At 61.1% G+C, this 57,185-nt stretch carries 50 protein-coding genes, 1 tRNA gene and 1 riboswitch (2 of these 52 cut by a window edge); of the genes, 26 read left to right on the top strand and 25 right to left on the bottom strand.

Annotation, left to right across the window (positions count from 1 at the left end):
- Positions 1–408: the 5' end (the start) of an ABC transporter substrate-binding protein gene (locus tag FDM28_RS12615; RefSeq protein WP_138515598.1), read on the bottom strand. It extends 435 nt beyond the left edge of the window; only the first 408 of its 843 coding nucleotides appear in the window; the start codon lies at positions 406–408; its stop codon lies off the left edge, out of view.
- 295 nt (positions 409–703) lie between these two features.
- Between FDM28_RS12615 and FDM28_RS12610 the strand changes: the two genes are divergently transcribed.
- From FDM28_RS12610 to FDM28_RS12575, 8 genes are all read left to right on the top strand, one after another.
- Complete coding sequence (locus FDM28_RS12610) at positions 704–3,163, top strand: YgiQ family radical SAM protein (RefSeq protein ID WP_138515596.1); 2,460 nt, start codon at positions 704–706, stop codon at positions 3,161–3,163.
- 23 nt (positions 3,164–3,186) lie between these two features.
- Positions 3,187–4,173 (top strand): TraB/GumN family protein, encoded by a 987-nt coding sequence (locus tag FDM28_RS12605; RefSeq protein ID WP_170211747.1) that lies wholly within the window; start codon positions 3,187–3,189, stop codon positions 4,171–4,173.
- 187 nt (positions 4,174–4,360) lie between these two features.
- Positions 4,361–6,547 (top strand): 1,4-alpha-glucan branching protein GlgB, encoded by a 2,187-nt coding sequence (glgB, locus tag FDM28_RS12600; protein ID WP_138515592.1) that lies wholly within the window; start codon positions 4,361–4,363, stop codon positions 6,545–6,547.
- A gap of 8 nt (positions 6,548–6,555) precedes the next feature.
- The gene (glgX, locus tag FDM28_RS12595; protein ID WP_240791998.1) at positions 6,556–8,646 is read left to right on the top strand and encodes a glycogen debranching protein GlgX; all 2,091 of its coding nucleotides are present in this window, start codon (positions 6,556–6,558) and stop codon (positions 8,644–8,646) included.
- Between the two features lie 28 nt (positions 8,647–8,674).
- The gene (locus tag FDM28_RS12590; protein ID WP_138515590.1) at positions 8,675–10,306 is read left to right on the top strand and encodes an alpha-D-glucose phosphate-specific phosphoglucomutase; all 1,632 of its coding nucleotides are present in this window, start codon (positions 8,675–8,677) and stop codon (positions 10,304–10,306) included.
- A 60-nt stretch (positions 10,307–10,366) separates the two neighbouring features.
- The gene (gene glgC / locus FDM28_RS12585; RefSeq protein ID WP_087493740.1) at positions 10,367–11,671 is read left to right on the top strand and encodes a glucose-1-phosphate adenylyltransferase; all 1,305 of its coding nucleotides are present in this window, start codon (positions 10,367–10,369) and stop codon (positions 11,669–11,671) included.
- A 23-nt stretch (positions 11,672–11,694) separates the two neighbouring features.
- Positions 11,695–13,164: a glycogen synthase GlgA gene (gene glgA, locus FDM28_RS12580; RefSeq protein WP_138515588.1), complete on the top strand. Its 1,470-nt coding sequence runs from the start codon at positions 11,695–11,697 to the stop codon at positions 13,162–13,164.
- Positions 13,161–15,641, top strand: coding sequence for a glycogen/starch/alpha-glucan phosphorylase (locus FDM28_RS12575; protein ID WP_138515586.1), 2,481 nt, complete (start codon positions 13,161–13,163; stop codon positions 15,639–15,641). Before glgA ends, FDM28_RS12575 begins: the two co-directional genes overlap by 4 nt.
- Positions 15,642–15,705: 64 nt before the next feature.
- Here FDM28_RS12575 and FDM28_RS12570 read toward each other — a convergent pair whose 3' ends face one another.
- Both FDM28_RS12570 and FDM28_RS12565 read right to left on the bottom strand, forming a co-directional pair.
- Positions 15,706–16,074, bottom strand: a complete 369-nt coding sequence (locus tag FDM28_RS12570; protein WP_138515584.1) for a DUF1294 domain-containing protein — start codon at positions 16,072–16,074, stop codon at positions 15,706–15,708.
- Positions 16,071–16,784 (bottom strand): YebC/PmpR family DNA-binding transcriptional regulator, encoded by a 714-nt coding sequence (locus FDM28_RS12565; RefSeq protein WP_138515582.1) that lies wholly within the window; start codon positions 16,782–16,784, stop codon positions 16,071–16,073. Before FDM28_RS12565 ends, FDM28_RS12570 begins: the two co-directional genes overlap by 4 nt.
- Before the next feature lie 85 nt (positions 16,785–16,869).
- On the opposite strand from FDM28_RS12565, the gene FDM28_RS12560 reads away from it, so the two are divergent.
- The 3 genes from FDM28_RS12560 to FDM28_RS12550 all read left to right on the top strand — a co-directional run bounded on the left by FDM28_RS12560 (position 16,870) and on the right by FDM28_RS12550 (position 21,021).
- Positions 16,870–18,384 (top strand): ATP-binding protein, encoded by a 1,515-nt coding sequence (locus FDM28_RS12560; protein WP_138515580.1) that lies wholly within the window; start codon positions 16,870–16,872, stop codon positions 18,382–18,384.
- Complete coding sequence (locus FDM28_RS12555; RefSeq protein WP_138515578.1) at positions 18,381–19,067, top strand: response regulator; 687 nt, start codon at positions 18,381–18,383, stop codon at positions 19,065–19,067. The genes FDM28_RS12560 and FDM28_RS12555 overlap by 4 nt, the downstream gene beginning before the upstream one ends.
- 76 nt (positions 19,068–19,143) lie before the next feature.
- Positions 19,144–21,021, top strand: coding sequence for a potassium transporter Kup (locus FDM28_RS12550; RefSeq protein WP_138515576.1), 1,878 nt, complete (start codon positions 19,144–19,146; stop codon positions 21,019–21,021).
- A 9-nt stretch (positions 21,022–21,030) separates the two neighbouring features.
- Here the strand turns inward: FDM28_RS12550 and FDM28_RS12545 are convergent, their stop codons facing one another.
- The 3 genes from FDM28_RS12545 to FDM28_RS12535 all read right to left on the bottom strand — a co-directional run bounded on the left by FDM28_RS12545 (position 21,031) and on the right by FDM28_RS12535 (position 23,589).
- Complete coding sequence (locus FDM28_RS12545) at positions 21,031–22,116, bottom strand: acyltransferase family protein (RefSeq protein ID WP_138515574.1); 1,086 nt, start codon at positions 22,114–22,116, stop codon at positions 21,031–21,033.
- 32 nt (positions 22,117–22,148) lie between these two features.
- A complete protein-coding gene (locus FDM28_RS12540; RefSeq protein WP_138515572.1) occupies positions 22,149–23,069 on the bottom strand; it encodes a CoA transferase in 921 nt (306 codons plus the stop codon).
- Between the two features lie 61 nt (positions 23,070–23,130).
- On the bottom strand, positions 23,131–23,589 hold the full coding sequence (locus tag FDM28_RS12535; RefSeq protein WP_170211744.1) for a flavodoxin domain-containing protein: 459 nt from the start codon (positions 23,587–23,589) through the stop codon (positions 23,131–23,133).
- 98 nt (positions 23,590–23,687) lie between these two features.
- Between FDM28_RS12535 and FDM28_RS12530 the strand changes: the two genes are divergently transcribed.
- Positions 23,688–24,752 carry a 3'-5' exonuclease gene (locus FDM28_RS12530; RefSeq protein ID WP_240791996.1) on the top strand — a complete coding sequence of 355 codons (1,065 nt, stop codon included), beginning with the start codon at positions 23,688–23,690 and terminating at the stop codon, positions 24,750–24,752.
- 25 nt (positions 24,753–24,777) lie between these two features.
- Positions 24,778–25,359: an MOSC domain-containing protein gene (locus FDM28_RS12525; protein ID WP_138515568.1), complete on the top strand. Its 582-nt coding sequence runs from the start codon at positions 24,778–24,780 to the stop codon at positions 25,357–25,359.
- Between the two features lie 32 nt (positions 25,360–25,391).
- Here the strand turns inward: FDM28_RS12525 and FDM28_RS12520 are convergent, their stop codons facing one another.
- Together FDM28_RS12520 and FDM28_RS12515 are read right to left on the bottom strand one after the other, a co-directional pair.
- Positions 25,392–26,348, bottom strand: coding sequence for a chemotaxis protein (locus FDM28_RS12520; RefSeq protein WP_138515566.1), 957 nt, complete (start codon positions 26,346–26,348; stop codon positions 25,392–25,394).
- Positions 26,349–26,386: 38 nt separating this feature from the next.
- Positions 26,387–27,235 carry an IclR family transcriptional regulator gene (locus tag FDM28_RS12515; protein WP_138515564.1) on the bottom strand — a complete coding sequence of 283 codons (849 nt, stop codon included), beginning with the start codon at positions 27,233–27,235 and terminating at the stop codon, positions 26,387–26,389.
- A 164-nt stretch (positions 27,236–27,399) separates the two neighbouring features.
- On the opposite strand from FDM28_RS12515, the gene FDM28_RS12510 reads away from it, so the two are divergent.
- The 9 genes from FDM28_RS12510 (at position 27,400) to FDM28_RS12470 (ending at position 36,139) form a co-directional block, all read left to right on the top strand.
- Entirely contained in the window at positions 27,400–28,161 is a 762-nt protein-coding gene (locus FDM28_RS12510) for an SDR family oxidoreductase (RefSeq protein ID WP_138515562.1), read from the top strand.
- 13 nt (positions 28,162–28,174) lie between these two features.
- Complete coding sequence (locus FDM28_RS12505) at positions 28,175–29,704, top strand: sugar ABC transporter ATP-binding protein (RefSeq protein WP_138515560.1); 1,530 nt, start codon at positions 28,175–28,177, stop codon at positions 29,702–29,704.
- Positions 29,705–29,740: 36 nt separating this feature from the next.
- Positions 29,741–30,739 carry an ABC transporter permease gene (locus FDM28_RS12500; protein WP_138515558.1) on the top strand — a complete coding sequence of 333 codons (999 nt, stop codon included), beginning with the start codon at positions 29,741–29,743 and terminating at the stop codon, positions 30,737–30,739.
- 89 nt (positions 30,740–30,828) lie between these two features.
- Positions 30,829–31,773 carry an ABC transporter substrate-binding protein gene (locus FDM28_RS12495; protein ID WP_138515555.1) on the top strand — a complete coding sequence of 315 codons (945 nt, stop codon included), beginning with the start codon at positions 30,829–30,831 and terminating at the stop codon, positions 31,771–31,773.
- A 160-nt stretch (positions 31,774–31,933) separates the two neighbouring features.
- Entirely contained in the window at positions 31,934–32,788 is an 855-nt protein-coding gene (locus FDM28_RS12490; RefSeq protein ID WP_138515553.1) for a fumarylacetoacetate hydrolase family protein, read from the top strand.
- 1 nt (position 32,789) lies between these two features.
- Complete coding sequence (locus tag FDM28_RS12485; protein ID WP_138515551.1) at positions 32,790–34,082, top strand: L-fuconate dehydratase; 1,293 nt, start codon at positions 32,790–32,792, stop codon at positions 34,080–34,082.
- The gene (locus tag FDM28_RS12480) at positions 34,079–34,963 is read left to right on the top strand and encodes an L-fucono-1,5-lactonase (protein WP_138515549.1); all 885 of its coding nucleotides are present in this window, start codon (positions 34,079–34,081) and stop codon (positions 34,961–34,963) included. The genes FDM28_RS12485 and FDM28_RS12480 overlap by 4 nt, the downstream gene beginning before the upstream one ends.
- A gap of 55 nt (positions 34,964–35,018) precedes the next feature.
- The gene (locus tag FDM28_RS12475) at positions 35,019–35,795 is read left to right on the top strand and encodes an SDR family oxidoreductase (RefSeq protein WP_138515547.1); all 777 of its coding nucleotides are present in this window, start codon (positions 35,019–35,021) and stop codon (positions 35,793–35,795) included.
- Positions 35,792–36,139: an L-rhamnose mutarotase gene (locus tag FDM28_RS12470; protein ID WP_138515545.1), complete on the top strand. Its 348-nt coding sequence runs from the start codon at positions 35,792–35,794 to the stop codon at positions 36,137–36,139. The genes FDM28_RS12475 and FDM28_RS12470 overlap by 4 nt, the downstream gene beginning before the upstream one ends.
- Positions 36,140–36,175: 36 nt before the next feature.
- Here FDM28_RS12470 and FDM28_RS12465 read toward each other — a convergent pair whose 3' ends face one another.
- The 14 genes from FDM28_RS12465 to FDM28_RS12400 all read right to left on the bottom strand — a co-directional run bounded on the left by FDM28_RS12465 (position 36,176) and on the right by FDM28_RS12400 (position 49,392).
- On the bottom strand, positions 36,176–38,371 hold the full coding sequence (locus tag FDM28_RS12465; RefSeq protein WP_240791995.1) for a S53 family peptidase: 2,196 nt from the start codon (positions 38,369–38,371) through the stop codon (positions 36,176–36,178).
- Positions 38,372–38,438: 67 nt separating this feature from the next.
- A riboswitch (cyclic di-GMP riboswitch) is annotated at positions 38,439–38,523 on the bottom strand.
- Between the two features lie 96 nt (positions 38,524–38,619).
- Positions 38,620–39,837, bottom strand: coding sequence for a hypothetical protein (locus FDM28_RS12460; RefSeq protein ID WP_138515543.1), 1,218 nt, complete (start codon positions 39,835–39,837; stop codon positions 38,620–38,622).
- 16 nt (positions 39,838–39,853) lie between these two features.
- Positions 39,854–40,603 carry a hypothetical protein gene (locus FDM28_RS12455; protein WP_138515541.1) on the bottom strand — a complete coding sequence of 250 codons (750 nt, stop codon included), beginning with the start codon at positions 40,601–40,603 and terminating at the stop codon, positions 39,854–39,856.
- A gap of 31 nt (positions 40,604–40,634) precedes the next feature.
- The gene (locus FDM28_RS12450) at positions 40,635–41,186 is read right to left on the bottom strand and encodes a hypothetical protein (protein ID WP_138515539.1); all 552 of its coding nucleotides are present in this window, start codon (positions 41,184–41,186) and stop codon (positions 40,635–40,637) included.
- A gap of 14 nt (positions 41,187–41,200) precedes the next feature.
- Positions 41,201–41,476 (bottom strand): DnaJ domain-containing protein, encoded by a 276-nt coding sequence (locus tag FDM28_RS12445; protein WP_138515537.1) that lies wholly within the window; start codon positions 41,474–41,476, stop codon positions 41,201–41,203.
- A gap of 78 nt (positions 41,477–41,554) precedes the next feature.
- Positions 41,555–41,630: transfer RNA gene (locus FDM28_RS12440), tRNA-Asn, on the bottom strand.
- 68 nt (positions 41,631–41,698) lie between these two features.
- Complete coding sequence (locus FDM28_RS12435) at positions 41,699–42,772, bottom strand: NAD(P)/FAD-dependent oxidoreductase (RefSeq protein WP_138515536.1); 1,074 nt, start codon at positions 42,770–42,772, stop codon at positions 41,699–41,701.
- A gap of 13 nt (positions 42,773–42,785) precedes the next feature.
- A complete protein-coding gene (fdxA, locus tag FDM28_RS12430; RefSeq protein WP_087493766.1) occupies positions 42,786–43,115 on the bottom strand; it encodes a ferredoxin FdxA in 330 nt (109 codons plus the stop codon).
- Positions 43,116–43,222: 107 nt separating this feature from the next.
- On the bottom strand, positions 43,223–44,596 hold the full coding sequence (locus FDM28_RS12425) for a sulfate adenylyltransferase subunit 1 (RefSeq protein WP_138515534.1): 1,374 nt from the start codon (positions 44,594–44,596) through the stop codon (positions 43,223–43,225).
- Positions 44,596–45,528: a sulfate adenylyltransferase subunit CysD gene (gene cysD, locus FDM28_RS12420; RefSeq protein WP_138515532.1), complete on the bottom strand. Its 933-nt coding sequence runs from the start codon at positions 45,526–45,528 to the stop codon at positions 44,596–44,598. Before cysD ends, FDM28_RS12425 begins: the two co-directional genes overlap by 1 nt.
- Positions 45,525–46,325, bottom strand: coding sequence for a phosphoadenylyl-sulfate reductase (locus tag FDM28_RS12415; protein WP_420853019.1), 801 nt, complete (start codon positions 46,323–46,325; stop codon positions 45,525–45,527). Before FDM28_RS12415 ends, cysD begins: the two co-directional genes overlap by 4 nt.
- Positions 46,322–46,735: a DUF934 domain-containing protein gene (locus tag FDM28_RS12410; protein ID WP_138515530.1), complete on the bottom strand. Its 414-nt coding sequence runs from the start codon at positions 46,733–46,735 to the stop codon at positions 46,322–46,324. The genes FDM28_RS12415 and FDM28_RS12410 overlap by 4 nt, the downstream gene beginning before the upstream one ends.
- 28 nt (positions 46,736–46,763) lie before the next feature.
- Entirely contained in the window at positions 46,764–48,581 is a 1,818-nt protein-coding gene (locus FDM28_RS12405; protein ID WP_138515528.1) for a nitrite/sulfite reductase, read from the bottom strand.
- A 19-nt stretch (positions 48,582–48,600) separates the two neighbouring features.
- Complete coding sequence (locus FDM28_RS12400; protein WP_138515526.1) at positions 48,601–49,392, bottom strand: sulfite exporter TauE/SafE family protein; 792 nt, start codon at positions 49,390–49,392, stop codon at positions 48,601–48,603.
- 168 nt (positions 49,393–49,560) lie between these two features.
- On the opposite strand from FDM28_RS12400, the gene FDM28_RS12395 reads away from it, so the two are divergent.
- Together FDM28_RS12395 and FDM28_RS12390 are read left to right on the top strand one after the other, a co-directional pair.
- Entirely contained in the window at positions 49,561–51,276 is a 1,716-nt protein-coding gene (locus tag FDM28_RS12395; protein ID WP_170211742.1) for a hydroxysqualene dehydroxylase, read from the top strand.
- Between the two features lie 3 nt (positions 51,277–51,279).
- Positions 51,280–52,695 carry a sensor histidine kinase gene (locus tag FDM28_RS12390; RefSeq protein ID WP_138515522.1) on the top strand — a complete coding sequence of 472 codons (1,416 nt, stop codon included), beginning with the start codon at positions 51,280–51,282 and terminating at the stop codon, positions 52,693–52,695.
- 6 nt (positions 52,696–52,701) lie between these two features.
- Here FDM28_RS12390 and FDM28_RS12385 read toward each other — a convergent pair whose 3' ends face one another.
- From FDM28_RS12385 to FDM28_RS12375, 3 genes are read right to left on the bottom strand one after another with little or no spacing between them, the layout of a single operon-like run.
- Positions 52,702–53,547 carry a 2OG-Fe(II) oxygenase family protein gene (locus tag FDM28_RS12385; RefSeq protein ID WP_138515520.1) on the bottom strand — a complete coding sequence of 282 codons (846 nt, stop codon included), beginning with the start codon at positions 53,545–53,547 and terminating at the stop codon, positions 52,702–52,704.
- Positions 53,548–53,585: 38 nt separating this feature from the next.
- A complete protein-coding gene (locus FDM28_RS12380) occupies positions 53,586–54,584 on the bottom strand; it encodes a nucleoside hydrolase (protein WP_138515518.1) in 999 nt (332 codons plus the stop codon).
- A 35-nt stretch (positions 54,585–54,619) separates the two neighbouring features.
- Positions 54,620–55,552 (bottom strand): ribokinase, encoded by a 933-nt coding sequence (locus FDM28_RS12375; protein WP_138515516.1) that lies wholly within the window; start codon positions 55,550–55,552, stop codon positions 54,620–54,622.
- Between the two features lie 83 nt (positions 55,553–55,635).
- On the opposite strand from FDM28_RS12375, the gene FDM28_RS12370 reads away from it, so the two are divergent.
- Together FDM28_RS12370 and FDM28_RS12365 are read left to right on the top strand one after the other, a co-directional pair.
- Positions 55,636–56,577: a carbohydrate kinase family protein gene (locus FDM28_RS12370; RefSeq protein WP_138515514.1), complete on the top strand. Its 942-nt coding sequence runs from the start codon at positions 55,636–55,638 to the stop codon at positions 56,575–56,577.
- 2 nt (positions 56,578–56,579) lie between these two features.
- Positions 56,580–57,185, top strand: the 5' portion of a protein-coding gene (locus FDM28_RS12365) for a pseudouridine-5'-phosphate glycosidase (protein ID WP_420853027.1). 324 nt of this gene lie beyond the right edge of the window; only the first 606 of its 930 coding nucleotides appear in the window; it begins with the start codon at positions 56,580–56,582; its stop codon lies off the right edge, out of view.

The following is a 57,185-nucleotide window of genomic DNA, read 5'->3' as shown; positions in this document are numbered from 1 at the left end:
CACGATACGGCTGGGGGTTTGGTAGTACTTGTCGGTGAAGTCGATTTCCAGTTTGCGCTCTTCGGTTGCAGACATGGAGGAGATGATCACGTCGTACTTCTTGGCGTTCAGGCCGGGGATCATGCTATCCCAGACTTGTTCCACAAATTCGCACTTGCGCTTGATCTGTTCGCACAGGGCGTTGGCCACATCCACGTCGAAGCCGGTAGGCTGGCCGTCTGCGGACTTGAAGGTGAAGGGCTCGTAAGTGGGGTCGATGGCGACCTTCAGGGGGCCGACTTCGGGTGCCGGTGCAGCAGCGGCAGGTGCCGATGCGGGCGCAGCAGGCGCTGCGGGAGCAGCTTCTTCTTTTTTGCCGCAAGCTGCCAAAACGGAGGTGGCGGCCAGTGCCAGCAGGAGTTTCTTCATGGACAAGTCCTTTGAGTTGCCGGACGATGCCGGCGGTTAAAACAAGAAAAAATCATTCTACGGGCTAAGCACAGCAAATTTGGTGCCGCCCCATCGCGGGGCATGGGGGTTTGTACCGGTGGTGTTTGTGCTTTTGGCGGATTCGGAAGTAGGGTTCGCAAAAAATTTCCGATTGCGAAACGTTCCGCAGGCGACAGGCGCTGCGAATTCGGAATTCACCGTCGGGTACGGAAACCCTTTCAGGTGCGTGGAAAGACGCAAAACCTTACACTCGCGGGTTATCCCCCGGACTCTTATGAACGCCCCAGTCGACGTCTCTTTCTTCGCGCGCGCCGCCAAGCCGATTTCCAGTTACCGCAAATACTGGGCGTCCCGCTTCGGCACCGCTCCATTTTTGCCCATGAGCCGCGCAGAAATGGACAAGCTCGGCTGGGACAGCTGCGACATCATCATCGTCACCGGCGACGCGTATGTGGACCATCCGAGCTTCGGCATGGCCGTGATCGGCCGCATGCTGGAGGCGCAGGGCTTTCGTTTGGGCATCATCGCCCAGCCGGACTGGACCAGTGCCGAGGCCTTCAAGGCGCTGGGCAAACCCAACCTGTTTTGGGGCGTAACCAGCGGCAACATGGATTCCATGATCAACCGCTACACCGCGGACCGCAAAATCCGCAGTGACGACGCCTACACGCCAGGCGACGTGGGCGGCAAGCGCCCCGACCGCGCAGCCATTGTGTACAGCCAACGCTGCCGAGAGGCCTTCAAAGACACACCCATTGTGCTGGGTGGCATCGAAGGCAGCCTGCGCCGCATTGCTCACTATGACTACTGGAGCGACAAGGTGCGCCGCAGCATCGTGGTGGATGCCAAGTGCGATTTGCTGCTTTACGGCAACGCCGAGCGTGCGATTGTGGAAATTGCCCACCGCCTGGCCGCCAAAGAGCCGGTCGAGAACATCACCGATGTGCGGGGCACCGCCTTTGTGCGCCGGCCAGATGACGAAACGGGCAAGGGTTGGTTCGAAATCACCTCCACCACCGTGGACGAGCCGGGCCGCGTGGAAGCCCATGTGAACCCCTACATGACCACCAGCGAGCTGGCGGCCGAAAACGGTGCCACCTGCGCCAAAGAAGACGAGGCGAAAGCTACGGCGGCTGCCGCCGAGGCCGCAGGCGCTATGAATTCAGGAGCTGCTCGCGCAGACGTCATAAGCGCTAGCGCTCAAAATGGTTCCAAAGCGGAAGTCAATGCGGCCATCGCGCCTTTGACCTTCTTTGCCAACCCCGCGCTCTCCGGCAAGAGCAAGCTCAAGGTGCCGCCGCGCGAGAAGTCGGTCATCCGCCTGCCCAGCTACGAGCAAGTCAAGAGCGACCCGGTGCTTTACGCCCACGCCAACCGCGTGCTCCACCTGGAAACCAACCCCGGCAACGCCCGTGCCCTGGTGCAAGCGCATGGCGAAGGCGTGACTGCCCGCGATGTGTGGATCAACCCGCCGCCCATCCCGCTGACTACGGCGGAGATGGACTTTGTGTTCGATTTGCCCTACGCCCGCAGCCCGCACCCGACCTACGCCGACGAAAACGGCAGCCATGACGGCGCCACCAAAATCCCGGCGTGGGAGATGATCCGCTTCAGTGTGAACATCATGCGCGGCTGCTTCGGTGGCTGCACCTTCTGCTCGATCACCGAGCACGAAGGCCGCATCATCCAGAGCCGCTCGGAAGAGTCCATCATCAAAGAGGTGGAAGACATCCGCGACAAGGTGAAAGGCTTCACCGGCACCATTTCCGACCTCGGCGGGCCCACCGCCAATATGTACCGCCTGGGTTGCCGCAGCCCAGAGATTGAAGCGGCATGTCGTAAGCCCAGCTGCGTGTACCCCGGCATCTGCCAGAACCTGACCACCAACCACGACCCGCTGATCAAGATCTACCGCCGCGCGCGGGCGCTCAAGGGCATCAAGAAAATCCTGATCGGCTCCGGCTTGCGGTACGACCTCGCCGTGAAAAGCCCTGAGTATGTGAAAGAGCTGGTGCAGCACCATGTGGGCGGCTACCTGAAGATTGCCCCCGAGCACACCGAGCAGGGCCCGCTCACCAAGATGATGAAGCCCGGCATCGGCAGCTACGACAAGTTCAGGCAACTGTTTGAAAAGTTCAGCGCCGAGGCGGGCAAAAAGCAGTACCTGATTCCGTATTTCATCGCAGCCCACCCCGGCACCAGCGATGAAGACATGATGAACCTCGCCATCTGGCTCAAGAAAAACGGTTTTCGCGCCGACCAGGTGCAAACCTTCTACCCCAGCCCCATGGCTACTGCCACGGCCATGTACCACTCCGGCCGCAATACCTTGAAGCGGGTGCACCGCACCGCCCAGACCGAAGACGAGACGGTGGACATCGTGCGCGGAGAAAAGCGCCGGCGCCTGCACAAAGCCTTTTTGCGCTACCACGATGCCAACAACTGGCCGCTCTTGCGCGAAGCGCTCAAGGCCATGGGCCGCGCCGACCTCATCGGCAACGGCAAGCACCACCTGATTCCCACCTTCCAGCCGCTGGGCGATGGCGGTTACCAAAGTGCCCGCAAAAAGAATTCCACGGTCGCGCCGGTCAAGGCGGCGGCTGCGCGCGTGCAGCCGCTGGGCAAGGCTGCGGCACCGGTCAAGGGCCGTTTGCTGACCCAGCACACCGGCCTGCCACCGAGGGACACCGGGGCGCCAAAGCCTGCGTTCAAAGCGGCCCGCAAGCCCCGTTGATGGGCGTGCTGGCTTCGTTTTGCATGCGATTTAAGGGCCTGGCGCCCGTGTTGCATGCGCGAGCAGCTATTGTTTTTATAGCAATTGGTCTGCTCGCCGCTTCCTGGTTTTCGCCGGCCATGGCGCAAGGGGTGGCGGATTGCCCGCCCGCACCCCAAGAGCTCCGTCCGGAGTTGTTCGCCGCGGCCCAAAAGCAGGCACAAGACCGTGGCTTTTTGTGGCGCGTCAGCAAGGGCGGGCACAGCTCCTACCTCTACGGCACGCTGCATGTGGGGCGCGAGGCGTGGTTGGCGCCGGGGCCGGCCTTGCAAACGGCCTTGCGCAACAGCACCACCGTGGCGTTGGAGTTGGACCCCTTGGACCCCGCAGTGGTCGCAGCCATGGGCGCGGCACTGGCCAAAGCCCCGGTGCGCCCGCTGGCGCCTGCGCTCAAGGCCCGCTTGCTGCGCCAGCTGCAACTCCAATGCATTCCCCCGGCGGCCCTGGGCCAAACACCTGTGGAGTTGCTGCTGGCCAACATCGCGCTGGCCATGGCGCGGCGCGATGGTCTCGAGACGCAGTTTGGCTCCGAAACGTTGCTGGCCCTGGTTGCGCATGGCAGCGGGCTGAAGGTGGTGTCTTTGGAAACCGTGGAGTTACAGCTCAGGGCCTTGTTTGCTACCAACAGCAAGGAAGCAAAGCAGATGCTGGAAGACGGCCTACGTGAGCTGGAATCAGGCCGCGCCCGAGGGAGTTTGCTGGAACTGGTTTCCATGTGGGAGGCCGGCGATCTGCAGCGCCTGGACACCTACGAGCAGTGGTGCGAGTGCGTGGTAACTCTGACAGAAAAGTTACAAATGCAGCGTCTTTTGGATGAACGCAACCCGGCCATGGCCCGCCAAATGGATGCCTTGCACCAAGCCGGAGAGCAGGTGTTGGTGGCGGTGGGCAGCCTGCACATGGCCGGCCCGCGCGGTTTGCCGGCCTTGTTAGGCCAAATGGGCTATCGGGTCGAGCGTTTACCACGATAGGCAAGGGCCCGGGTTCGCGTTTACCCGTGCACAATCTTGGTAACTCCTGCAGGTAACGGTTACAAAATTCCGGTTTTGAAGCAGGCTGCCGGCAGGGTATCGGTTTTTCACAGACTTATGGAATAAGCTGTGATTTAAACCAAAGACAAACCCGCTGCCCACGAGCGCGGGCGAACCCGAGAGACATATGCTGACAGACCACGACCTGGGTGCCTTGATGCGGGCCCAACATGCCGATCCTTTCAGCGCGCTGGGGCCGCACCAGCAGGCCGGCGGCTTACGTATCAGTGCGCTGTTTCCTGCGGCGCAGCAGGTGCGGGCCGTGTTGCGGGGTAGCGGGGCGGTGGTGGGCGAGTTGCGCCGGCATGAAGGCACGGACGTGTTTTCGCTCTCGCTGCCAGAGCAGTCGCTCATTCCCGATTACTTGCTGGAAGTCACCTGGCAAGACAACTCCGCCGGTGTGTCCGTGTTGGAAGACCCATATCGCTTTCCGGTGGTGCTGCAGGAAATGGACCTGTGGCTGCTCGCCGAGGGCACCCATTTGCGCCCCTACGAGTGCCTGGGCGCGCACCCCACGACCTTGTGCGGCATCGAAGGCACGACCTTTGCCGTCTGGGCGCCCAACGCCAAGCGGGTCTCGGTGGTGGGCTCGTTCAACGGCTGGGATGGCCGGCGCCACCCCATGCGTTTGCGGCAAGAGTGCGGGGTCTGGGAGATTTTTCTGCCCCATGTGGGCAAGGGCGATCTCTACAAGTTTGAAATCTGGAATGCGCGCGGCGCCATCACCACCAAGGCCGACCCGTTTGCCTTTGCGGCGCAGCTGCGCCCGGACACCGCCAGCGTGGTGTGCGGCTTGTTGCCCCGCCTGCCCATGCGCCCGGAGCGCGCCGCCGCCAATGGCCTGGACAGCCCTTTGAGTATTTATGAGGTGCACCTGGGCTCCTGGCGCAAGGCCGATGGCTGGCGCTGGCTCAACTACCGCGAGCTGGCCGACACGCTGGTGCCGTATGCGCGTGACATGGGGTTCACCCACCTGGAGCTGTTGCCCATTAGCGAACACCCGTTTGACGGGTCTTGGGGGTACCAACCGCTGGGCTTGTTTGCGCCCACCGCTCGCTTTGGCACGCCGGAAGACTTTCAGTATTTTGTAGACGCCGCCCACGATGCCGGTCTGGGGGTGATTCTGGACTGGGTGCCTGCCCACTTTCCGAGCGACGCGCATGGCCTGGCGGAGTTCGACGGTACCCACTTGTATGAATACGCCGACCCCAAAGAAGGCTTTCACCAGGACTGGAACACGCTGATCTACAACTTCGGCCGGACCGAGGTGCGCAACTTTTTAGTAAGCAATGCGTTGTATTGGCTGGAGCGTTTCGGCGTGGACGGCTTGCGGGTGGATGCCGTGGCGTCCATGCTCTACCGGGATTACAGCCGCGCTGCCGGGCAGTGGATTCCCAACAAGCATGGCGGGCGTGAAAACCTGGAAGCGATCGAGTTCCTGCGGCGCATGAACCATGTGGTCGGCACCGAGCGGCCGGGGGCCATCACGCTGGCCGAAGAGTCCACGGCCTTTCCGGGGGTGAGCCGCCCGCCGTCGCCCGACCTGCAAAGCGGTGGTCTGGGCTTTCACTACAAGTGGAATATGGGCTGGATGCACGACACCCTGGAGTACGCCTCCATGGACGGCGTGCACCGCAAGTACCACCAGAACCAGCTCACCTTCGGGCTGATGTATGCGTTCACCGAGAACTTTGTACTCCCTCTGTCACATGATGAAGTGGTGCATGGTAAAGCCTCGCTTCTGGGCAAGATGTCCGGGGACGAATGGCAAAAGTTCGCCAATCTGCGCGCGCTCTACGGATTTATGTGGGCCTACCCCGGCAAGAAATTGCTGTTCATGGGCTGCGAGCTGGCCCAGCCCACAGAGTGGGCCGACGGCTCCCAGCTGCCCTGGCATCTGGAGCAACAAGCGCCGCATCAGGGGGTGCAGCGTTTGGTGCGTGATCTGAACCGCGTGTACCGTGCGTTCCCTGCGTTGCATGAGCAGGATGTGCAGTCAGAAGGCTTTGAGTGGATTGCCCATGACGATTCCGCGCAGTCCGTTATTGCCTTTCAACGGCGGGCCAAGGATGGCCGGGCAGTGGTGGTGGTCTGTAACTTCACACCTGTGCCTCGACCCGGGTACCGCATCGGTGTGCCGGTGGCAGGGGCCTGGCGCGAAGTCATCAACACCGACAACGGTGTGTATGGCGGCAGCAGCCTGAGTTCGGCCGCGCGAAGCACCGAGCCGGTCGCAGCGCATCACTTGGGTCAGTCGCTGGTCATTACTTTGCCGCCGCTGGCATGCCTTGTGCTCATTCCCGGAGAAGAATGAGTCGTTCCATGTCTTTGTTGAGCATGCTGCCGGGAAATGCCGCCGAGTGGGGGGCCACCCTCACGCCGGAGGGTGTGAATTTCACCTTGGCTGCGCCTAACGCTACTTCGGTGGACCTGTGTCTCTTTGATGAGGCAGGCGTGACCGAGTTGCAGCGCTTGCCCTTGCCCGCCAAAACAGGCGATGTGTGGCATGGCCTGCTGCCCGCGGGTCGTGCAGAGCAGGTGTATGGGTTTCGTGTCTATGGGGCATGGGCGCCCGAGCGTGGACACCGGTTCAATCCTGCCAAGTTGCTGCTGGACCCCTACGCCCGCGAGGTGCTGGGGCGCTATGACGGTTCGGACCTTCACTGGGCATATGCGCCGGATTCCGCGCGCGGCCGGCAGCTGCCCGATAGCCGGGACAATGCCCCCACCGCATTGAAAGCCCGCGTTTGTGCACCCCTGCCAGCGGTGAATCCCGGGCCGGTGGTGCTGCCGCCGCAACGTGTGATGTATGAGCTGCACGTCAAAGGCTTTACCCGTCAGCATCCGGGCGTGCCGGAGGCGCTGCGGGGCAGCTATGCGGGCCTGGCGCATCCCGCAGCCATTGCTCACCTGAAGGCGCTGGGCATCACTACGGTGAGCCTGATGCCGGTGGCGTTTCGCGCGGATGAAGAGCGCTTGCAGCGCATGGGCCTGAGCAACTATTGGGGCTACAGTCCAATAGCCTGGAGCGCACCCGAAAACCGGTACTGGAGCGGTGCTGCCGGCAGCACGCCACGCACCGAGTTCCGCGCCATGGTGGACGCCTTGCACGCGGCCGGGCTGGAAGTGATTTTGGATGTGGTCTACAACCACACCGGCGAAACGGATGAGTTTGGCCCCACGCTCAGTTTGCGTGGCATCGCCAATAGCACCTACTACCACCTGGAGCCGGGCGATGCATCCCGTTACCTCAACTGGACGGGCTGCGGCAACTGCGTCAACCTGAACCACCCGGTGGTCCTGCGCACCGTGATGGACAGTTTGCGCACCTGGGTCACCGACTACGGGGTGGACGGCTTCCGCTTCGACCTTGCACCCGTGTTAGCCCGGGGCACGCGCGACAGCGACTACCGCTTCAACCCGCACGCGCCCCTGTTGATGGCCATCGCGCAAGACCCGCTGCTGCGCAACTGCCTGATGGTCGCCGAGCCGTGGGACATCGGCCCCGGCGGTTACCAGCTGGGTGCGTTTCCACCGGAGTGGCTGGAGTGGAACGACCGCTTTCGCGATACCCAGCGAGGTGCTTGGCTACACCACGGTACTTCGCGCGGTGCCCTGGCGAATCGGCTGGCGGGCTCTACCGATGCGTTCAGCCCCGCGCACCGCGCCGCGTACAGCAGTGTGAACTTTGTGACGGCGCATGATGGCTTCAACCTAATGGACGTGGTGAGCTACTGCCAGCGCCACAACGAGGCCAACGGGGAGCACAACCGCGATGGCCATGGCCACAACCTGAGTGTCAACCACGGGGTGGAAGGGCCGACTGATGACGAACAGGTGGTGCATGCCCGCGCGCGGCACCGCCGCGCCTTGCTCGCCGCCACACTTTTTTCGCTGGGTACGCCCATGTTGCTGGCCGGCGACGAACTGGGTCACAGCCAAGGTGGCAACAACAACGCCTACTGCCAAGACAACGCCATGACCTGGCTGCAGTGGGATGCCCTGCAGCACGACCTGACTCCCTTTGTCGCGCGCGCTATTTCGCTGCGCCGTGCACTGCCTGCCTTGCAAGCTACCGGATGGTGGCGCAGCCATGCGGGCGAGGCCGGTACCGGCCCCGTCGTCGCTTGGAGGTTGCCCGATGGAAGCGCTTTACAGGCTGCAGACTGGGAAGCTTCCCAAGGCGGCCCCATGGCGGTGCATGTGCAGCCGGGCACTTCTGACGCGCTGCTGTTGTTGCTCAACCCGTCGGCGTCAGCACAGCCATTCACGTTGCCGGCAGGTGACTGGCACCTCTGCCTGGATTCAGCTTCGGCGGCGGTTCCCGCCGGACCCGCATCTCCGGTCGCGCTGTCTGTCACGGTCCAAGCGGATAGTCTGATTCTGCTCAGCGCTACGCAAGCCGTTTTTTAAATTCAAATCCCACCACTGTCACATCACCATGTCACGCATCACCCACCCTACCTCGCCTTTTGACGGCCAGCGCCCCGGTACTTCGGGCTTGCGCAAAAAAGTTACGGTCTTCCAGCAACCCCGTTACCTGGAAAACTTTGTGCAAGCTCTGTTCGACGTCCTGCCCGATGCGGCGGGGCTCACGCTGGTGGTGGGGGGCGATGGCCGCTTTCACAACCGTGTGGCCATTCAAACCATCCTGCGTATGGCAGCGGCCAAGGGCTATGCCCGGGTACTCGTCGGGCAGGGCGGCATTTTGTCGACCCCTGCAGTCAGTGCTGTGATCCGCCGCCATGGCGCCAGTGGCGGTATCGTGCTGTCCGCCAGTCACAACCCCGGTGGTCCGGAGGGCGACTTTGGCATCAAATACAACGTGGCCAACGGCGGCCCCGCACCTGAGAAGGTCACCGAGGCGATTTTCGAACGCACCAAGGTCGTTCGCGAGATACGCACCATGGATACGGCCGACATCAGCCTGGACACTTTGGGCAGCCAGCACATCGGCAGCACCGAGGTGGTGGTGATTGACCCCGTGTCGGACTATGCCGAAGTGATGCGCGGCTTGTTTGACTTTGACGCCATCCGCAAGTTGTTTGCGGGCGGCTTTACCCTGCGCTATGACGCCATGTGCGCCGTGGGCGGCCCCTATGCCAAAGCCTTGCTGGAGGGCGAGCTGGGTGCTCCCGCAGGAACAGTGGTCAATGGCACACCACTCGAAGATTTCGGTGGTTTGCACCCGGACCCGAATCCGGTGAATGCCGAAGACCTGATCGCCCATTTGTTCGCCGCCGATGCGCCTGACATGGGTGCTGCGAGCGATGGTGACGCCGACCGCAACATGATCGTTGGCCGCAAATTCGTAGTATCCCCCAGCGACAGCCTGGCAGTGATCGCCGCGCACGCCACGCTCGTGCCGGGCTACCAAGCCGGTATTGCCGGTGTGGCGCGCTCGATGCCGACTTCCACTGCTGTGGACCGCGTTGCCAAGGCGCTGGGCATTCCGTGTTTCGAGACGCCTACCGGATGGAAGTTCTTCGGCAACTTGATGGATGCCGGCAAAGTCACCTTGTGTGGGGAAGAAAGCTACGGCACCGGCTCCAGCCATGTCCGCGAAAAAGACGGTTTGTGGGCCGTGCTGTTCTGGCTCAACCTGATTGCCGCAAGCGGCAAATCGGTGGAGACGCTGGTGCGTGAGCTGTGGGCGCAATACGGCCGTTGTGTGTATTCCCGCCACGACTACGAAGGCATTCCCACCGAGCAGGCCGATGCGCTGATGCGCGACCTGCGTACGTCTTTACCCACCTTGGGTGGCACCTCCATTGCCGGATTGCCGGTGGCCTTTGCGGACGACTTTGCCTATACCGACCCGGTGGATGGCAGCGTGAGCCAGAAGCAAGGCGTGCGCATCGTGCTGACCGATGGTTCCCGCGTGGTGTTCCGCCTCTCTGGCACCGGCACCGAGGGGGCCACCTTGCGCGTTTATCTGGAGCGCCATGAGCCCGATGCCACCCGTCAGGACATCCCAGCCCAAGAAGCCTTGCAGCCGTTGATCGCGCTCGCGGAGGCAGTAGCCCGCATCCGCCATTTCACCGGCATGAACCAACCCACTGTGACGACCTGAGCCGCAGAAGCGCAGGCCTCACTCTCATCTCATCAAAACCAAGCGACAGGAGACAAAACCATGAGCACTACAGACAACGCCCGCAACCTCGCGCTCCAAGAGCGCCACATGCAGCCCCATATGCTGGTGCGACGCACCATCGCGCTGGTGCTGGCCGGTGGCCGCGGCTCGCGCCTCAAGCAGTTGACCGACCGCCGCGCCAAACCGGCGGTGTATTTCGGTGGCAAGTTCCGTATCGTTGACTTTGCGCTCTCCAACTGTGTGAACTCCGGTATCCGCCGCATCGGCGTGATCACCCAGTACAAGTCGCACTCACTGTTGCGCCACTTGCAGCGTGGCTGGAGCTTCTTGCGTGCTGAGCTGAATGAGATGGTCGACCTGTTGCCGGCCCAGCAGCGGGTGGACGAGGAGCACTGGTACCGCGGCACGGCTGATGCGATTTACCAGAACCTGGACATCATCCAGAGCAGCAAGCCTGAGTACGTGGTGGTGCTGGCCGGCGACCACATCTACAAGATGGATTACTCGCTGATGCTCAAAGACCACGTGGAGAGTGGCGCTGGCTGCACCGTTGGCTGCATTGAGGTGCCACGCGAAGAGGCCACTGCCTTTGGTGTGATGGCCGTTGATGGCACCCGAAAGATCACCGAGTTTGTGGAAAAGCCTGCCAACCCGCCTGCCATGCCCGGCAACGACGCGGTGTCTCTGGCCAGCATGGGTATTTACATCTTCGACTCCAAGTATCTGTACGATCTGCTGGAAGACGATTTGGCCAACCCTGAGTCCAGCCACGATTTCGGCAAAGATGTGATTCCTCGCGTGGTGCGCGAGGGCAGGGCGGTGGCCCATCCCTTCTCCATGTCCTGTGTGTCGTCCACCCCGGACGCCGTGCCCTACTGGCGCGATGTGGGCACCATCGACGCCTTTTGGGAAGCCAACCTCGACCTCGCCTCAGTCACCCCTGAGCTGGATATCTACGACACCAATTGGCCCATCTGGACCAGCCAGCGCCAGTTGCCACCTGCCAAATTTGTGCAGGACGCGGACGGCAAGCACGGCCAGGCCATCAACACCATGGTGTCGGGCGGCTGCATTGTGTCGGGTTCCATCGTCAGCAACTCGGTGTTGTTCAGCAGCGTTCGCATCCATTCGTTCTGCGTGATTGACCAAGCCGTGCTTCTGCCGGAAGTCACCATCGGCCGTGGCTGCCGCCTGAGCCGGGTGGTAATCGACCGCGGAGTGGAAGTGCCGGATGGCTTGGTCATCGGAGAAGATCCGGTGGCGGATGCGGCACGCTTTGAGCGCACCGACAACGGCGTGGTGCTGGTGACCAAAGACATGCTCAAGCGGCTGGAAGCCCAATAAATTAGTTCAACGAAAGACTGCCCATGCGCATCCTGCAAGTCAGTGCCGAAATTTTTCCTCTGCTCAAAACCGGAGGGCTGGCTGACATTGCCGGTGCGCTCCCGGCGGCTTTGCATGAAGCCGGCTGCGATGTGCGGGTGCTGCTGCCTGGTTTTCCGGCCATCGTGGCGGGTTTGCGCAACCCCAGCCCGGTGGGCGCTTTTGTGATGCCGTGGGGCGAAATGGTGGAAGTTGTCTATGGCGACTTGCCGGCGCTCGCCCGCGGCGACATGCAGCAGGGCGCTTATGTGCTGATAGCGCCGGGCCTGTATGAGCGTCCGGGCAATCCGTATGAAGATGCCAACAAGCAGCCTTATGGCGACAACCACCGCCGTTTCGCGGCGCTAGGCCAAGCGGCGGCCCATCTCGCACATGGCATGGACAGCCTGTGGCGCGCCCAACTGGTGCACAGCCACGACTGGCACGCAGGTTTGGCCAGCGCCTACCTCAAGCTCTGGGCCGACCGCGGCGCCACGCGGGTACCTTCGGTATTTACCGTGCACAACCTGGCGTACCAAGGCGTATTTGGCCCTCAATACTTTGGCGACCTGGGCCTGCCGGGCGAAGCTTTTCACGTGCAGGGCATGGAGTTCCATGGCCAGCTCTCCTTCATGAAAGCCGGCTTGTTTTATGCCAGCCACATCACTACCGTGAGCCCCACCTATGCCCGCGAAATCCAGACGCCGGAGCAGGGCTGCGGGCTGGACGGCTTGCTGATGGCAAGGCGTGATGCCTTGAGCGGCATCCTGAATGCAGTGGATGACACAGTCTGGAATCCGACCAGCGACGCCTTGCTGGAACAAAATTTTGACGCCCGCCACATGGCAGGCAAAGCGATCAACAAGGCCATGCTGCAAGGCGCCATGGGCCTTGCCATTGAGCCGGATGCGCCGCTCTTCGCTGTGGTGAGCCGCCTCACCGAACAAAAAGGCCTGCCGCTGGTGCTGGCCGGGCTGGACGAAATTGTGTCCCGTGGTGGCCAATTGCTGGTGCTGGGCAGCGGCGACAGCTGGCTGGAACAGGCCTTTTCCGAGCGCGCCAAAACCCACGCCGGCCGCGTGGCCGTGAAACTGGGCTATGACGAATCCTTTGCCCACCGGGTATTCGCCGGAAGTGACGTGACCTTGGTGCCATCTCGCTTTGAGCCCTGTGGCCTGACCCAGATGTATGGCCTCAAATACGGCAGCCTGCCTTTGGTGCGTCGCGTAGGCGGCTTGGCAGACACGGTGGTGGACAGCGATCTCGAAACCCTGGAAGACCGCACCGCCACCGGCTTTGTATTTGATGCGTTTGACGAAACCGCCTACCGCAAAGCGGTGCGCCGCGCTTTTGCCCTTTACCACCGCAAGGCGGAATGGAACCGCGTACGCCAAACCGGCATGAAGCTTGCCTTCGACTGGGCTACCGCCGCCGGGCACTACACCCACCTTTACCAAAGGTTGATTCAAGAATGACCAACACCTCTTCCCTTACTACGAGTGCCCCTGTGACTTTTGAATTTGATGCGCCCGGGCGCGACCTCGAATCCCTGAAACGCTCCATCGCCAACAAACTCATGTTTGTGGTGGGCAAAGACCCGGAAGCCGCACGCCCTGAAGACTGGCTGCACGCCGCCGCCTATGCCGTGCGCGACCAGCTGGTCGAGCGCTGGATGACCACCACCCGCGCCCAGTACGCTCAGGACGCCAAGCGCGTGTACTACCTCAGCATGGAGTTTTTGATCGGCCGCACCTTCAGCAACGCCATGCTGGCCGTGGGTCTGCGCGAGCGGGTCAAGCAAGCCTTGGCGGACTTTGGGGTGGACATCGACGCGGTGACCGAGCTGGAGCCCGACGCTGCTTTGGGCAATGGTGGCTTGGGCCGCTTGGCCGCATGCTTTCTGGACTCCATGGCCACGCTGAATATTCCCGGCTTTGGCTACGGCATCCGCTATGACTACGGCATGTTCAAGCAAACGATCGTAGATGGCCGCCAGGTGGAAGTGCCGGACTACTGGCTCACCCACGGCAACCCTTGGGAGTTTCCGCGCCCTGAGGTGAACTACCGCGTGCAGTTCGGTGGCCATGTGGTGAAAGTGGGCGACGCCTACCAGTGGGTGGACAGCCACGACGTACAGGCCATGGCTTACGACACCATCATTCCCGGTTATGCCACCAAGGCCACCAACACCTTGCGTCTGTGGTCTGCCAAGGCTACCCAAGAGATTGATTTGGGCGCCTTCAACCGCGGCAACTACATGGCCGCGGTGGAAACCAAAAACCACTCCGAGAACGTGTCCCGCGTGCTCTACCCGGACGACTCCACGCCCTCCGGCCGCGAGCTGCGCTTGCACCAAGAATACTTCTTCTGCAGCGCCAGCGTGCAAGACCTGCTGCGCCGCTACTTGCGCACCCACGACAACTTTGAGCGCTTGCCCGACAAGGTCAGCATCCACCTGAACGATACCCACCCGGTGCTGGCCATCCCCGAGCTGATGCGCCTGCTGCTCGATGAGCACCACCTGCCTTGGGCCGACGCTTGGCGCCTGTGTCAGGGTGTGTTCAGCTACACCAACCACACCCTCATGCACGAGGCACTGGAGACCTGGCCGGTCGAGATGATGGGCCGCATCCTGCCGCGCCACCTGCAAATCATTTACGACATCAACGCCCAGTTTTTGCACCAGATATCGCTGCGCGGCGGCAGCCCCGAGCTGTTGCGCAAGGTCAGTTTGGTGGATGAAGCCGGCGAGCGCCGTGTGCGCATGGCCTACCTCGCGGTGGTGACCAGTCACTCGGTCAACGGCGTGTCGGCCTTGCACTCCGAGCTCATGAAGGAAAGCATCTTCTTCGACTTTGCCAATCTTTGGCCTGAGCGCTTCAACAACAAAACCAACGGCATCACCCCGCGCCGCTGGCTGGCGCAGGCCAACCCGGCCTTGTCGGCCGTGCTGGACAAGCAGGTCGGCACCGGTTGGCGCCGAGACCTGACCCAGCTGAGCGGCCTCAATGCGGTGCTGACCAGTCCCAAGGTGATCGAGGCCTTCCAGGGCGCAAAGCTCGCCAATAAGCAGCGCCTGGCGGCCTGGGTGCAGGCCAACATGGGCCTGACCATCCCGACCGATGCGCTCTACGACGTACAGGTGAAGCGCATTCACGAATACAAGCGCCAGCTACTCAATGTGTTGCATGTCATCACCCGCTACCTGCGCATCATCAACAATCCCGGCTCGGTGACGGTGCCCCGTGTCTTGGTGTTTGCGGGGAAGGCGGCGTCGGCCTACCACATGGCCAAGCAGATCATTCACCTGATCAACAGCGTGGCCAAGGTCGTCAACAACGACCCTCGCGTGGGCAACCTGCTCAAAGTGGTGTTCATCCCCAACTACAGCGTGAGCCTGGCCGAGCGCATCATCCCTGCGGCCGATTTATCGGAGCAAATCTCCACCGCCGGCACCGAGGCGTCCGGCACCGGCAACATGAAGTTCGCGCTGAACGGTGCGCTCACCATTGGCACGCTGGACGGCGCCAACGTCGAAATCCTGGAGAACGTGGGTGCCGACAACATCTTCATCTTCGGCCTGACCACGCCACAAGTGGCCGCCACCCGCGCCGCCGGCTACCAGCCACGCGCGATTGCCGAGGGCAATGCCGAGCTGACTGCGGTGTTGGAAGCCATCCGCGATGGCGTCTTCAGCCCGGACGAGCCCGGCCGCTTCCAGAGCATCTACGACCTGCTGGTGAACTGGGGCGACCACTACCTGCTGCTGGCCGACTACGCCGCTTACATCGCCGCGCAAGAGCAGGTGGACGTGGCCTACCAGAGCAAAGAGGCTTGGTCTGTTATGGCCCTGCGCAACGTGGCCGCCATGGGGCCGTTCTCCGCCGACCGCACGATCGGCGAATACGCTGACAAGATCTGGAAGAGCAAGCCGCTGGAGCTGGCTTCTTGATGAGTAATCAGAGGCAGATTTAAGTCAAATCTACCTCTAGCCCTTGTGGAATATGCGCAGGAAGCTATGAATTCAGGAGCGGTTTGATCCGGTCCCAGAACACGTAAGCGCCCAGTGCAGCGAGGTGTGCCCACACCGTCAGCCAATACATCGCCTGAAAACCGGGCTTGACGGTTTTGTGTCGAAACACCTGCTGTGCCAGTCGTGCAGCGGGCCAGCCACCGGCGAGTGCCAGCAAATGCAGAGTTTTTTCTTGAATGCGCCATTGGCGGGCCCGGGCAGCACGCTTGTCCAGCCAGTAAGCAAAAAAGGTGGCTACGTTCAGCGCAAGGGCAAGCCCCAAAACCAAGGGCGGCAGGCGGTGTTGGAAGATGCCCCAACCCAGCACTGCCGCCCAGAGAGCCGCCAGGGCGGCGGCAGTCAGCTGCTTCAACCCGCCAGCGCCACGTACACGTTTTGCACGTCGTCGTTTTCGTCGATGGCGGCCAGGAAGGCTTCCACTTCTTCCAGCGCTTCGGCGCTCAGGTTGGTGGGGTCGACAGGGTTTTTGGCTTTGTAGCCCAGCTTCATTGACAGCACGTTGAAGCCGAAGTTGGGCAGGGCGCGAGCGACCAGGTCTAGGTCGGCCGGGTCGGTGTAGAACACGGTGTTGCCTTCTTCATCACCGGCTTCAAAGTCTTGTGCACCGGCTTCGATAGCGGCCACTTCGGCATCGGAGTCGGCAGCGGTCGGGGCCGCTTCGATCATGCCCAGGTGGTTGAAATCCCAAGCCACCGAGCCACTGGTGCCCAGCTGGCCTTTGCGGAACAACACGCGCATTTCAGGGGCGGTGCGTTTCACGTTGTCGGTCAGGCACTCCACCATCACCGCTACCTGGTGCGGCGCAAAGCCTTCGTAGATAACGTGCTCGTAATTGATGACCTCGCCCGTCAGGCCGGCACCTTTTTTGATGGCACGCTCCAGCGTTTCTTTGGGCATGGAGACCTTGCGGGCCTGCTCGACCACCAAGCGCAGCTTGGCGTTGGCAGCGGGGTCCGCGCCGCCACGGGCGGCCACTGTAATTTCTTTCACCAGCTTGGTAAACAGCCGGCCCTTGGCATCGGCCACCAGGGCTTTGCCCTTTGCTTTCCATTGCGCGCCCATAGCGAGTCTTTCCTTGAGTTGTAAGGCGCGATTTTACTTGGGCACTTATGCCATCCTGATACCCGCGGTGATACGCTGCCTCACCATGACAAACAGCACCACGCTTACTCCCGATAATCGTACTGGCCGACATGCAGTTTGGCTCCTGGTGCTGCTGGCCGTGCCTACTGGCGTTGGCCTGTTGCTGGAAGCGCACATCACCGTCATGACCCAGTCCATGTTGTATGTGCTGGCCGTTGTGGTCGGCGCCTATGTGTTGCCAGCCGCTGCCTCCATCGCCTGCGCGGTGCTGGCGGTGGTGGGCTTGAATTTCTTTTTCGTGCCGCCGCGATGGACATTTGCTGTGGACAGCCAGGAACACTTGGTGGCGCTGGTCGTCATGATGGTGGTTGCACTGGTCATCAGTCAGCTCAGCCAGCGCCTGCGCCGCAACACGGCGCTCGCCCGTTTGCATGCCAAGCGTGCCGAACAGTTGCAAACCCTGGCCTCGCAGCTCGCGCTTTGCACTGACGCCGCTGCCGCAGCCCGCGCAGGCGCACAGCATGTAGCGCAGGCCTTTGACGGACCCACCGTGCTGGCTTTGCAATCTGAAGGGCAGCTGTCGGGAGTCGATGCCACTATCGAGATCACGCCCTCCATGCACGACGGTCTGCGTGCGGCCATGCGTGAAGCCGCAGCTCTGGGGCCCGGCACCGGCCGTTGGCCCGGCTTGAATGCCTGGTACCTGCCCTTGGGAAGCGGGCAGCAAATGCATGGGGCAGTCTGTGTGCAAAACATCGAGGCATCGGATGACGCAGGACGGGAGCATGCCCAAGCCCTGTGTGCTTTGATCGCCCAAGCCCTGGAGCGTTTGCGCTTGGGCAGCGAGATGGCCATGGCCGACGAGCGCAGCACCCGTCAGCAACTGCAAAACACCTTCCTGGCGGCCGTATCGCACGACTTGCGTACACCGCTCGCAGCCATGGTAGGCAATGCCAGTTCACTGCTCACCCAGCGCGACAAGATGACGACGGATGAGCAAGCCACCTTGCTGGACGGTATCGTGCTCTCGGCCACCCATTTGTCGCGCCTCACCGAAAACACCTTGCAGCTCGTGCAACTGGCCAACAGCGACCAGCCTCTGGCGCTGGATTGGGAATCGATGGAAGAGATTGCCGGTGCTTGTGTGGCGCGTCAGCGGCAGGCGGGTGGAGGAACACGCTTGCGCTTGCATTTGGCTGCGGGTCTCCCGCTGGTGCGGGTGAATGCCGTGTTGATAGCGCAGCTTCTGGACAACCTGTTGGATAACGCCCTGAAATACAGCGAAGACGCGGTGGACCTCAAAGTGCGCATGTGTAACGGCCACATGCAGATCCTGGTGCAGGACCGTGGCCCTGTGATTCCCAAAGAGTTGCAGACGCAAATCTTTGAACCTTATTCTCGCGGCGATCGGTCGGGAAAACAGGGCGCGGGCTTGGGTTTGGCGCTGTGCCGCGCTATTGCGCTGGCCCATGGCGGTCGCATCAGCCTGCGGGCCCGCCAGGCAGGCGGCAACAGCTTCCGGGTCTGTCTGCCCTTGTCGGCTGAGCCACCCTTGACACCCTCGGGAGACGCCCCATGAGCTTGCAAGTGCTGGTGGTGGAAGACGATCGCAGCATCCGCGAGATGATGCGCCACGCCTTGAGCCTGGAGGGTTTCACGGTGCGCACGGCGGTGTCGCTGAGCGAGGCCGGCTCCATGGTGGAGCACGCCACGCCTGACCTGATGTTGCTGGACTTGGGCCTGCCGGATGGCGATGGCGCGGCGCTGTTGCAGCGCGTCCGGCTGACGCACAACTTCCCGGTGCTGGTGGTATCAGCCCGACACCAGGAGGCGCAAAAAGTGCAGCTGCTGGATGCCGGGGCGGACGACTATCTGGTCAAACCCTTCAGCGTGGCAGAGCTGTTAGCCCGTATCCGCGTGGCGCTGCGCCATCGGGGCACCACCGTGGCCGCGGCGGTTACGCGCCACAACTTGGATGGGCTGGAGATCGATCTTGAAGCCCGCTCGGTGCACTTGGCAGGTGCGGAGCTGCACCTCACTCCCACCGAATTCAATCTCCTGGCCCGCCTGGTGCGCAGTGCGGGCAAAGTGGTGACCCACCGGCAACTGCTGCTGGATGTGTGGGGCGCTGAATTTGTGGACCACACCCACTACCTGCGGCTGTATATGGGTCAGTTGCGCGCCAAGCTGGAGCGCAACCCCGCTGAGCCCCGCCACCTGCTGACCGAAGTGGGCGTGGGCTACCGGCTGGCCACGGTGTAGCTCTCGCACTCGTTCCTTATGCGATCCTGATGCATTCAGGCGCACAGTGAGAGTCCTCACAACTCTCAAAGAATGTATGCGGAATGCAGAACATCATGGCGGCACTGCCGCGCTGACACTGGGCGCACTGGGTGTGGTGTACGGCGACATAGGCACCAGCCCGCTCTACACCGTCAAGGAAATCTTCGGACCCGCCACGGGCATCCCGCTGGATGCACAGCACCTCATAGGCGCGGTGTCGGTGGTGTTCTGGGGCCTCATGCTGGTGGTCTCTCTCAAGTACGTGCTACTCATACTGCGTGCGGACAACAACGGGGAGGGCGGCATCATGGCGCTCACCGCCCTGGCGGCCAAAGCGGCCGGTACCACGCCGCGCCGTCGCATCACGCTGCTGCTCATCGGGGTCATGGGGGCAGCCCTTTTCTATGGTGACAGTGTGCTGACGCCCGCCGTGTCGGTGTTGAGTGCGGTGGAGGGCTTGGAGGTGATTACCCCTGCGTTCAAGCCTTATGTGCTGCCTATTTGCACCGGTGTGTTGATCGCGCTGTTCGCATTCCAGCGATTCGGCACCTCGGCAGTAGGCAAATTTTTCGGACCGGTGATCGTGGTGTGGTTCGGCGTGTTGGCAGCGACGGGGGTGGCCCAGATTGCGCGGGAGCCAGCCATACTTGCGGCACTGAATCCTCTAAACGCAATCTCGTTTCTCGCGGCACAGGGTTGGCACCTCTTTGTGGCTCTGGGCGCCATTGTTCTTGCCTTCACCGGCGCCGAGGCGCTGTACGCCGATATGGGGCATTTCGGCAAGCGTCCTATCCAATGGGCGTGGACCGGCCTCGTGCTGCCGGCGCTGGCCATCCATTACATGGGCCAGGGCGCTTTGTTGATGCGTGACCCTTCGGCCCTGGAAAGTCCGTTTTTCCGCATGTTTCCTGAAGCCTGGCTGATTCCTGCCGTGGTTCTGGCGACGCTCGCAACGGTGATTGCTTCGCAAGCCGTGATTTCCGGTTGCTATTCCATGACCCGCCAGGCCATGCAGCTGGGGCTCTTGCCACGGATGCAGGTTATCAACACGTCTGCCAAAGAGGCTGGCCAGATCTACATGCCCGGGGTGAACTGGTTGCTGCTGGTGGCCGTATTGCTGGCAGTGTTCGGGTTCGGCAGCTCGTCGGCCATGGCCGCTGCTTATGGCATCGCAGTCACTGTGACCATGTTGATTACGACGGTGCTGACTTTCTTTGTGGTGCGTCAGGGCTGGCGTCTGCCCTTGCCGCTGGCGATCGCATCGACTGCCTTTTTCATCATCGTGGATGGCATGCTGGTGGTGGCTTGTTCGCTCAAGTTCTTTCAGGGCGGTTGGTTTCCCTTGGCCATGGGCGCGGCCATCTTCATGGTGATGGCCACATGGCGTCGCGGACGCGAACTCTTGCTGAGTTCCTTGCGCCAGGACGATCCTGAACTCTTGCCTTTTGTGCAGTCGCTAAGCCGTGACAGCATGCATCTGGTGCCCCGCACCGCCGTGTATGCCGTGGCCAACCCGGACACGGTGCCTCAAGCCTTGATGCACAACCTCAAGCACAACCAGGTGCTGCATGAGCGCAACATCATCCTGACGGTGGTCTTCCATGACGTGCCCTGGATTCCATTTGAAGAGCGCGTCAAGGTGCAGCCGCTGGTCAGTGGCTTCTGGCGGGTCGAAGTGCACTACGGTTTCAAAAACAACCCGGACATCCCGCAAGCGCTCGAGCTGTGCAAGGCGCATGGCATTGCCATCAACCTGTTTGAAACTTCGTACTTCTTGAGCCGGGAAATTGTGGTACCTACCAAGGGGCACGGCATGGCCTTGTGGCGCGAGCGCATGTTTGCCCTGATGTCACGCAATGCCGGCAATGCAGCGGACTTCTTCCGCCTGCCCGACAACTGCGTGGTGGAGCTCGGAACCCGGGTGCAGATCTAAGGGCAGGGGTTAGGGGCGGGCGGTGGGGCCTTGCAGCGCAGGCTTGGTGGCGCTGCGCCACTGTGCAAAGCGCTGCTCCACCTGGGTGTGAAACAGGTAGCTCACACCCAAGGCCACAAACCAGCTGCCGGCGATGAAGAAGAGGGCGGCGTCGCCATCTTCCCAACCCAGCTCGGCCCACGCAGCATTGGCCAGCAAGAGCACCGCGTAGTGCACCAGAAACAGCGCATACGAGGTGCGGCTCATCAGGTCCACCGCATAGTCCAGGGTGCGGGGCAGGCGCAGCTGCCAGCTACCGAAGCTGGCCAACACGGCAGACACGCTGATGGCCAGAGCCATGCGCTCGCGAAAGTTCACCGCCAGCGAGGTCAAGCCCGCGCTCAGCGCCACGGCATACAAGGTGATGGCCAGTACACCGTGGCGGGCCCGCAGGCCAGCCCACCAGGCCAGCGCACCCAGGCCGTAGGCGCCGAAAAAGTAGAGTGCCCACACATCCCAGCTGGCATCGGTGTTGAACCAGGTGATGGAGGCGATGCACAGCACAGCGACCAGACCCATGCTCAACCAGCGCTTGCCGCGGCTGACCCAGATCAGCAGGGCAAGTGCTGCGTAGAGCTGGAAGTCAATCGCCACGTACCACACGCCGGCGGAGAGGGACTCCACATCCAGCACGCTATGCAGCAGGCTGGCATGGGCCAGAAACTGGGGAATCGTGGGGGCGGCGGGCACCACGTCCGTTTCTAAAAAAGGGCGCGCTACGGCGGCACACAGCACTGTGAGCACCAGGGCAACTACAAAAGGGAAGGCCAGCCGCACATAGCGCTGCCACAAGCCGCTCAACAAAGCGCCAGCGGGGCGGCGGGTGAGGGCAAAGTTTTTGGCAGCGAGGTAACCGGCAACCACCAAAAACACCTGCACGGCGATACGGGCGTTGTCATAAAGCCAGGCCATGACATCGGGCAGGGCGTCCGACGCGGCTTCAGACAAAGGTCCGTAAGCAGAGAAGTGGTGCAGCACGATGCACTGGGCTGCAACGACTTTGAGGATATCGATCAGGCGGAACGCAGGGCGTGCGGGCAGGCGGGCAACGGTCATCACATCAAGCAAAAAAGGCCCCGCCGGCCTTTTTATGCCAGCGTGAACAAGGGTATGTCTTTGGAGGTGGCAAGCGCATCAAGCTGCTTGCGGGTTTTGCCGGCCACAAAGGTGGCGATGGCGGCGTGCGTTGCGGGGGTCAACATCGCGCGAGGGTCTGATTGTCGCAGACCTGCAGCCTCTGCCAGCGCCCGGGCAAAGTGCGGCTCCAGCGCGGCCAGCGCCACCCGCCCGTCTTTGCAGGGGTAGACGCGGTAACCCGCATGGCTGCCCCCCACGGCAGAGCCGGGCAGGGTGAGGCCCCAGGCGCGGGGCAGCGCCAGGTAGCCGGCCGCCTCGGACAGGGCGACTTCCAGGTACACGCCTTTGCCTTTTTGCTGCTGGTGCATGCGGGTTTGCAGCACGGCTTCGCTGGCCATGAGCGAGCCACCCATGTCGGCGTACAGGGTGGGCGGCAAGTCCAGCCCGGTGACGAGGTCGTTTTCAGCCAGGTAGGTGAGGTCGTGGCCGGGCTCTTCGGCCCGCACGCCCGGCGCGCCGACGATGGCGACCATGGAGAGCTGCGGATGCTGTTTGCGCAGCGTCTTCCACTCCAGCCCCAGTTTGTGCAGGGCGCTGGGCCGGAAGGAGGTGAGCAACACATCGGCTTTGGCCAGCTCCTTGTGCAGGGCTTGCTGGCCCTTGGCGGTTTTGAGGTCGGCGGCCAGCACGCGCATGCCGCGGTGCATCTCGTCATAGGCCTTGCGGTTGTACAGGCCCATGGGGTCGCCCGAAGCACCGGCGGGTGCGCCGGCAGGGGCAGGGGGCTCCAGCTTGACGCAGGTGGCACCCATGTCGCGGCAGCGCATCAGCGCAGCAGGCCCCGGCAGGTTGAGCGCCAGGCTCAGGATGCGGGTGCCCTTGAGCGGGCGGATGGCTTTGGGGGCAGCGGCGGTGGCAATGGATTTGGACATGGTTTTGCTATCAAAAAAGAAGCTACTCGCGCACATTCTGCCTGCGCTAGAGGCTTATTTGTTATGCAAGTGTCGCCAACTGGACGGCCCAGGCCTTGAGCCACTCCACGGCATCGTCCTCGGGCTGCACGGTTTCCATGGCGTCGAGCACGCAGATATCGCCGATGCGGCGCGCACCCAAGTCTTGCAGCTTGGCGTCGAACTGCTTGCCGCCGCCCAGAAAGCTATCGCCATAGCTGCTGTCACCCAAAGCGACCAAGCCATAGCGCACATGGCCGAGGTATTTGGCTTCGGCATCCAGGCTGTGAAGCAGGCCGGCTGCGTTGGGCGGCACATCGCCCACTCCGGTGGTGGAGGTGCAGATGATGAACGCACCGGGGGTATCCAGCGCGGTGATGGTGAACCCGTCCATGGGCAGGACATCGATGGTGGCGCCGATGTCGTCTGCGCAGAATTGCAAGGCTTGGGCGACGCTGCTGGCGTTGCCGTTGACGGTGCCGACAAGAATAGTGATTTGCATAAGGAAGTTGGGGGCGTGAATGGCGCTTGGCGGGGATGATAGGGGCAATAATGGCGGCCTCTCCCGGCAACGGGATTCCCGTCTTTTGCAGGTGCCCCGTGACCCAAGCCCCCCATCCCCAACTCGGATTTGCATTTCTGGCCGAGTTGCCCACCCTCGACTTGGAGCCCCCCAAGCGCGCCAACCGTAGCGCCAAGGCGCCCAAAGCCGCGAAATCTGCCGTGGCAGCTCCATCTGCCCCCGCCCCCATGGATGCAGAAGCCATGGCCCGCGCGCTGGAGGCCCACCCTGACTACAAGGTGCAACGCAGGCTCCAGCCTTGCCTGGATTGGCCCGGCACGGCGCAGGGTGGGGTCACGACCATTCTGGTGCTGGATACCGAAACCACCGGCCTGGACCAGGCCAAAGAAAAAATCATTGAACTCGCACTCTTGCGGGTGGATGTGGACAACGCCACCGGTCTGCCGGTAGGGCCGGTGCAGGTGTACGACGGCCTGGAAGACCCCGGCAAGCCCATTCCTCCTGAGGTGGTGGCTATTACCGGCATTCGGGATGCCGATGTACAGGGCCAGGCCTTGGACGAGGCGCGGGTGGCAGAGCTGATGCAGGGTGTGGACGTTGTGATTGCCCACAACGCCGGGTTTGACCGCCCGTTTGTGGAGGGGCGTTTGCCCGCGTTTGCGCAACTGCCATGGGCCTGCTCGTTTGCGGATCTGGACTGGAAAGCCATGGGCCGCAGCTCTGCCAAGCTGGAGAGCCTAGCGCAAGAGCTGGGCGTGTTTTACGACGCCCACCGCGCCGAAATGGATTGCCACGCGCTGCTGGCCGTGCTCGCTGCCCCCTTGCCGCAGGCGGTGGCTGGCACGTCGGCCACCGGCCTGGGCCGGGTGCTTCATGCAGCCCGTAACCCCAGCTACCGCGTGAGCGCGACGAATGCGCCATTTGAGGCCAAAGACCTGCTCAAAGCCCGTGGCTACCGTTGGAATGCCGACCAGCGTGTCTGGGCGACCCGTTTGAATGACGATGCGGCTTTGCATTCCGAGTTCGACTGGCTGCGCCAGCAGGTCTACAACGGCCGCCATGCGGCGGTGCAGGTCGAGAAGCTGGATGCGCTGACCAAGTACTCCAGTCGCAGCGGGCAGACCTCGCACCAGCAGCTGTAAACCGGCGATTGCAAGGAACATTCCAATGCCTTACAAACTGCTCAGTGTGCAAACCGGTGTCGCCCGCAAGGCGCAGATTCAGGGGCGCAGCATTCTCACGGCCATCTACAAAACGCCGGTGACCAGCCCTGTGCCGGTGATGCCGCTGGGTTTGGCGGGTGATGAGCAGGCGGATTTGTCGGTCCACGGGGGCTTGGACAAGGCGGTGTATGCCTACCCGTCCGAGCATTACCCCTTCTGGCAAGACGCGCGGGAACAGGCGGGGGTTGCCGGTGTGGATGATCAACTCCCCTTCGGGTCCATGGGGGAAAACCTGACACTGGCCGGCCTGCTGGAGCACGATGTGTGGGTGGGCGATGTGCTGCGCTTTGCGCACTGCGCTCTGCGGGTGGTGCAGCCCCGGGAGCCCTGCTACAAATTCAACGCCGCCATGGGCTTCAACACCGCAGTCAAAGCCATGGCGCTGAGTGGGCGTTGTGGTTTTTATCTGGCGGTGGACGCGCCCGGAAGCATTGCGGCCGGCGAGTCATTCACCTTGGAGCCCGGGCCACGCCAAATGGGTATTCCGGAGCTGTTCAAAGCCAAGCTGTTCAAGCACCTGCGCTGAGGTGCTTTGGCTTCACACCTCTGGGGTGGGCTTCAACCGCGTGACAGGGTGGTGCTGATGGCGTCTGCCAGTTCGTTCGGCTCGAACTTGGCCACGTAGGCATCCGCGCCCACGCTGCTGGCGTGGCCTTCGCTGGCACTGCCGGTGAGCGAGGAGTAGACGATCACTGGTATGCCGGCAAAGCGGTTGTCGTTTTTGATGCTGCGGGTGAGGGTGAAGCCGTCCATCTCCGGCATTTCCAGGTCGGTAAGCACCAAGGCGACTTTGTCTTTGGCCCGCTTGCCATGGTTGACGGCATCGTTGTGGATGTGGACCAGCCGTTCCCAGGCTTCTTTGCCGTTTTTGACGGCCACATACGACACGCCCATGGTTTTGAGGCTTTCCTCAACCAGCATGCGGGCGATGGCCGAATCGTCCGCAAACAAAATGGTGGAGCCTTCCGGCAGCTTGATCTTCTGGATATTGCCGCTGCCAGCGTCCAAGGGAGTGTTGGGAAACACATTGCGGATGATTTGCTCCACATCCAGTACCTGGGCCAGGCGGGAGTCGGCTGCATCCCCATCGATACGGGCTACGCCCGAGAGCAGGCCCGAGCTGTTGTTGTCGGCGGCGAGCAGGTGCTTCCAGTCCATCTGGATGATTTCCACCACCTCGTCCACCAGAAAAGCCTGGGTGGTGCGTGCAAATTCAGTCACCAGCACGATTTTGGAATTGGTTTTGGGCACGCAGCCCGCGAGCGCCGGCAGGTTGATGACCGGAATCAACTGCCCCCGCACATTGGCCAGCCCCATGGCATGTTGCGGCGCGTTGACGATGCTGGTGATCTCCGGGGCCACCACGATTTCGCGCACCTTGAACACATTGATGCCGAACAACTCGCTGCGTTCGCTACCGGTGGAGTCACCCAAGCGGAACAGCAGGAGCTGAAATTTGCTGTCGGCAGCGTGGGCGGCGTTGGACGCTGGTTTGGTGGTGAGTGGGGTGCTCATGGGCGGGCCTTTGCGTGCGGATGAATGTCCCCTTCACTTTACCCTTTTCCGTGGCTTGCGCTTTGGGCAAAAGACAAGGTTTTTGCCGCCTCACTCAGGTACTGCCGCACATGGGCCATGTCCGGGCCGATATGGCGGTCTATGCGCCGTATGTAGGGGCAGGTGAGGGTAGCCAGGGCGGTATTGTCCGGCCCGAGGATGGGGAATGAGATATCCACCACGCCGAACGACTGGGCACTGTCGCGTTCCAGGTAGCCCTGCTGGCGTATGTCTGCCAAAGTGCTGGCCAGTTGGGCCTCGGAGATGGGCACTTCGCCGTCCAGCGGGGTGTGCTCTGCCAGCATGCGTTGGTAGCTGCCGGTATCGGCATAGGCCAGTAGCAGGTGGCCGGAGGCCGTGTCCAGCAAGCCTACGCGCGCACCGCGTGGCACCGAAAAGCTCCAGCCGCTAGGGCTGCTGATTTGTGCGCTGATGAGCACATTGCCCCGGTCGTACACGCCCATGTGGCAGCTTTGCTCGGCCTTGCGGGTGAACTCGTCCATCACCGGCAAGGCCTGGTTGATTAAGCGGCTCAGGGGCGGATGCATATTGGCCAGCGCAAACAGCTTGAGGCTGAGCGCATAGCGGTCCCCGGAGGGGTTGCGCATGACGTACTGGCGGGCCACCAAGCGCTCCAGCATGCGGTAAATCTCGCTCGCGCTGCGGTCCATCTCTTTCACGATCTCGGCGCGCGTCAGCCCATGCGGTTGGCTGGCCAGCAGCTCCAGGATGTCCAGGCCCTTGTCCAGTGCCGGGGCGCGGTACCGGTCTTCCGGCGGCAGGGCGGACTCGTCGAGGTCTTCTGTTTTGGGGCGGCGGCCGCGAGGTTTGGGTTCTTTGTCTTGCATGTTGGAGGAGTGTGTGTGACTTTTTATAGCAGAGCGCCCGGGGTGCAGTGAATAAACCCATGGCTAGGGAAACTACTGAGCGCAGGCAGGGGATGACACGGTACCATTTGCTTCATCGGTGAATTATTTATTTATATTTGAATTTAAGCAACGGAGCGCACACCATGAGCGATAGCAGGTTGGCAGGAAAAACAGTGTTGATCACTGCTGCGGCACAAGGCATTGGCCGGGCCAGTGCGCTGGCCTGCGCCCGTGCCGGAGCCCAGGTGATCGCCACCGACATTCATGCCGGCTTTCTGGATACCTTGGCGGCGGAGCATGCGTCCATCCGAACTGCGGTGCTCGATGTCCGCAGTAACGAGGCGGTTGCAGCGCTGGCCTCCAGCATGCCTGCATTGGATGCCTTGTTCAACTGTGCGGGTATGGTGGCCAATGGCTCGGTGCTGGAGTGCTCGGAGGCGGATTGGGATTTGAGCTTTGACCTAAACGTCAAAAGCATGTTCCGCATGACGCGTGCGTTTCTGCCCGGCATGCTGGCCAAGGCGGCTGCAGAGCAGGGCAGTGTGTCCATCATCAATATGGCGTCCATGGCGTCGAGCATCAAAGGCTTCGCCAACCGCTGCGCTTACGGCGCCACCAAGGCGGCAGTCATCGGGCTCACCAAATCGTTGGCCGCAGACTACGTGAAGGCCGGTTTGCGTGCCAACGCCCTGTGCCCCGGCACGGTGGATACGCCCTCTTTGCGTGGGCGCATTGCGTCGGCGGCCGACCCGGTGCAGGCTGAGAAAGACTTTATTGCCCGCCAGCCCATGGGTCGCTTGGCCCTGGTGGACGACATTGCGCCGATGGTGGTCTACTTGGCCAGTGACGAGTCCCGCTTCATGACCGGGCAGACCTTGTTGGTGGACGGTGGCGTCACGATTTGACACGGTACATGCCATGACCCAGCTCCCAGCCTCTGTGGCACCACTGATTGAGGTGCGCAATCTCAGCAAGTCCTTCCCCGGGGTGAGGGCGCTGGACAATGTGCGTTTCGACCTGTGCGCAGGTGAAGTCCATGCGCTGATGGGAGAAAACGGCGCGGGCAAATCGACCCTGATGAAAATTCTGGCGGGCGTGTACCGCATGGATGGGGGCGAGGTGCGGGTGGAAGGCAAGGCGGTGGACATCCAGAGCCCCGCCCATGCGCAGGCCCTGGCAATCGGCATCATCCACCAGGAGCTGCACCTGATGCCGCACCTGACGGCAGCGCAAAATATTTTTCTGGGCCGCGAGCCTCGCAAGGCAGGCGCTTGGCTGCTGGACGAAGTGCGCCTCAATGAGGATGCCCGTGCCTTGTTTGCCCGATTGAATTTGCACATGGAGCCCACCACGCGCATTGCCGATCTCACTGTGGCCAAGCAACAGATGGTGGAGATCGCCAAAGCCCTGTCGTTCAAGTCGCGTGTGCTGATCATGGATGAGCCCACAGCCGCCTTGAACAATGCCGAGATTGAGGAGCTGTTCCGCATCATCCGTCAGCTCAAGAGTGAAGGGGTGGGCATTGTCTACATCTCGCACAAGATGGATGAGATTCAGCGCATCGCCGACCGGATCACGGTCATGCGGGATGGCAGCTACATCGACACCGTGCCCGCACACACGCCCATGACCCAAGTGATTGCCATGATGGTGGGGCGCCATTTGGAGCAAGCGGACAAAGCCATTCCGGACACGTCGGCCAACGAGGTGTTGCTGGATGTGCGCGGCTTGAACCGTGGTCGCGCCATACGCGATGTGAGCTTTCAGGTGCGCCGCGGAGAAATTTTGGGCTTTGCCGGTTTGATGGGCGCGGGCCGCACCGAGGTCGCGCGGGCTGTGTTTGGTGCAGATCCCGTGGACTCCGGCGAAGTCCGGGTGGTGGGTGTGCCGGTGCGTCTCCGCTCGCCGCAGGATGCGGTGAACGCCGGCATCGGCTATCTGTCTGAAGACCGCAAGCACTTTGGCTTGGCAACCGGCATGGATGTAGCAGCCAATATCACCTTGCCCAGCCTGTCGCGCTGGCTCCAGTGGGGACTATTTTTGAACAAGACTGCCATTGCCCAAGTGTCCCGGGACATGGTGGAGAAACTGCGGATCAAGACTCCTTCCATCCACCAGATGTCCAAACTGTTGTCGGGTGGCAACCAGCAGAAGGTGGTGATCGCCAAGTGGTTGGTGCAGGACTGTGAAGTGCTGATTTTTGACGAGCCGACCCGCGGTATCGACGTAGGCGCCAAGAGCGAAATCTATAAGCTGCTCAACGACTTGGCAGCCCAGGGGCGGGCGATTGTGGTGATCTCCAGCGAATTGCCTGAGGTGTTGCTCTTGAGTCACCGCATTCTGGTGATGTGCGAGGGGCGGATTACCGGCGAGGTGCGCGGTGACGAGGCTACCCAGGAAAGCCTGATGGAGCTGGCCACCCGCCGCGAGGTTGCGGCGGTGGAGTGAGCACATAACGAATTGCGAATTGAACAGGACTAGCCCATGAGTACACACAAAGAATCTGCACGCCCCGGCCTTTTGGGGGGTGGACAAGCCAAACAAAAGCTCTTGGCGTTTGCGAGTTTGATTGCCTTGATCGCGGTGTTCACGGTGCTCAAGCCGGACGCGTTCATGAACCGGGACAACATCATCGGCATTTTGCAGTCGACGACGGTGATCGGTGTGCTGGCGATTGCCAGTACCTTCATCATCATCACCTCGGGGATTGACCTGTCGGTGGGCGTACTCATGACTTTTTGTGCGGTGATGGCCGGCGTCTTCATGGTCAATTTAGGCATCCCCATGCCCCTAGGGATTGTGCTGGCCATCGGTATGGGGTGTGTGTGCGGAGCGTTGTCCGGCTTGGCCATCACCAAGTTAAAAGTGCCCCCATTCATTGCCACGCTGGGCATGATGATGTTGCTCAAAGGGGCGTCTCTCATCATTACCAATACCCGTCCCATTTATTTCAGCGATGTGGAGGGGTTTGACCAGATCGCCCTGGGCTCGATCATCGGGGACCTGATTCCGGCATTACCGATTCCCAATGGAGTGTTGATCATGTTTCTGGTCGCCGTGGTGTGTGCGGTGGTGCTCAACAAAACCGCACTGGGGCGCTACACCTTTGCGCTGGGCAGCAACGAAGAGGCGGTGCGCCTCTCGGGGGTGAATGTGGACCGCTGGAAGGTCATCATTTACACCTTTGCCGGCGGCATCTGTGGCATTTCGGGCTTGCTCATCGCGTCCCGTCTGAATTCCGCCCAACCTGCACTCGGGCAAGGTTATGAACTGGATGCGATTGCCGCAGTGGTGATTGGCGGCACCTCGCTCAGCGGGGGCGTGGGCACGATTCTGGGTACCATCATCGGCGCCTTCATCATGAGTGTTCTTATCAATGGTCTGCGCATCATGTCGGTTGCCCAGGAGTGGCAGATGGTGCTGACAGGTCTCATCATCATTCTCGCGGTCTACACCGACAACCTGCGCCGCAACAAAAAATAAGGAGACCAGGCCGCCGCATACGCCACCTTCACTTTGAGCTTTTCGTGATTCCTTTGAGAGCAACAAACCTATCCATCAGGAGACAAACCATGAATGCAAAACGTCAATTGCTGGCACTGACTGCCGGCCTCGCACTGGCTGGCTTTTCCAGCTTCGCTACCGCCCAGGAAATCTATATTCCCCTGATTTCCAAAGGCTTCCAGCACCAGTTTTGGCAAGCCGTAAAACAAGGTGCAGACCAGGCTGCCAAGGACTACAAGGTCAAGGTGACTTTTGAAGGTCCCGAAACCGAACAGCAAGTGGACAAACAGATCGACATGCTGTCTGCCGCATTGGCCAAGAAGCCTGCTGCGATTGGCTTTGCCGCGCTCGATAGCAAGGCTGCCATCCCTTTGCTCAAAAAAGCCCAGGCCGCCAAGATTCCCGTGATTGCGTTTGACTCCGGTGTGGACAGTGACATTGTGTTGACTACTGCGCAGACCGACAGCAAAGCGGCAGCTGCGTTGGCCGCCGACAAGATGGCCGAAAAAATTGGTGGTGAGGGTGAAGTGGCCGTCATCGGGCACGACCAGACCAGCACTACCGGCACTGGCCGCCGCGACGGCTTCGTGGACCAGATCAAGGCCAAGTACCCCAAAATCAAGGTGGTGGACATCCAGTACGGTGGCGGTGACCACCTGAAGTCGGCTGAAATTGCCAAGACACTGACACAGGCCTACCCCAAGCTCAAAGGCATCTTCGGCACTAACGAAGGTTCTGCCATCGGCGCCGGCAAGGGCTTGAAAGAAGCCAAGAAGAGTGGTGTGGTCATCATCGGCTTTGACTCCGGCAAGGCGCAGAAGGACATGATCAACGACGGCACGATTGCCGGCGCTATCACCCAAAACCCTGTGGGCATTGGCTACAAGACGGTGGAAGCGGCTGTGAAGGCTTTGAAGGGTGAGAAGTTGCCCAAAATCATCGACACCGGTTTTTACTATTACGACAAGACCAACATGAAGGACGCCAAGATTGCGGCAGTTCTTTATGACTGATTGAAAGCACCCCCCCGAGCGGCTGCGCCGCTCCCCCCTCTCTCGCCTGCGGCGGGAGGGGGGTGCACCCGGCGGCCTGGCAGAGCCAGTTCCACGGGTGCTCTGGATTGAAGAGAGGCGGGTACAGCTGCCTGATTTTGTTGATTGAAAAGGAAAGACTGTGAAACTTTTACGCTACGGATTGCCAGGCCAGGAAAAGCCCGGTGTATTGGATGGTCAGGGCCGCGTGCGCGACCTTTCCGGCGTGATCCCCGATGTAGCCGGCGCCGCACTGCTGCCCGAAAGCCTGGCGCGTCTGCGTGGCGTGAACATCGACAGCCTGCCTCTGGTGGCGGGTATTCCTCAAAAAGATTTGCGCCTGGGTGCCTGTGTAGGCAACGTGGGCAAGTTCATCTGCATCGGTTTGAACTACTCCGACCATGCGGCTGAGAGCGGCATGCAGGTGCCACCGGAGCCGGTAGTGTTCAACAAATGGACCAGCGCCATCGTCGGGCCGGATGATGCGGTGGAGATTCCCCGAGGCTCGGTTAAAACCGACTGGGAAGTGGAGCTCGGTGTGGTCATCGGCAAAGGTGGTCGCTACATCGAGGAGGCGGATGCGCTGTCCCATGTGGCCGGCTATTGCGTGGTGAATGATGTCTCCGAGCGCGAATACCAACTCGACCGCAGTGGTACCTGGGACAAGGGCAAGGGCTGCGATACCTTTGGCCCCACTGGCCCTTGGCTAGTGACTGCCGATGAGGTGCCTGATCCCCAAGCGCTCAAGATGTGGCTGGACGTAGACGGTAAGCGCTATCAAAACGGAAGCACCTCGACCATGGTGTACGGCGTCCAATTTTTGATTTCTTACTTGAGCCGCTTCATGAGCTTGCAGCCGGGGGACGTGATCTCCACCGGCACGCCGCCTGGCGTCGGCATGGGCCAAAAGCCTCCGGTTTACCTGCGCGCCGGGCAAACCATTCACCTGGGCATTGAGGGCCTGGGCACCCAAACACAGACAACCAAACAGGCCTGATATGACCCAAGTCACTGGCATGCGCGTCGTAGACGTGCGCTTTCCTACGTCCCAACATTTGGACGGTTCGGATGCGATGAACCCCGATCCGGACTACTCCGCCGCCTATGTCATCCTGGAAACTGACCGTCCGGGTGTTGAGGGCCACGGCTTGACCTTCACCATCGGGCGCGGCAACGAAATTTGCTGCGCCGCGATTGAGGCCATGCGCCATTTGGTGGTTGGGCTGGACATGGACTGGGTAGCCGCCGACATGGGGCGCTTCTGGCGCTTCATCACCTCGGACAGCCAGCTGCGCTGGATCGGCCCGGACAAGGGTGCCATTCATTTGGCAACCGGTGCCGTGGTCAACGCGGTGTGGGACTTGTGGGCCAAGCTCGAAGGCGTGCCGGTGTGGGAGTTGGTGGCCCGCATGAGCCCGGAAGAGTTGGTGAAGCTGATTGATTTCCGCTACATCACCGACTGCATCACGCCCGAGGAGGCGTTGGCCTTGTTGCGTGAGCGCGCGGCGGGCAAAACAGAGCGCATGGAAACCTTGCGCCGCGAGGGCTACCCCTGTTACACCACGTCGGCTGGCTGGCTGGGCTATGACGACGACAAGTTGCGCCGCTTGTGCAAAGAGGCCACCGATGCGGGCTTCAACCACATCAAGCTCAAGGTGGGACGCGACAAAGCGGACGATATCCGCCGCCTGCGCATTGCCCGCGAGGTGCTGGGGCCGGAGCGGCATTTGATGATTGATGCCAACCAGGTGTGGGAGGTAAATCAGGCGGTGGAATGGGTGCGCGAGCTGGCCTTTGCCAAGCCGTGGTTCATTGAGGAGCCCACCAGCCCGGACGACATTGAGGGTCATCGTGTGATCCGCGAGGGCGTGCACCCCGTGAAGGTGGCCACCGGCGAGATGTGCCAGAACCGCATCATCTTCAAGCAGCTCATCATGCGCGGGGCCATTGATGTGGTGCAAATTGATTCCTGTCGCTTGGGCGGGGTGAATGAAATTTTGGCCGTGATGCTGATGGCTGCCAAGTATCACTTGCCCGTGTGCCCGCACGCGGGTGGTGTGGGTCTGTGCGAGTATGTGCAGCACCTCTCCATGATCGATTACCTGTGCATTGCCGGTACCCGTGAGGGGCGTGTGATCGAGTTTGTGGACCATTTGCATGAGCACTTCAAGGAGCCATGCGTGATTGAAAATGCAGCCTATATGCCACCCAAGGCACCGGGATTCTCGATTGAGATGAAGCCAGAATCCATCGCGCAGTACACCTTCAAACCCAAGGCCCTGGCCGCATGAAGATCGACACCCACCAGCACTACTGGCGCTACCGGGCCGACGAGTTTCCCTGGATCAGTGACGCCATGCCGGAGTTGCAAAAGGACTGCATGCCGGTTGATTGCGAGAACGCCATGCGCGCTGCCGGTGTCGATGGTGTGGTGGCGGTGCAGGCGCGCACGCAGGTGGAGGAAACAGACTTTTTATTGAAGGTCGCGGACAAGTACCCCGAAGTGCTGGGTGTGGTGGGGTGGGCTGATTTGGCGGCGCCTGATCTGGCGCAGCAGCTGGAGCGCTGGGGCTCTCACCCGGCAATGCGAGGGATTCGCCACATCCTCCAGGACGAGCCGGATGTCACGGCCTGGCTCACCAATCCGCATAACTCGGCGGGTTTGCGCGCCGTGCAAAAAGCGGGTTTGGTGTATGACGTGCTCGTGTTCGATCACCAGTTGCCCGGAGTCGCCTCTTTTTGCGCGCAGCATGATGCGCATTGGCTGGTGTTGGATCATTTGGGCAAGCCTTGTATCCGAGACTGGCTGGCCAATCCGGAGGTCCCATCCCGATGGTTGAGCAGCATCCGAAGTCTTGCGACCTTGCCGCATGTGGTGTGCAAATTGTCCGGCTTGGTCACAGAGACGGATTGGGCGCACTCTGGTGGCCTGGGGCCCGTGGACAGCAAAGTGATCTGGACATGCTTTGACCATGCACTGGAGGCATTTGGCCCCAACCGATTGATGTTCGGCTCAGACTGGCCGGTGTGCCAACTGGCGGCGCCGTATGACGTGGTGCATGGATTGGTGCAGAAGTGGGCCAAAACCCGCCTCACCATGCCCGAGCAAGAGGCGTTTTGGTCCGGCAATGCCATACGCTGCTACGGCTTGCAGGTGCCTTCCGATACCTGAACGACTGAGTTGCTGAGCTACGCACTGAATTACCGATACGCAGAAAGATGGATCCATGGACTTGCACCTGAAAAACAAAGTGTTCATCGTGACCGGAGGCGGCAGTGGCATAGGCGCAGCCATTTCATTGACGCTGGCGCAGGAGGGCGCGATTCCGGTGGTGTTCGGCAAGAGCCCCCTGACGCCTGCGTTTGAATCGCAATTGAAAGCTACGGGGAGCGACTATGGATTTGTCCAGCTGGAGCTTTCGGACGACGCTGCGTGTGCGCAGGCGGTGGACCAGGTGCTCGCACGTTACGGGCAGCTCGATGGTCTGGTGAACAACGCCGGTATCAACGACAGCGTGGGCTTGGATGCCGGGCGTACCGAGTTTGTGGCTTCGCTGGAGCGCAACCTGATCCACTATTACGTCATGGCTCACTACTGTGTGCCGCATTTGAAAGCGAGCCGTGGCTCTATCGTGAACGTGTCCTCCAAGACGGCGCTGACGGGGCAGGGTAACACCAGTGGCTATTGCGCATCCAAAGGCGCACAGCTGTCGCTCACCCGGGAATGGGCGGCGGCCTTGCTGAATGACGGCGTCCGTGTGAATGCCCTGATTCCGGCGGAGGTGATGACGCCCCTCTATGAGCGCTGGATCAGCAGCTTTGACAACCCGGCTGAAAAGCTCGCGGCCATCACGGCCAAAATTCCCCTGGGACACCGGATGACCACCGCAGACGAAATGGCGCGCATGTGTGTATTTCTGTTGTCGGATGCTTCATCGCACACCACAGGCCAGTGGGTGTTTGTGGACGGTGGCTATACCCATTTGGACCGGGCGCTGTCATGAGCCGGCCCATCACACGTTATGCCTTGGCATTGGACCTCGTGGACGACGAGACCAAAATCGCGGCGTACGAAAGAGCCCATGAATCCATCTGGCCTGAAGTGCGGGAGCACCTGTTTGCACAGGGCGTACTGACGATGGAAATCTACCGCTTGGGTATCCGTATGTTCATGGTCATGGACGTAGACTCTGAGGTGTATTCCGAAGAAGCCATGGCCCGCGCATCGTTGGAGAACGAGGCCATCGTGCGCTGGGAAACCTTGATGTGGACCTACCAGGCTCCTACGCCATGGACTCCCGCCGGCCAGAAGTGGGTGCCCATGCGGCGCATCTTTAACCTGCAGTAAATGGGCTACGGGCACATGCACCCGTAGCAATTTCCCTTACTTGATCGTGACCGGAATGGTGGCTTGGCTGCTCAAGCCATTGTTGTTGGTCACGACCACCTTCAGGCTGTAGGTGCCGGCAACCGGTTTGGCCCAATTGGCAATCACGTTCATGCCACTCAGAGAGAAGGTCATGCCCAGCGGCACGCCAGAGATGGAGATGTAAAACGACGTCGCACTGGTATCGCTAATGTTGATACTGCTGCTCAGCGCTTTGCCTGCGGTGCCTGTGATGGCTGCAGCTGTGATCACCGGGCCTGCATTGGCAATTTTGACGGAGTAAACGGCTGTCCCCGTCAATCCTGTTTTGCTGTCCTTGGCGGACACGGTTACCGAGTAGGTGCCGAGTACCGGAGAAGCCCAATTCACCACGCCTGTGCTGTTGATCGTCATGCCGGCGGGGGCTCCGGCAATCGAGTACGTCACCGGGTTGGCTGATACGGCCGTGGCTGCAAACGAGAGCGCTACGCCAGGGCGGCCGATGATATTGGTCGCCGTCAGTGTGGGGGCTTTGGGGGCAGAGATGGTCACGCTGTACGTGCCCTGCCCCGTGAGACCGGTCGCAGTGTCTTTGGCGGTGACGACGGGGCTGTATTGACCGGCCAGAGGGGTCGGCCATGTGACCACACCTGCACTGTTGATGGTCATGCCGGCTGGTGCACCTGTGAGTGTGTAGGTCAACGGGTTGGAGGCGTTGACTGACACGGTGAAAGACAAGGCAGTCCCCACGGTGCCACTGACTGCGGCGGAGGGCACTGTAGGCGCTGCACTGGCGTTAGTGCCTGCCAGACTGTTCAGCAGATTCGTGGCATTGGGAGTTCCCAATCCGGCGAGCTGGTCGTAGCCGACTTTAGCGGTACAGGTGGCACAGGTGCCATGGCTGCCGCGGGTGATGTCGGTAAATGTGCTGGCATAAGTACCCGGCACTGTGGCCAACTGGCCGTACAAGGCGGTGTGGGGTAAGCCTAAGGCCGCTTTGGAGGCCAGCGCGCGGTTCGCATTGGCAATAGCAATCAGGCCGGCCCATTGGGGGGTGGAGAGGCTGGTACCTCCTACGCTTAACCAGCTCACCGTTGTGCTACCGGGGGCCATGATGGCGGTGTATTGACCGGTGGCGGGGTCGGCATTGAAGGCGACGTCCGCAACAACGCGGCGGCTGGTGAAGCCCATGCCGGGGACCGCGTTGGACTGGTAGCTGGGCGTGGCGGAATAAGCGCTGATGCCACCACCTGTGCCCGACCAGCTGACTTCCGACTTGGTGCCGGGGCCGGAGTAGCTCAAGGTGGTTCCACCCACGGCCAAGACATTGGGCGAAACGGAAGGCCAGGAAACCGCCATGCCAGAGTCACCTGTTGCCGCGAGGTAAGTCATTTTTGGGGCGGTGAATACCGAGTCCACAGACGCTGTCCAGCTTCCCTCTGCCGCGCCAAAGCTCATGGAGACGATGCCAGGGCCCATGGAGTTGGCGAGCTTGATGGCGCCCAACAAGCTGTTCAGGGAGGCGTCTGCTGCCTCAATCAAAATAATGCGCGCCAGAGGTGCTGTCGCATGGGCCCACTGAACGTCGAGAGAGATTTCGGTGGCCCAGCCGGAGTTGTATGCAGGTGTTGTGGCAGTCATGCCACCCGCTGCCGTGTTGTAAACCACGGAAACCTCGCATGCAGTATTGGATGCTGCAGCCAGCGGCAGCGCTGCGGTAGGTGCTATGACTTTAGTAGCGCAGGCAGGCAGCGCAAACTTCTGATTGAACGCAGCTAGCTCTGCAATCGTGTTGGGGTTGTGGTACGCGTCGACGATGTAGATCGTTTGGCCCGCACCCATTTGGGCTGCTTTCGCGGCCGTCACCGTGGTTCCGCTGGCAGGGAGATCGGGCAAGCTATAGGCCGCACGGATTTGTGCCGGTGTGTACGTGGCCGTAGTGGTCCCGGTTGCCATGGGCGTGAACACCGGTTCCGAATCGGGGCTGGGTACCGATTGGGAGAAGGGCGCGGCCACCTGCTCTGCGACACCACTTGGCAGTGTGGGAATGTCCATTTGCAGCGTCACGGTGCCAGAGGCAACTTGGTCTGCAGAGTTGGAGCCGCCGCCACAGGCGCTTAGCAATGCCATGGCCGACAGCAGAGCCGCAGCTGTACGCAGCCAGAATCCCGGTTCAGGGTTCATGGTGCTGGGGTGCGAATGCAAGGTCGTCATGGCGAAAGCTCCGGTCAATAGGGGAGGGCCACAACGTTCAATGGACGGCAGACATGCACACGTATCCATCGGCGGCCCCGCTACCATGGCATTGCTGCTGTAGGTCGGTGGCTTTGTGTCCCCGTCTTTCAACGGGTTTACCCATAAATCTGGCGAGTGCCGCCAAATTCGTTTTCACAATTTTACCTGATTTCGCGTAATTTACAAAAAATGGTGGCTATTCGCCTGCCAATTCTGATTTGACGTACTCAGCTTTTGATGTTGCATTCGCGGCGCAGGAGCGCGACAGCATCGTTGAATGTGTAGTCGTGGTCGCTGGTCAAGGTCGCTACAGCGTCTTCCACAAAGTTGCTCCACAGGCTGGCGTAGTCGTCTGCGTGCTCTGCGGGGGCGTTCGCTTCGATGAACTGCACAGGCCGTCCAGCGTCCAAGCCTGACTTGCGGATTTTTTTGACGAGGCTGGCTGCCGTTTTTTCTGTCAGCACGGTTTTGGCAGGGCTGCCTGCAGCCATGCAGAGAAACAGCGTGAGCAAAGAGCTCTCGTCGTCATTGCCACCGGTGGCTTTGGCCCAGGCTTTGGAAACAGCTTTGTCGAACTGCTCCACTTCGCTGACTACGTCTTCCACCCAGAAATAGCGACCCATGAAGGCCGGCGTCTGGTCAAACAATTTGCGTGCGGGAAGCTCGGATTCCAGCCACTTGGGCGCATCGGCCCATACGGACTCACGCACGGACTCCATCACGCCGATCCATTCGCCGGGCAGGTCTGAGGGCCATGTCAGCGGCAACTTGCCGGGCTTGGTGAGATAACGCTTACGCAGCGCTGCAATCATTTTTTCAAACGTGGCCCAGTCCGGCAGGGTGGTGCGCTTGCAGGCGATGGCCAGCAGGGCGGTGCGAAGCACCGCTTCCGCATCTTTGCCTGCCTCTTCCAGGTCATCGACGTCCATGCCCAGGCGGGCGGCCATCCATACGGCAGCGTCCACCACCGCGGCCGTCCGGCTGCGTATGGTCAGCTCGGCCTGGTACTCTGTCAGTGGGCGCAGGCTCCACTTCGCCAAGAGGGGAATGTGCTCATCCCGAAAGCCGCTGCGTTCATTCATGCCGAAATGGGTGGTCTGTGGCATGGTGATCAAGGCTTTGAGCATGTCGGAGCCTGCCTTGGAGCGAGACAGGAAGCTGTGGTCACGCAAGAGCTCTGCCGCTTTGTACAGGTCGCCCTGAGTGGTGTGTGCCAGATGCAGGCTTACGAGGTTGACGATGCGGTCCCTGGCCAGCTCCAGTTCGGGTCGCAGGAACTCGGTACCAAAGTAGCGCGCAATCTGCACCATGCCTTTGGGGGCATCGGCCGCAATGGCTTCCAGTTTTTCCTGGCTGATCAAGCCGTGTTGCACGCCATACGCCAACGCCTTTTCAAAAAAAGGACGGTCGTCGAACAGGGAAATCGCTTGGGGGGCTGTTGACATGGCGGAGGCGCGAGGGTTAGATGGCAGATTCTTCGTCGTCGTCCCGCGCGGCGGGGGTGGCTTTGCCGCGATCGGTATCGCCAGTTTCCACTTTACCGTCGTCTTCTTCCTCGACGACTTCGTCGTCATCCAGGCCCAGGTCGAAGGCCCGTGCTTTGGCGCGCAGCACGATCAGCATCTCGATGAACAAGTCGGGCAGTTCATGACGCAGCAACCATGCCATTTGCATCCAGTCCTGGTCTGCCACTTCGTCCAAGTCCACCCGGGGGCGTACATAGGCCGATTGGTACAGAGCTTGTTCTGACAAGATTTCTCCGTCATCTTCCACGGTGTCAAAAGTGCCACTGCGGGCGAAGGCTTCTATCCGGCTCCATTTTTCGGTGAAGTAGTCGGCCAGTGCCTCGCTGCCCCCTTCCAGATCACCAATGGCGGTCAGAAACTCAATGGGGTCTGCGTCTTCCCGGAAGATCACCGAGTTCATCATGCCCCGCAGATGGGTGCGGGTCAGGTCTTTGTATTGCTTTTCAATCACCACCGCGTGGGCGAATTGCTGGGGCGTGATCAACAGGTTGACGATGGACTCTTTGGAGTCGTCGTACTCGCGGATCACGGCCAGAATATCTTTGGGCGGCAACTGCTCCAGCACCACCATCAAGGCGCCGTCGCCCTCTGCATCCGCCAGTTCGGTCAACACCGATTCGGCACCGACGATATCGCCCGCAGCGATCAGGGCCTGGGTTTTCTCAATCAGGGCAAGTTGGCTCATGGGGTGTTCTCTCTGGGTGACAAGTGGGGGATCAGTCTTTGTGGTCGAAGCCTTGCTCAACCATCCAGGCGGCGCCTTCTTCTTCGCTCACGCGGCTCTGGCGCTCGTCTTCATCCATGCCTTCGGGGTCGCGCTCGATGTCGTCACGGTCATCTTCGTCGTCGTCAGACTCCTCGGCATGCGCGAACCGGGCATCCGGCTTGGTCAGCAAGTACTCCAAGGCCGCAGCCACGCTCATGAACCAGGGGCCTGCGGGTTGTTGCAAGACTTGTTGCGCGAGGTTTTGAGCCCAGGGCATCAAGTCCACTGAATCCGACAAGGCCTCCCACTCAGGCAGGTCTTCAGACTCTTGGCGCACCAAGTCTTCCATCACGCTGGTGCGCTTGAAGCGGAAGCCCTGGTGGAACACCACGGCCACCATCTCCGGGCTGAGTTCCAACATGCTCATCAGGAAGCTGAGCTCTTTGCGGCGCTCTGCCAGTTTCTTTGGCAGGACGTTGGTGCCTTCAGAGTCCGAGGCCAGATCATCCAGCTCGGCTTGGTAGGCGCTGCGCAGGTGGTGAAAGAAGGGGGAGAGGCTCATGGGGAGTTGCCAGTTCAAAGAATGCGGGAGAAATAGGAGGACCAGATGTCGCGCGCGGTATCGATGGGGCTGTCGAGCAGGCCACGCCGGCGATTGTCGTCATAGGCCTGGCGTTTGTCGGTGTCCGACAGCACATCGTAGGCCTCTTGCACTTCGCGGAAGTACAGCGCGGCATTCGGGTCTGGGTTACGGTCCGGGTGGAACTGCGCGGCCTTTTGCCGGAAGGCTTTTTTGATATCAGCCAGGGTGGCTGCGCTGTTCAATCCGAGACTGGTGTAGTGATCTTTCATGCAGCAACTATCCTGCCGTAAAAGAAAAAACCCCACTGCGTTCGCAGCGGGGTTTTTAAGTACCCTTGCGGGTTAATTTGGCTCCTCAACCTGGGCTCGAACCAGGGACCTACGGATTAACAGTCCGGCGCTCTACCAACTGAGCTATTGAGGAATGAAGCCTCAAATTATAGCGTGTTTTTTAAGTGATTTTGAAAACACGCTAAATTTTTGAATTTCACGCTAACTTTTTTCTTGGGTTTCAACACCGAGGAGCTGATGCAAACGCGGGCTCGTGGTGGTGTACTGCAAGAGGACTTTTTTCTCGGGAGAAATAAAGACCATCGCTGCGAAGGCCGCTAGTGTAGCCTCATGAAAGCCGCTCAAAATCAATTTTTGCTTTCCCGGATAAAAATTTATGTCGCCGACTGCAAAAATTCTCGGGATCTCGCTTTGAAAGGTCTCTGTGCTTACCGGAACCTGCTTGCGTTCCAGGGTCCAACCCCATTCGGCAATGGGCCCCATCTTCGGTGACACACCCAGCCGTACCAGCACATGGTCTGCAGCGATGGAGGTCTCAAGGCCCTCTGCAGTCAGCACCCGCAAGGCATGCAAGCGTGAGCCTTCGACTTCGCAGCCCGTGATCTGTGCCGCGAGCACCTGAATGCCGCCTGCTGCGCGCGCGGCATTCAGGCGTTCAAGGGTGGCGGGTTCCCCAGTGAATGCGTCCCTGCGATGAACCAACGTCACGCTGGCAGGTCGATGTGCTGGGTTGGCGGGCAGCGCTGCCTCCAGAGCCGCTACAACGGCAGATTCATCACCACCCAACACGACCACATGTGCGCCATGCAAACTGCCATCCGTCAACGCTGCGTCATGCGGGTAATGCACCTGCCGGCCTTCAAAGGCTTCGAGCTCGGGGACGGCCGGTTTACGGGGAACAAATGCTCCCACGCCAGCGGCTACAAACAGCGCCTTGGTGATGAAGGTGGTGCCGGCGTTCGTGGTGAGCTGCAAGCGACCATCTTCCAGGCGAGTGACGGATTCCACCAATTGGGAAAAATGCATTTGCGCCTGAAAAGGCGCAATCTGCTGCAGCAGACTTTGGGTGAGGCCGCGCCCGGTGGTGACCGGTGTGCCAGGGATGTCGTAGATGGGCTTGTCGGGGTACAGCTCCATGCATTGGCCGCCTGCATAAGGCAGGGCATCAATGACATGGGCCTGCACTTCGTGCAGGCCCAGTTGGAACACCTGGAACAGGCCTACCGGCCCCGCCCCGATGACGACGGCATCGGCTTCAATCAGAGGGGCAGCCATGCCGACCGAGTGATCAGCGGATCAGCTGCGACAGCTTGCCGGTTTTGTCTTTCCAGTCGTCAGCGTCCGGCAGAGGTGCCTTGCGCTTGGTGATGCTCTTCCAGCCGGGCAGGCGGGCGAGTTCTGCGTTCAAGGCAATCATGTGTTGCTGGTCTTTGGGCGCGTCTTCTTCCGCGTAGATCGCGTTGGCTGGGCACTCGGGAATGCAGACGGCGCAGTCGATGCACTCATCGGGGTCGATCGTCAAGAAATTGGGGCCTTCGCGGAAGCAATCCACGGGGCACACGTCCACGCAGTCGGTGTATTTGCACTTGATACAGGCTTCGGTGACGATGTGTGTCATGTTGGTTCGGGCAGTAAGTGGGTGGGCGGGCAACAATTTGCCAAGCCCATGATTTTATTGGTTTTCGCGGATGCCCCCGGTCACGAGGGCATCTCCTTTGCGCTGGGTCAATTCAGCAGCAGGGCACCGGAGGTCTTGTGGGTAGCAGTGTCCACCAGAATCAGCGAGCCCAGCACACGGCTTTGCGCGTAGGGAACCGCGGTAATTGCCTCCTGCAGCGTGAGCTCAATATGGCCGATGGCGTTGGGCGCAATCTCGGTGGCGTCGTGTTCCTGCAGGGTGTTGATGTCCAAGCTGTGCACGATGCGCTTGACCTTGGCTTTGATCCAGCGGTGGCCATGCAGGGCCAGGTAGACGCGACCGGCAACCAGAGGCTCATCGTCCATCCAGGCCACAGTGGCCTTGATTTCGCGGGTGGCTTCGGCAAAAGCGCGGGGCTTGGGGGTATCCGCAAACTCGTCGTCCGGGTCTGCTGCAGGCGTGACTTGCGCCAGCAGCCAGTCGCCACGGGACACATCCACTTCGCGGTCCAGCGTGATGCCGGCGCCGTGGCCTGCGGCAATGCTGCCGGGCACGCGGGCGTGGTTCACAACCTGTGCCACCACCGCGGTCTGGCCGCTGGGGTGGATGCTGATGGTGTCGCCCACCTGCACGGTGCCAGTGGCCACACGGCCCCAGAACACGCGGCGGCCTTGGGTAGTGTCGGCAGAGTTGTGGAACTTTTCTACCCATTGCACCGGGAAGGCGAAGGGCACATCGGTCTCGGCTGCGGTGACAGGCAGTGTTTCTAACAAGGCCAACAGGCTAGGGCCTTGGTAGCCGCACCAGCCGGGCGTGGCTTCCACCACGTTGTGGCCCTTGAGGGCGGACATGGGGATGGTGGCTGTCACGGCAATGCCGGCTTGCTTTGCAAAGGCTTGCAGCGCCGCGCTGATCTTGGCGAACGCAGCCGCGGCGTCATCGCCCAAGGCGTCGAGCTTGTTCACGGCAAAGATGATGCCGGGCACGCGTAGCAGGTTGACCAGCAGGCTGTGGCGGCGGGTCTGGGGCAGCAGGTCCACCAGGCCGTCCACATTCCACTTCAGTTTGGTGGCGTCCACCAGCACAACAGCGGCATGCGCGCTGCTGGCAGCAGTGACCATGTTGCGGGTGTACTGCTCGTGGCCGGGTGCGTCACCAATGATGAACTTGCGCGTGGGGGTGGCGAAGTAGCGGTAGGCCACGTCGATGGTGATACCTTGCTCGCGCTCAGCGGAGAGGCCATCGGTGAACAGAGCCAAGTCAGCTTCGCCGCTCTTGGAAACGTTGGCCAGCTGGTCTTGCAGCACCGCCTTGCTGTCCACCAACAGGCGGCCGATCAAGGTGCTCTTGCCATCGTCCACGCTGCCGCAGGTGATGAAGCGCAGGGCGGATGAAGTGTCATTTTGGCTGCTAGCGCCCGTGGAATTTGCGGGAGCAGCTATCGTATTCATAGCGGTCATCAGAAGTATCCGTCCTTTTTGCGCTTCTCCATGGAAGCCTCAGAAGTCTTGTCGTCCATGCGGGTGGCGCCGCGCTCGCTCACGTCAGCGGCCAGCGTTTCGATCACGATGTCGGCTGCGGTGGCGGCCAGGCTCTCCACCGGGCAGGTGCAGGTGATGTCGCCCACGGTGCGGAAACGCACGTCGCGGCTCTCGACGGTTTCGCCTTCCTTCGGTGGCGTCAGCTCCGTCACGGGAACCAGCAGTCCCTTGCGCTCGACCACATCCCGCTTGTGGGTGTAGTACAGCGAAGGCAGGGCGATTTTTTCGCGCTCGATGTACTGCCACACGTCCAGCTCCGTCCAGTTGCTGATGGGGAACACGCGGAAGTGCTCGCCGGGCTGCAGGCGGGTGTTGAACAGCGTCCACAACTCGGGGCGCTGGGCCTTGGGTTGCCACTGGCCGAAGCTGTCGCGGTGGGAAAAGATGCGCTCCTTGGCGCGGGCTTTTTCCTCATCGCGGCGTGCGCCACCAATCAGGGCGTCAAAACGGAATTCGTCGATGGCTTCCAGCAAGGTAACGGACTGGTGCACATTGCGGCTCTCGCCGGGGTGGGCCAGGCGCACGGTGCCGCGGGCCATGGAGTCCTCGACGCTGCGCACGATCAACTCGGCACCCAGTTCCTTGGCGCGAAAATCGCGGAAGTCGGTCACTTCATGGAAGTTGTGGCCGGTGTCGATCATCAGCAGGGGGTAGGGGATGCGGCCGACGCCAAAGGCCTTCTCTGCGCACTTGAGCATCACCAGCGAATCCTTGCCGCCTGAGAACAGCAGGGCGGGGCGCTCAAACGCCGCGGCCACCTCACGCAGGATGAAGATGGTTTCTTCTTCCAGTGCATCGAGATGCTGGTTGGAGAGTCGGTCGAAATGGGTGGGTTCAGTCATGGCGTTCATGCTTTGGCTTCTTCATGTTTCACGTGCAGGCCGCACTCTTTGGCGGCTTCGTCTTCCCACCACCAGCGGCCGGAGCGGAAGTCCTCGCCCAGGCTGATGGCGCGGGTGCAAGGCTCGCAGCCAATGCTAGGGAAAAACTGGTCGTGCAGCGGGTTGTAGTCCAGCTTGTTGGTTTGGATGTAGTGCCAGACATCGCCCCAGGTCCAGTTAGCCAAGGGGTTGATCTTCACGCGCTTCTCGCTGCTGTCTGCCAAGGGCACCTCAGCGCGGGCGCCGGATTGCTCGCGGCGCAGGCCGGTGATCCAGGCGTCTTTACCCTTAAGCGCGCGTTCCAGTGGTTCCATCTTGCGGATGCCGCAGCAGGCTTTGCGCAGGGCAATGCTTTTATACATCGCGTCCTTGCCTTCGCGGTCCACAAACTGCACCACGGATTCATTCACCGGCTGGTACACCGTGACGGTGGCGCGGCTGGACGCCTTGAAGCGCTCCAGCAGGTCCAAAGTTTCCTTGTGCAGGGCGCCGGTCTCGAGCACGAAGATGCCGATGTCCAACTTCAGGCTGTTAATCAGGTGGCTGATGACCACGTCTTCGGCGCCGAGGCTGGAAGCTTGGGTGACGGTGGCTGCATCACCATCCGCACCCGCATATTGCGCTGCGGCTTGGGCGAGCACACCTTGGGCTTCGGCCAGCTTGATGATGTATTCGCCGCTGGCTTCGGCGTTGCGGGTCATGGCGCTGCCTGCGGACTGCACTTGCACCGCAAAACGGTTGCCTAAGCTGGATGTTTCCGCGCTCATGCCGCCTCTCCTTCACGGGCCGCAACGGAATCGCCCTCGCGGGCGAAGTGAGGCTTCACAGTGACTGCGTCGCCTTGGTAGAAACCGCGATAACGGTCGAACTGGCGCTGTGCGAAGTCGATGTTCTGGTCGGCGCGCAGCACGGCCACGTCAAAACCTGTGCGTTCCATTTGCACCAGCTGGTCGATCAGCACGTCACCAGTAGCACGCAGCTCGCCGGTGAAGCCCAGGCGGCGGCGCAGCAAAAAGGCCTGGCTGTACGCGCGGCCGTCGGTGAACTTGGGGAAGTTCAGGTCGATGCGGGTCACGCCGGCCAGATCGAGTGCGCGGGGGTCTTCGGTGTTGGCCAGTTCAATGACTTTTTGGCCTTCAGCGCCCGTGGAATGTGCGGAAGCAGCTATCAATTTCATAGTAATTCTCTCTTTCTGCGTCCGGGCTTCAGGCTTCTTGCGCGTCTTTGGCATAGCCGGCGGACTTGGGCAAGGCGTGCAGCTCTTCGTGCTTGTCCGCCAGGCGGGCGCTGTTGGCGGCGGTCTTGAAGGCGTCAAAGCCCACGCGCTTGAGCGTGTCGATAAAGGTCTCGCGGCCTTGGCGGTTCTGGCGGAAGGCGTCCAGCACGGCTTCAATGACGCCAGGCACTTCCAACGCGGTGAAGGACGGGCCCACCACCTTGCCGGGCACCGCATCGCCACTCAGGGCCGAGCCGTCCGAGCCGCCCAGGGACACCTGGTACCACTCCTTGCCGTCTTTATCCACGCCCAGGATGCCGATATGGCCGCTGTGGTGGTGGCCGCAGGAGTTGATGCAACCGCTGATGTGCAAGTCGATTTCGCCCAGGTCGTGCAGTTCGTCCATGTCCTGGTAGCGCTCGGTGATGCTGGCGGCAATCGGGATGGAGCGGGCATTGGCCAGCGCGCAGAAGTCGCCGCCGGGGCAGGCGATCATGTCGGTCAGCAGGCGCACATTGCTGCGGGCCAGGCCGGCGTGGCTGGCAGCCACCCACAGGGCCGGCAGGTCTTCAGCGCGCACCCAAGGCAGCAGCAGGTTCTGGTCGTGCGTCACGCGCACTTCACCAGCGCTGAATTCGTCAGCCAAGTCCGCTGCGGTGTCGAGCTGGTCGGCATCGGCGTCGCCAGGCGCTTGGCCCAGGCGCTTGTAAGACAGCGTCACAGCGCGCAGGGCCGGGTTCTGGTGAGGGGCCACGTTTTGCTGCAGCCAGCGGTCGTAATCTTTTTGACGCTCGGCGGGAATTGCTACTGTTTTGGTAGCGCCTTGCGCACGTTCTGCAAGCGCTGGCGGCACAAAACATGCCGTAACCCGGTCCAGCTCGGCCTGGCTGATGGTGTGCGGCGCGCCGTCGCGGGTGATGATTTGCTCGTACTCGGCTTCCACCTCGTCGATATAGCGCTGGCCTTCGGCCTTCACCAGAATCTTGATGCGGGCCTTGTACAGGTTGTCGCGGCGGCCCCAGCGGTTGTACACACGCACCACCGCCTCCAGGTAATTCATGATCTGGTTCCAGGGCAGGAAGGCGCGGATTTCGGTGCTGATCACCGGGGTGCGGCCCATGCCGCCGCCCACAAACACGCGGAAGCCCAATTCCCCCGCTTCGTTCTTGATGAGGTGCAGGCCCACGTCGTGCCAGCGCACCGCAGCGCGGTCTTCGGTCGCACCGGTAATGGCTATCTTGAATTTGCGGGGCAAGAAGGCGAACTCAGGGTGCAGCGTGCTCCACTGGCGCATGATTTCGGCAAACGGGCGGGGGTCGGCGATCTCGTCGGGGGCGATACCGGCACGCTCGTCACTGGTGATGTTGCGGATGCAGTTGCCGCTGGTCTGGATGCCGTGCATGTTCACGGTGGCCAGCAGGTCCATCACATCCGCGCTCTTAGACAGAGGAATCCAGTTGAACTGCACGTTCTGGCGGGTGGTGAAGTGGCCGTAGCCTACCGGCAAGTGGGTAGTGCCCCAGGTGGCCTGGGTGCCGATGGCTTTGTCGAACACCTCTTTGCTGGGGTGGTCGTACTCGCGGGCAATACGGGCCAGCACGCGCAACTGGGCGGTGGATAGTTCGCCATACGGCACGGCCACACGCAGCATGGGCGCGTAGCGCTGGATGTACCAGCCGTTTTGCAGGCGCAGGGGGCGGAACTCGTCGTCGCTCAGCGTGCCGGCTTGATTGCGCTCCAGTTGGTCGCGATGCTGGGCCGCGCGGGCGCGGATGAACTGGCGGTCAAATTCGGTGTATTGGTACATAGACGGATAGCAACAAAAATCAGAAAGCGATGAGTTTCAAACCGGCATAGGCCAGCAGCAATGACAACAGGGAGCGGATGACCCGCTCCGGGGTTTTGAACATCAGGTGCGAGCCCACCCAGATACCGGGCAGCGAGCCGGCCAGCAGCTTGGCCAACATGGGCCAGTCCACCGAACCGAGCGACGCGTGGCCCATGCCCGCCACCAAGGTCAACGGCACTGCGTAGGCAATGTCCGCCGCCACAATGCGCGGCAGGGGCAGCAGGGGGTAGAGCAGCATCAACACCGTGACGCCGATGGCCCCCGCGCCGACGGAGGTGAGTGTAACCAGCGTGCCGATGAGTGCGCCGAATAGCAGCGGCAGGCTCCAGTGGCGGGGCTTGGCAGCCTGAGCCTCATGGCCGGCGGCAATGGTTTTGGGGCCGGTTTTGCCGCGCAAGGCCTTGTATAGCGTGGCGGCGGCAGTGAGCAGCAACGCGATACCCAGTGTGCTGGTCATGAGTTTTTGCACTTCCGCGCTGGTGGCGCCCAAGGTGTGCAGTACATACAGGGTCAGCAGGGCTGCAGGAATGCTGCCTGCGGACAGGTTCAATACGACCGGCCAGTCAATGTGGCGCGAGCGCGCCAGCTTGATGGTGCCGCCCATTTTGGTGAAGGCCGCGAACAACAGGTCGGTGCCCACCGCCATGTAGGGCTTGACCCCGAAAAAGAAGATCAGGATCGGCGTCATCAGCGACCCGCCCCCCACACCGGTCAGCCCCACGATGGAGCCCACAAAAAAGCCTGCTAATACGTACGCCAAATCTTGCATGGGGGCGACTGTAGAGCTTCAGCTATATATTGAAAAATATTTTTTCGCTATGCAGGTATTCTTTTTGAGAATATAGAAAACGGTGGAATCATGAAGCTGGCGTTGGTACAGTGGCAACGCATCGTTCTTGGGCGCGGAGTCGCCCCGTTTACAGGGAGGCGTTGGACCATGGCAACAAAAAAGGTCGTCGTCATCGGCGGTGGTGTCGCAGGCATGAGCGCTGCCCACGAATTGGTGGAGCGGGGTTTTGAGGTGGAGGTGCTGGAGCGCAATCCCGACTATGTAGGCGGCAAAGCGCGCAGCGTGGACGTGCCGGGCTCCAACCAGATCGACCCCAACCGCTATTTGCCCGGTGAACACGGGTTCCGCTTTTTCCCGGGGTTTTATGCCCACATTACCGACACGATGCGACGCATTCCCACTGACCGGGGCTCGGTGTTTGACAACCTGGTGAGCACCGAGAGCGTGATGATTGCGCAGGCGGGTGACCAGCCGATCACCGTGCCGGTGAACTTTCCCAAGTCCTTGAAAGCGTTGACGGCTTTTTTCAAGGGCTTTCAGGAAATGAGCGAGGAGCTGAGTGACGACGATATCGCGTACTTCTCGGGCCGTGTATGGCGGTTGATGACCAGTTGCAAAGCGCGCTTTGACCAGGAGTACGACGGCATCAGCTGGTGGGACTTCACCGGGGCGGAGCACCGCAGTCCCGCCTACCAGCGTTTGCTGGCAGGCGGTTTAACCCGCAGCCTGGTCGCGTGCAAAGCCCACACGGCCAGCACGCGCACCGGAGGCGCCATCTTTTTGCAGCTCATTTACTTGATGATGGATGCAAGCAGCCAGCACACGGACCGGGTGCTCAATGCCCCCACCAATGAGGCATGGCTCACGCCCTGGATTGCGCATCTGAAAGCCCGGGGCGTACGCTATACCCATGGCGCCACCGTGACGGAATTGCAGGTGGATGCGGGCAAGATTGCCGGCGTGCGCTACACCGATGCCGCTGCGGCAAACCACACTGCGCGGGGTGACTACTATGTGCTGGCGGTGCCTGTGGAGCGTGCCGCATCGTTGGTGAGTCCCGCTTTGCTGGCGCTGGACCCGGGCTTGCAGAACATCATCAAGCTCGCGCCGAATGTGGAGTGGATGAACGGTATCCAGTTTTACCTGAACACCGAGTTGGACATGCACCGGGGGCACACCATTTTTTCGGACAGCAATTGGGCGCTCACCAGCATCTCGCAAAAGCAGTTCTGGCCCTTCTATGACTTGCGCGACCGGGGCAATGGCAAGGTGGTGTGTGTGCTATCTGTGGACATTTCAGACTGGGAGACGCCCGGCGATTTCAACCGCAAAGCGGCTCGCGATTGCACGCCCGAAGAAATCAAGGCGGAGGTGTGGGCGCAGTTGCAGCAGGAGCTGAATGTGGACGGGCACGAGGTGTTGCGGGACGACATGCTGGAGGCCTACTACTTGGACAGCAGCATCGTGCCGGTGGACATCCATTTCACAGAATCGATGCTGGCGGGTTTGACTGGTATGGAGCAAGAGAAGTTGCACAAGGTGTTCAACCTGGAGCCCTTGCTCGTCAACCAGGTGAATACGTGGAAGATCCGGCCTACCACAGTCACCAAGGTGCCGAATCTGTTTTTGGCCAGCGACTATGTGCAGACGTATACCGATCTGGCCACGATGGAGGGGGCTAACGAGGCGGCACGTCGCGCGGTCAATGGCATCTTGCGGGTGAGCCGTAGCAAGGCGAAGCGCTGTGAAATTTGGGCCATGCAACACCCAGTTTGGCTGGCCCCCTTCCGTTGGTGGGACTTTATGGCGCTAGTGGCGTCTAATGTGGTGCGTGACATTCGCCGGACTTTTTCAGGAGCCTAGTTCATGCCTGTGGGCGGCCACGAAACATCAGCAGCGTCGTTGATCCCGGTGACACCCGACGGGGTGCTGCTGAATCGTCGCGTTTTGCTGGTGCGCTTCAACACCGTAGTGGCTGTTTTTTCGTTGTTTTATTGCCTGGTGAGCTGGTACATCGGCTTCACTCCCGGCGCCATCATCATGGCGGGCAACGCTTTGTTGCTGCTGGTGAACGGCGTGTACCTGCGGCGTCATGGCAATGGTGCGTGGGGCGCACAGGCTTTTTTGTTCGTGAATTGTTTCGTGGCGGTTTTTGGCAGCACGTTTTATTCGGGCGGTCTCTATTCGCCGGTGCTGCCTTGGTTTGCGCTGGTGCCCTTGGCGGCCATTTTGTTGCTGGGTTTGGCGCGCGATATCTGGTGGTGGCTGGCCTTGCCCATGGTTTGTGTGGCGGGATTTGCGTACATGGCGCATCTGGGCGTGCACTCGCCCCAGCAAGTGGACGTGCGTTTCTCGGTGTTTTTTGCACTGACCTGTGTGCTCGGGCACATCGTGCTTTTGTTCACCTACGGCAATATGTTTGAGAGCACCAAAAACCTGGCTCTGGATGAAGCGGCCTTGCGGAATCAGGAGTTGCAGCAGGCCATCAAGCGCTTGAACCAGACCCGCGAGCACCTGGTGCAGCAAGAGAAACTGGCATCCTTGGGCGCCTTGGTGGCCGGTGTGGCGCATGAGTTGAATACGCCGATTGGCAATGCACTAACTACTTCCTCGTCGCTGGGACATGCCGCGCGCCAGTTGCAACAGAGTGTGGAGCGCGGGGAGTTGCGCAAATCAGCGTTGACGGAGTTTTTAAAGAACACCGAGGCGATGAATGACCTGGTGGTGCGCTCCTGTGAGCGGGCTGCCACGCTGATCACCAGCTTCAAGCAGGTGGCGGTCGATCAAACGTCGGAGCAGCGCCGTGAGTTTGAGGTGCTGCCGCTGGTGGAGGATAACGTGAACGCCTTGCGCCCCAGCTTCAAACATGCTGGGATCCAGATCGTATTGGAGATACCTAGTGGCATACGGTGCAACAGCTACCCCGGCCCCCTCGGCCAGGTGCTGGTGAATCTGGTGCAAAACGCGGTCATCCATGGGTTTGCGGACCGGGGTGGTGGCACGATTCGCATCACCGCCCATGCCGAGGACGATCGGGTGCACATGGCTGTGGAGGACGATGGACTCGGCATGAGCGAAGAAGTGCAAGCGCACATCTTCGATCCGTTTTTCACCACCCGGTTGGGCCAAGGCGGCTCCGGGCTGGGGCTCTCTGTGTCCCAAAACATCATGGTGATGGTGCTCGGCGGAACGATCGAGGTCCGCTCCAGCCCTGGGCAGGGAACGCGATTTACCCTGCGCTTCCCGCGCGAAGCATCGCGCAAGCCTGGAGAGCTTTTGTGAGTACGTTCAGTATTTTTTACCGCGCAACTCTTCCATGCGCTCATTGAAATACTTTTCCACGGTGTAGCGCTCCGAGAGCACCACTTCGCGGCGCGGATGTAAAAACAGGGGCAGAGAAATACGGGATTTGGTCGCGCCCGCACCTGTGGGGTTGAGCACCCGGTGCACGGTGCTGGGGTAGTAGCCGCCGGAGGCTTCGGCCAGCATGTCGCCGATGTTGACGATCAGAAGACCAAAGTCACAGGGCACATCGTGCCAAGCCTGGTCCTTGCCCAAGACCTGCAGGCCGGGTTCGGTAGCAGCGGGCAGGATAGTTAGCAGGTTGATGTCGCCATGGGCTGCGGCGCGCACGGCGCCGGGCTCTTCATCGCCACGCAGGGGCGGGTAATGCAGCACGCGGAGCAGGGTGTGGTCGCTGCCCTCAATCATGGCAGGCAGGGGCATGGAATACCGTGCCTTCACCTCTGCCGGTGAGTTTTCTTCTACCCAGTTCAGAAGCGTGGCGGCCAGGCTGGCGCCTTCGGCGTAGTAGTGTTGGGCAGCATCACTCACCTCTGCGGGGTAGCGGCCCCAGGGGTAGATATGAAAGAACTCTTTCAAATCCTTTTTGGTGAAGTTCTTGGCCGTTTCTGACACGCTGGGCGAGAAATAACCGTCATGCTTGACCGGGTCGTTGGGGTACTTTGCCTTGGCCTCGGTTTTGAAAAAGCCCAGCCATTCGGCATAAATGCTTTCCACCAGTTCCTGGCTCAAGGGATGGTTTTTTAGGACGCCGAAGCCAGTTTCATGCAGGCTTTTGCAAAACTCTTGTGGAGCGGTAGGGCTGCTGAAGTCAACGACGGGTAAGTGCATGACAGTTTCTCGCGCAATCAGATCGGTTGAGAAGGCGTTTACAGCCAGTTGGACATCAGGGTGGATTCAATCAGCTGCAAAGCCTCATCGGCCTTGAGCTGCAAGCAGGCGTGGGTGTCGGGCACCTCATCGCCCCAACCGGGTTGGGGGTAGAAGATGTCCTTGCGGCGCATCATGGTCTGGCCGTTGGCGGGGCCTTCCGTCGCCACGCGGATTCGGCCGGTCTGGATTTCAAACAGTTCGGGGTTGGTGAGCGCCACAAAGGCCAGCACGTCGTGTCCGAAGCAGCCGTGGATTTTGGCCACATGCGGGTAGATGCCGCTGTAGAAGTCCGCGTAGAAGCTCACGGCGTGGTGCAGAGTGTCGGTAGCGACGTGCTTATGGTGGTCTGCCACTTTTTTGAACAGGGCCAAGGGCACGATCAGCTGATGGGTGACATCCAGGCCCACCATGGTGAGCTTCCAGCCGGCAGTGAAAACAAAGTCGGCGGAGTGCGGGTCGTTCCAGATATTGGCTTCCGCCACGGGGGACACGTTACCGGGCTCCACGATGGTGCCGCCCATGATGATGACTTCTTGCAGCAACTGGGGCAGCTTGGGCTCCAGCTTCAGCGCGGTGGCGAGGTTGCCCAAGGGGCCAACAGCGACCAGGGTGATTTCACCGGGGTGGGCGCGGGCCATGTCCACAATGAACTGCGCGGACGGGCGGGGGTCCAGCACACTGGTGGTTGCCACGCGGGAGGGCAGGTTGCCCAAGCCGTCGCCACCGTGGATGAAGTCAGGAGGTGTGCCGGGCGCCTTGAGCCAAGGGGTCTTGACGCCGAGGGTGACGGGGATTTTTCTGCCGGCAATCTCGGTCAGGTACAGGCCATTGGTAGCTGCTTGCTCCACGGTGACGTTGCCGAAGGTGGTGGTGATGCCCACTACATCGATGCCGGGGTGTGCCAGCGCGTAATACAGCGCCATTGCGTCATCAACACCAGGGTCGGTGTCGTAAATTACTTTGCGTACGGTGTGTGCAGAGGTGTTGGTGCTCATGGTGTATCTCGCTACAAAAAAAGAAGTAAAACGGGTCAGCGCAAGCCGCAGTAAGCGCGCAAGACTTGCTCGGCTTCAGGATGCGTCAGGGGTGTGGTTGTTAGCAGGGCTTGGACTTCTGCGGTGTCGGGAATGCTGGATTGGGCGCCCCAACGCGTGCATGCGATGGAGCTGGACGCACTCGCAAAGCGCAATGCCTGCGCCAAGTCTTGGCCGTGGCTGAGGGCCGCTACCAAGCTGCCGCAAAAGGTGTCTCCCGCCCCGGTCGTGTCCACCGGGGTGATGGGAAAGGCGCTCTGCAGCGTGAGTGCACCGTTGTGGCGCGCGCAGCTGCCCCGGTGCCCCAAGGTGACCACCACGGTAGGGACTGCCAGGCGGGCCAGACACTCGGCAATGCTGCCATCGTGGCCCGAAACCACGGCTAGTTCTCCTTCGTTCACGATCAGCACATCCACGTGGGCCAGCAATTCAGCAGGTAATGCGCGGGCGGGTGCGGCGTTCAACACCACCTGCACGCCTTGGGCGCGGGCTGCATTGGCATAGGCGGCAACGGTGTCCAGAGGCGTTTCCAGCTGCAGTAGCAGGTGGGTAAAGCCTGTCAAAGCGGGCAGGTGCTCCGGACGCAGCTCTGCGTTGGCACCCGGTGCTACGGTGATGGCATTTTCTGCGTCGTCAGACACGCAAATGAACGCTGTGCCGGTCGGGTGCTCTGGCGTTCGCACAATGTGTAGGTGGACGCCAGCAGATTGCAAAGAGTGTTCAAGGGGCGTGGCAAATGCATCATCACCCAGCCCCAGCAGCATGTGAGTGGCCGCGCCGCCAGCACGTGCGCTGGCGACTGCCTGGTTCGCTCCTTTGCCTCCGGGAAAGGTCTTGAAGTCGCGCCCCAGCACGGTTTCACCCGGGGCGGGAATGTGATGGGCGCGGACCACAAAGTCCAGATTGGCAGAGCCAGCCACAAGTATCATCAACAGCACTCCCTGATTGCGAAACCGCTTATTTTGACGCTGATTTCGCGGGTGCTGAATAAGTCCATCGATATAGACCCCCCATGAACTCTGCCTTGTCTGATGTCTTTCGTTCCATCACCGTGGTGGGAGGCGCCAATATGGACATCAGTGCCAAGGCCCGCAGCGCCATGACTGCGGGGGACTCCACGCCGGGCACCATTCACTATTCCGCTGGCGGCGTGGGACGCAATATCGCGGAGAACCTGGCGCGTCTTGGTGTAGCGGTGGAGTTGCTCTCGGTGGTGGGCGACGATGCCTTTGGCAGCCAGTTGCTCACCACCACTGCGCTTGCAGGGGTGGGCGTTGCCTCGGTGTTCACTTTGCCCGGAGAGCGCACTGCGACCTACCTGGCCATGCACCAACCGGATGGTGAAGTGGCCATGGCGGTCAACGATATGGGCATCTTGCAGCGATTGACGCCCGTAATGTGCGAGCAATCGCCTGCGCTCGGTGCAGCGAGTGCCTGGCTGCTGCTGGATTGCAATTTGCCGGAGCCTACGCTGCATTATTTGCTGGGCTTGGGGCGCACCGTGGTGGTCGATGGAGTGTCCGTCGCCAAGTGCATGCGTATCGCCGGCAGTCTTGCGCGCATTCATCTGCTCAAGCTCAACCACCTGGAAGCAGCCGCCCTGAGCGGTTTGCCACTGGACACGCCAGCTCAGTGTGAGGCGGCGGTGCAGCATTTTATGGACCAAGGAGTAGCTAAAGTCATCATCAGCCATGGGGCTGCAGGCTTGGCTTGGGGGCAACAGGGCGCTGCGCCCCGGTTTCGCACCTCTCGCAGTGTCCCGGTGGTGAGCAGCACCGGAGCGGGCGACGCTTTGCTGGCAGGCGTGGTGGCCTCGGTGTGGCGGGGCTGGAGTATGGAAGGGGCGATAGATTACGGCGTAGCCTGCGCGGAGATCACACTTTCAAGTACATTCGCCAACTCTCCGGAATTGACAGACGCCGCAGTGCGGCAACACATGAGCGCAACAGCATGACCCTGAATCCCTATCTCGATATCGCACCGGAAGTGCGCCATGCCTTGGATAACGGCTTGCCCGTGGTGGCGCTGGAGTCCACCATTATTTCGCACGGCATGCCGTATCCGCAGAATGTGCAAACGGCACTGCAGGTGGAGGCTGAGGTGCGCGCGCATGGTGCCGTGCCAGCCACGATTGCGATTGTGAATGGGCGTTTGAAAGCCGGTTTGTCGGTGGCAGACATTGAGCAATTGGGTCGCAGTGGCCGAGAGGTGGTCAAGGTAAGCCGGCGCGATGTTCCGTTCATCGTGGCCGCTGGTGCGACGGGTGCTACCACGGTAGCGTCCACCATGATCATTGCCGCGATGGCGGGCATTCGCGTATTCGCGACCGGTGGCATCGGGGGCGTACACCGCGGTGCGCAGGAGAGCTTTGATGTGTCTGCCGACCTGCAGGAGCTGGCGCGCACCCCCGTGGCGGTGGTTTGTGCAGGTGCCAAGTCCATTCTGGATTTACGCCTGACCCTGGAGTACCTCGAAACCCATGGCGTGCCAGTGGTGGGCTACCAGACGTCGGCCTTGCCTGCTTTCTTTACGCGCGACAGTGCGTTCCATGTGGATTACCGC

Source organism: Rhodoferax bucti, assembly GCF_005876985.1.
Lineage (GTDB): Bacteria > Pseudomonadota > Gammaproteobacteria > Burkholderiales > Burkholderiaceae_C > Allorhodoferax > Allorhodoferax bucti.
The sequence above is the reverse complement of the archived record's forward strand: the minus strand, read 5'-3'. Positions and strand labels throughout refer to the sequence as shown.

Excerpts from the sequence above, each read along its gene's own strand:
- FDM28_RS12610 (WP_138515596.1), top strand. The coding sequence starts at position 704 with ATGAACGCCCCAGTCGACGTCTCTTTCTTCGCGCGCGCCGCCAAGCCG.
- FDM28_RS12605 (WP_170211747.1), top strand. The coding sequence starts at position 3,187 with ATGCGATTTAAGGGCCTGGCGCCCGTGTTGCATGCGCGAGCAGCTATT.
- glgB (WP_138515592.1), top strand. The coding sequence starts at position 4,361 with ATGCTGACAGACCACGACCTGGGTGCCTTGATGCGGGCCCAACATGCC.
- glgX (WP_240791998.1), top strand. The coding sequence starts at position 6,556 with ATGTCTTTGTTGAGCATGCTGCCGGGAAATGCCGCCGAGTGGGGGGCC.
- FDM28_RS12590 (WP_138515590.1), top strand. The coding sequence starts at position 8,675 with ATGTCACGCATCACCCACCCTACCTCGCCTTTTGACGGCCAGCGCCCC.
- glgC (WP_087493740.1), top strand. The coding sequence starts at position 10,367 with ATGAGCACTACAGACAACGCCCGCAACCTCGCGCTCCAAGAGCGCCAC.
- glgA (WP_138515588.1), top strand. The coding sequence starts at position 11,695 with ATGCGCATCCTGCAAGTCAGTGCCGAAATTTTTCCTCTGCTCAAAACC.
- FDM28_RS12575 (WP_138515586.1), top strand. The coding sequence starts at position 13,161 with ATGACCAACACCTCTTCCCTTACTACGAGTGCCCCTGTGACTTTTGAA.
- FDM28_RS12565 (WP_138515582.1), bottom strand. The coding sequence starts at position 16,784 with ATGGGCGCGCAATGGAAAGCAAAGGGCAAAGCCCTGGTGGCCGATGCC.
- FDM28_RS12560 (WP_138515580.1), top strand. The coding sequence starts at position 16,870 with ATGACAAACAGCACCACGCTTACTCCCGATAATCGTACTGGCCGACAT.
- FDM28_RS12555 (WP_138515578.1), top strand. The coding sequence starts at position 18,381 with ATGAGCTTGCAAGTGCTGGTGGTGGAAGACGATCGCAGCATCCGCGAG.
- FDM28_RS12550 (WP_138515576.1), top strand. The coding sequence starts at position 19,144 with ATGCGGAATGCAGAACATCATGGCGGCACTGCCGCGCTGACACTGGGC.
- FDM28_RS12545 (WP_138515574.1), bottom strand. The coding sequence starts at position 22,116 with ATGACCGTTGCCCGCCTGCCCGCACGCCCTGCGTTCCGCCTGATCGAT.
- FDM28_RS12540 (WP_138515572.1), bottom strand. The coding sequence starts at position 23,069 with ATGTCCAAATCCATTGCCACCGCCGCTGCCCCCAAAGCCATCCGCCCG.
- FDM28_RS12535 (WP_170211744.1), bottom strand. The coding sequence starts at position 23,589 with ATGCAAATCACTATTCTTGTCGGCACCGTCAACGGCAACGCCAGCAGC.
- FDM28_RS12525 (WP_138515568.1), top strand. The coding sequence starts at position 24,778 with ATGCCTTACAAACTGCTCAGTGTGCAAACCGGTGTCGCCCGCAAGGCG.
- FDM28_RS12520 (WP_138515566.1), bottom strand. The coding sequence starts at position 26,348 with ATGAGCACCCCACTCACCACCAAACCAGCGTCCAACGCCGCCCACGCT.
- FDM28_RS12515 (WP_138515564.1), bottom strand. The coding sequence starts at position 27,235 with ATGCAAGACAAAGAACCCAAACCTCGCGGCCGCCGCCCCAAAACAGAA.
- FDM28_RS12510 (WP_138515562.1), top strand. The coding sequence starts at position 27,400 with ATGAGCGATAGCAGGTTGGCAGGAAAAACAGTGTTGATCACTGCTGCG.
- FDM28_RS12505 (WP_138515560.1), top strand. The coding sequence starts at position 28,175 with ATGACCCAGCTCCCAGCCTCTGTGGCACCACTGATTGAGGTGCGCAAT.
- FDM28_RS12500 (WP_138515558.1), top strand. The coding sequence starts at position 29,741 with ATGAGTACACACAAAGAATCTGCACGCCCCGGCCTTTTGGGGGGTGGA.
- FDM28_RS12495 (WP_138515555.1), top strand. The coding sequence starts at position 30,829 with ATGAATGCAAAACGTCAATTGCTGGCACTGACTGCCGGCCTCGCACTG.
- FDM28_RS12485 (WP_138515551.1), top strand. The coding sequence starts at position 32,790 with ATGACCCAAGTCACTGGCATGCGCGTCGTAGACGTGCGCTTTCCTACG.
- FDM28_RS12480 (WP_138515549.1), top strand. The coding sequence starts at position 34,079 with ATGAAGATCGACACCCACCAGCACTACTGGCGCTACCGGGCCGACGAG.
- FDM28_RS12475 (WP_138515547.1), top strand. The coding sequence starts at position 35,019 with ATGGACTTGCACCTGAAAAACAAAGTGTTCATCGTGACCGGAGGCGGC.
- FDM28_RS12470 (WP_138515545.1), top strand. The coding sequence starts at position 35,792 with ATGAGCCGGCCCATCACACGTTATGCCTTGGCATTGGACCTCGTGGAC.
- FDM28_RS12465 (WP_240791995.1), bottom strand. The coding sequence starts at position 38,371 with ATGACGACCTTGCATTCGCACCCCAGCACCATGAACCCTGAACCGGGA.
- FDM28_RS12460 (WP_138515543.1), bottom strand. The coding sequence starts at position 39,837 with ATGTCAACAGCCCCCCAAGCGATTTCCCTGTTCGACGACCGTCCTTTT.
- FDM28_RS12455 (WP_138515541.1), bottom strand. The coding sequence starts at position 40,603 with ATGAGCCAACTTGCCCTGATTGAGAAAACCCAGGCCCTGATCGCTGCG.
- FDM28_RS12450 (WP_138515539.1), bottom strand. The coding sequence starts at position 41,186 with ATGAGCCTCTCCCCCTTCTTTCACCACCTGCGCAGCGCCTACCAAGCC.
- FDM28_RS12445 (WP_138515537.1), bottom strand. The coding sequence starts at position 41,476 with ATGAAAGATCACTACACCAGTCTCGGATTGAACAGCGCAGCCACCCTG.
- FDM28_RS12435 (WP_138515536.1), bottom strand. The coding sequence starts at position 42,772 with ATGGCTGCCCCTCTGATTGAAGCCGATGCCGTCGTCATCGGGGCGGGG.
- fdxA (WP_087493766.1), bottom strand. The coding sequence starts at position 43,115 with ATGACACACATCGTCACCGAAGCCTGTATCAAGTGCAAATACACCGAC.
- FDM28_RS12425 (WP_138515534.1), bottom strand. The coding sequence starts at position 44,596 with ATGACCGCTATGAATACGATAGCTGCTCCCGCAAATTCCACGGGCGCT.
- cysD (WP_138515532.1), bottom strand. The coding sequence starts at position 45,528 with ATGAACGCCATGACTGAACCCACCCATTTCGACCGACTCTCCAACCAG.
- FDM28_RS12415 (WP_420853019.1), bottom strand. The coding sequence starts at position 46,325 with ATGAGCGCGGAAACATCCAGCTTAGGCAACCGTTTTGCGGTGCAAGTG.
- FDM28_RS12410 (WP_138515530.1), bottom strand. The coding sequence starts at position 46,735 with ATGAAATTGATAGCTGCTTCCGCACATTCCACGGGCGCTGAAGGCCAA.
- FDM28_RS12405 (WP_138515528.1), bottom strand. The coding sequence starts at position 48,581 with ATGTACCAATACACCGAATTTGACCGCCAGTTCATCCGCGCCCGCGCG.
- FDM28_RS12400 (WP_138515526.1), bottom strand. The coding sequence starts at position 49,392 with ATGCAAGATTTGGCGTACGTATTAGCAGGCTTTTTTGTGGGCTCCATC.
- FDM28_RS12395 (WP_170211742.1), top strand. The coding sequence starts at position 49,561 with ATGGCAACAAAAAAGGTCGTCGTCATCGGCGGTGGTGTCGCAGGCATG.
- FDM28_RS12390 (WP_138515522.1), top strand. The coding sequence starts at position 51,280 with ATGCCTGTGGGCGGCCACGAAACATCAGCAGCGTCGTTGATCCCGGTG.
- FDM28_RS12385 (WP_138515520.1), bottom strand. The coding sequence starts at position 53,547 with ATGCACTTACCCGTCGTTGACTTCAGCAGCCCTACCGCTCCACAAGAG.
- FDM28_RS12380 (WP_138515518.1), bottom strand. The coding sequence starts at position 54,584 with ATGAGCACCAACACCTCTGCACACACCGTACGCAAAGTAATTTACGAC.
- FDM28_RS12375 (WP_138515516.1), bottom strand. The coding sequence starts at position 55,552 with ATGATACTTGTGGCTGGCTCTGCCAATCTGGACTTTGTGGTCCGCGCC.
- FDM28_RS12370 (WP_138515514.1), top strand. The coding sequence starts at position 55,636 with ATGAACTCTGCCTTGTCTGATGTCTTTCGTTCCATCACCGTGGTGGGA.